This window comes from Phenylobacterium sp., assembly GCF_030680185.1.
Taxonomy (GTDB): Bacteria; Pseudomonadota; Alphaproteobacteria; order Caulobacterales; family Caulobacteraceae; genus Phenylobacterium.
The window spans coordinates 1-55,319 of the sequence record NZ_JAUXVZ010000011.1; the positions used below are offsets into that span (position 1 = coordinate 1).

Below are 55,319 nucleotides of genomic sequence, written 5' to 3' on the forward strand. Positions count from 1 at the left end.
GCCCGCTTGTTCAACGGCGCTGATGTGAAGAAACACGTCGGCTCCGCCATCATCGGGCTGAATGAAGCCATAGCCCTTCGTGGCGTTGAACCACTTCACTGTTCCGGTCGTCATAGTTTGCTCATTTCCTGTAGCTTGCGCGCTACCCTGTACCGATAGAATGGCCGCTGGCAAACAAAACCCTGCATTTGGGGGTAATGTTTCTTTGATCGCCCTGGCGGGAACCCCCTGAAAAACCGTCCGATCCGAGACGAAACAGCCTGAAAAAGTCTCGCCGTCAGCCGCTCTGAACGATCAGCCAGACCTTCGAGAAATCCCCGGCCCGGGCGTCCTGCTCCCGAATCCAGAAATAGAGCCGGCCTGTGTCGAACCACTGCATCCCTTGGTCGCGGGCGCTGTCGACCTGAAGCAGCAGGCGCCAATCCTCGAGGGCGCCGGAGCTCTTGGTCATCTCCTGGCAAATGGCTTCCATGGCGTCGTCCTGCACCGCGCCGGGATAGCCGCCGACCTGATGCGCCGGGGGCTCTGGCGTATGGGCCTCCACGAACGCCTCCAGGGCGATATAGTCCTGCTTGCCCATGCCATCCCAGTCGATCTCCAGCCGTTCCTCGCTGGGCCAGGACTCGCCGGCTTCAAAGCTCACAGGCGTGGCCTGGATGCGGGCCTTGCGCGGCAGGTCCAGGGGCGGCAGTCGCGGCTCGGCTGGCGCGGTTTCGTGGCGGACCATGGCGCTCCCCGCGTCCTCAGGGTCGTCCCCCCAGGCGCCCGGCTCGCAGAAGAACAGCAGTCGCCCCGTGGCCGGAAGCCAGTCCGGGCCGCCAGCGGCGCGCATCTCGGCCAGGTCCAGCTGGGCGACGAAGGCCATGGACCCGCCCTTCCAGGCCGGCCATTCCCCGGTCAGTTCCGGTTCGCCCCCAAGCCGCGAGACGCCCTCGCCCTCCGGCCGAAGCCGCAGGCAGGGACGAACCCGCCGCCGCAGTTCGTCCTGAATGGCCAGCACCTTATCCGACGGTGGCGGGGGCGGCTGCTTTTCCCGCCCGCCAAACAGCCCTTTGAACAAGCCCATCATCGCCCCCGCACAGCGTCAGGGCAGAGCTTATTTTCCTGATTTGTTCTTTTCAAGCCGTAGCAGAACGCGGGCGGCCATAGGGTCGCTGTCATAGGCGACCGGCGCGCTGAACCGCAGATTCAGGATCGAATGAAGGGGGAGAAAATCACCCCGCGTCTGGACGGGGGAATGAATGGTCGGAGTGGCAGGATTCGAACCTGCGACCCCCGCGTCCCGAACGCGGTGCTCTACCAGACTGAGCCACACTCCGACTTGGAGGCGGCCTTATAGAGGAGCGATTTCAGGCTCGCAAGCGACTGCACGGCCGTTGCATCTGGAATCGGCTTTTGCTATTCCCACGCCCTCGCCGCGGGGGACTAGCCCCGCTGCCGTTCCTGCTGGGGAATGGTGTAATGGTAACACAGCGGTTTTTGGTACCGTCATTCTAGGTTCGAGTCCTAGTTCCCCAGCCAACGATTTCAGTGACTTAGCGATTTTCCCAACAGAGATAGCGCCCGATTTTACAGGGCGTTTTACACTTCTGTTGCTGCCGTGTTCCGCTGCATGCGCGCGGCGACGGCCTTTCCGAACTCTTCAGAGGTCACGTAGCGCCGGGCGATCTCGTGGACCTTGCCTGGCCCCCAGCCCATAATGGTGGCGACGTCAGTCAGTTGAATGCCTGCGCGGAGGACGTTCGTGGCCGCGGCGCCGCGGAGGTCGTGCCAGCGGAGATCCTCCAAGCCCGTTCTCGCCTCGGGGTCGCCCTGCCGCGGCTGAGCGCGCCATCGGCGCTTGTCAGCCCATCCATCGATAGCCGACGCCGGGCTCCGTCAGGATCAAGCTTGGCGCTGTAGGATCGGGTTCGATCTTCTGGCGCAGCTGGCCGACGAAGACGCGCAGATACTGCACGTCAGTCTCGTGGGCGGGGCCCCAGACGGCGGTCAGCAACTGGCGATGGGTGACCACCTTGCCAGCGCCCTGGACCAGCTGGGCCAGCAGATCATATTCCCGCGGCGACAGACGGACAGGCTCGCCAGCCCGGGTGACCAGTCGCTTGACCAGATCAATGGTCAGGTCGCCGGCGACGACCACTGGCTTTGCCCCTTCGCGGGTGGCGGCATGGCGCAAGGCGACCCGAAGGCGAGCTAACAGTTCGCCGACGCCGAACGGCTTTTCCACATAGTCGTGGGCGCCCAGGTCCAGGGCGTCGATCTTCTCGGTCTCCCGGTCCCGGGCGGAGAGGATCAGGATCGGACCGCTGTAGAAGGCCCGCGCCCTGGCGAGCACCTCCTTACCGTCCAGGTCGGGCAGGCCTAGATCAAGCACGACCGCGTCCGGCGCTCGGCGCGCCAGTTCGCGCAGGCCGGCTTCGGCCGTATCGGCGCGCACAGGCTCGTAGCCCGCCGCATCCAGGGCCGGGCCCAGGAACCGGTGGATCTGGGGTTCGTCGTCAATGACGAGGATGCGGGGGCGCGAACCGCTCACAGGAGACCTTCCGGGGTGGCCCGCGACTTGGGCAGGCTGATCAGGATACGTGTGCCACGCCCCTCATGGATCGGGGAAGCCGCCGCGATGCGGCCGTCCATTACCTCGATGAACCCCTTGGCGATGGCCAAGCCCAGGCCCGATCCTTTGCCGCGGTCGCTGGCCTCGTCGAGCCGCCGGAACTTCTCGAAGACACGCTCGAGGTCTTGGGTGGGGATACCGCGGCCCTCATCCTCGATACTGATGACGACGTTCCGGTGGTCCTCATAGCAGGCGACCTCGATCCCGCTTGCGTCAGGGCTGTAGGCGATGGCGTTCTCCAGGATGTTCACCAGGGCCTGTTCCAGCAGGGTCGGGTCGGCCATGACCAGGGTCACCCGGTCTGGAAAGTCCCACTCGACCTTCCGGCCGCCCAGGCGTCGCTTTACGCGCTCGACGGCGGCGCGCAGCACGTCACGGGCGTCCAGCCAGTCGCGCCGGGCCACCAGGGCGCCGCCCTCCAGCCGGGTCATGTCCAGCAGATCGCCCACATAGCGGCTGAGCCGCTCGGCCTCCTCGCGGATGGATTGCAGGAGGTCGTCGCGGACCGCAGCCGACAAGCCGCCGCCGTAGTCGATCAGCGTGGTGACGGAGCCCAGCACCGTCGACAGCGGGGTGCGCAGGTCGTGGCTGACCGAGTTGAGCAGGGCCGCCCGTAGGCGGTCGGTGCGGCGCAGAGCTTCGGCGTCGGCCGCTGTGGCGGCGAACTCGGCCCGTTCCAGGGCCACGGCGCCCTGGTCGAGAAGGGCGGCGACGAAGCGCTCGCCATCCTCGGTCGCCACGGCCGAGGCGCTCACCGCGGCGACGCCCGCCCGCGCCTTCACCCCCTGCAGAGGACGAAAGACCCAGGAAAGATTAGGCATTGTGCCGGTCCCGGCGCCGGCCGGCTCCCCTCGCTCCCAGGCCCATCGCGCCGCGGCCATGTCGCCTGGGCTCAAGGGTGCTGCGCCGGGGGAGGCCGCATTGACTTGAAGATCGTCACCGGTCGGCGTCAGAACCACGGCTTCACCGCTGGTGGCCGCCGCCAGCTGTTCGGCCAGGGCGATCGCCGCGCCTTTGGCGTCAGGGGCCGAGGACAGCCGGCGGGTCGCCGCCAGGACGGCCGAGATCGCTGAGGCGCGGCGAGCCACAAGCCGGGCCTGGTCCCGCACCCGGCCGGTCAGCCAACCGGTGGTGAGCGCTACAGCGAAGAAAACCACGAAGGTCAGCACATCGGCTGGATGGCCGATCCAGACCGTCAGTCGTGGCTGAAGAAAGAAGAAGTTGTAGAGAAAGGCCGAAGCCGCGGCCGCCAGGAGTGCTGGCCAGAGGCCATAGGCCAGGCCCGCGACGAGCACGCTGAGCATGAACACCATGGCCAGGTTTACGCTCTCGACATAGCGGTCCAGGCCATGGGCGATGGCGAACCCCGCCGCCACCAGGGCCAGGGCTGCGATGTGCGGGCGCCAGGCCAACCCGGCCTGGCGAACGGCGGCGGTGGGCTTGGGGGCCGGGGGTTCGGAGCCCTCGGTGACCATATGTAGGGCCGCGCCCTGGGTGCGAGTCAGCAGGGCCTCAGCCAGGCTTGGTCGGAACGGACGCCTGGCGCGGCTCTTGCCAATGACGATCTGAGTGACGTTGTTGCGTCGGGCGTAGTCGAGGACCGAGTTGACGATGTCGTCGCCGGTCAGGGTGACGCTGGTCGCGCCGAGTTGTTCGGAGAGTTTAACCGCCTCGCGCAGGCGTTGGGCGGCCTCGGCTGACATGCCAGCCCGGTTGGGCTGTTCCACATGGGCGACGCTCCAGGGGGCGTCCATCATCATGTCCGACAGTCGCCGGCCGGCCCGCACCAGAGATCCGGCCATGGGATCTGGGCCAATCAAGACGAGGATGCGCTCGCCCGCCGCCCAGGGGCCTTCGACCCCCGCCCGCTTCATGGCGCCCATCAACTGGTCGTCCACCGCCTGGGCGGCCCGGCGCAGGGAGAGTTCCCGAAGGGCGGTCAGGTTCTCGATCTTGAAAAACCGCTCAGCCGCCAAACGGGCGGTCTCCGGCACATAGACCTTTCCGTCGCCCATCCGCTCGCGAAGTTCGGCTGGGGTGATGTCGACCAGCTCGATCTCGTCGGCGCGGTCGAGCGCCATGTCCGGGACGGTTTCTCGCTGGCGGACGCCGGTGATCTTCCACACCACATCGACCAGGCTTTCCACGTGCTGGATGTTCAAGGTCGTCCAGACGTCGATGCCGGCGGCGAGCAACTCGTCGACATCCTGCCATCGCTTGGCGTGGCGGGACCCCGGCGCGTTGGAGTGGGCGTACTCGTCGACCAGCAGCAGGGCGGGTCGTCGCGCCAGAGCGCCGTCGAGATCGAACTCCAGAAGCGCCGCCCCGCGATGTTCCATGGGCGCTCGCGGCAGGACCTCCAGCCCCCGCAGCAGGGCCTGAGTCTCCTTGCGCCCGTGGGTCTCGACCAGACCGACGACCACGTCCTGGCCCTCAGCCTTTCGGCGGCGTGCGGCGCGCAGCATCTCGTAGGTCTTGCCCACGCCGGGCGACATGCCCAGGAACACCTTCAACCGCCCACGCCCCGCCCGCGTCGCTGCGAGCAGGGCGTCAGGATCGGGCCGGCGGGGGGCTTCGGCGGTCATGGACGGTCAGGTTGCTCCGGCGCGAAGGCCTCGTCGAGGGCGAGGTTGGTCTCAAGCACGTTGACCCGAGGTTGTCCCAATAGGCCGAAGGTGCGCCCCTCCACATGGTCGGCGATCACAGCCTGGACCTGGGCGATGTCGACGCCTCGGGCGGCGGCGATGCGCCCGGACTGGGCCAGGGCGTTGGCCGGCGAGACATGGGGGTCGAGGCCTGAGGCCGATGCTGTGACAGCGTCGCCTGGGACGTCCCTGCTGTCGTTTGCGGCCCTCCAGGCGGCAGCGCGTTCCGAGGTCTCTGCGATCAGCTCGGCGTTCAGCGGCCCCAGGTTCGAGGCCCCTGAACCTGTGGCGTCGTAGTCGACGGCCGAGGGCCGGCCCTGCAGGTAGCGCGCCGAGGTGAAGGCTTGCCCCACCAGGGAAGAGCCGACGACGCGACCGTCTCGGATGATCAGGCTCCCGTCGGCCTGCTGCGGAAAGGCGGCCTGGGCGGCGCCGGTGATAGCAAGGGGATAGGCCAAGCCCAGAAGGACGGTGAACAGGCCCACCGAGACGAGGGCCGGACGGAGGAGAGAGAGCATGGGGCTACTCTTGGTGTGAGTTGATTGGGCCGCCGCCGGGGGCGTGGGCTTCAAGGGGTTGAGGGCGAGCGATGGACGCAGGCTCGTCTCGGATGCGGTCCAGCACCTGGACCATGATGCTGAGGGCGAGGCAGAGCACACAGACCAGTTTGAACCAGAAGCTTCGGCTTTCGAGGAGGCGGCTCATCGGGGCGGCTCCGGTCCGAACAGCGGCCCCGGAGGCGCCAGGTTTGAGCCGTCCACGCCAGTGAGAAAGGCAAGGCCGAAGATCAGGCCAAAGAAGGCGCCTGCGGCGAGCAGCCGACGGAGCAATTCCCGGTCCATCAGGCCAGCCCCAGGGAGAACAGGGTCAGGTCGATCAGCTTGATGCCGATGAAGGGGGCGATGAGCCCGCCCAGGCCATAGATCGCCAGGTTGCGCGACAGGAGCTTGGCGGCGCCCAGCGCCCGGTAACGCACGCCGCGCAGGGCCAGCGGGATCAGCAGGACGATGATCAGGGCGTTGAAGATCACCGCCGAGAGGATCGCGCTCTGCGGGCTCGAAAGGCCCATGATGTTGAGCGCGCCGAGCGCCGGCAGGGCGGTGACGAACATGGCCGGGATGATGGCGAAATACTTGGCTACATCGTTGGCGATCGAGAAGGTGGTGAGCGCCCCGCGAGTGATCAGCATCTGTTTGCCGACCTCGACGATCTCGATGACCTTGGTCGGGTCGGAGTCGAGATCGACCATGTTGCCGGCCTCACGGGCGGCCTGGGCGCCGGTCTGCATGGCCACGCCCACATCGGCCTGGGCCAGCGCCGGGGCGTCGTTGGCGCCGTCGCCACACATGGCCACCAGCCGGCCCTTGGCCTGCTCGGCGCGGATCAGGCGCAGCTTGTCCTCCGGTGTCGCCTCGGCGAGGAAGTCGTCGACGCCCGCCTCCGAAGCGATGGCGGCCGCCGTGACGGGATTGTCGCCGGTGATCATCACGGTGCGCAGACCCATGCGCCGCAGGTCGGCGAAGCGCGCCCTCACGCCAGGCTTCACGACGTCCTTCAGGTGGATGATGCCCACGAGCATCCCATCCTCGCTGACCGCCAGGGGCGTGCCGCCAGAGCGCGCAATGCGGTCGACAGCGGCGGCGACCTCGGGCGGCATGTCCTCGGCCGACAGACCGAGCGTGCGCAGGACCGCATCGACCGCGCCCTTACGCCAGATGCGCCCCTCGGCGTTCAGGCCCGACTGGCGCGTGACGGCGGAGAATGCGATGGGCTCGGCGCCTTGCGGCGCCTCGGCGACCTCGCCCTGGGCGCGGGCCAGTTCCACGATGGAGCGTCCCTCCGGCGTCTCGTCGGCCATGGAGGCCATGAGCGCCGCCCGCAGCGCCTGTTCGGGCCGCACGCCTGGGGCTGAGATCACCTCGGTCGCCATCCGGTTGCCGAAGGTGATGGTGCCGGTCTTGTCGAGCAGCAGGGTGTCGACGTCACCCGCGGCCTCCACCGCTCGGCCGGAGGTGGCCAGCACATTGACCTTCAGCAGGCGGTCCATGCCGGCGATGCCGACAGCCGACAGCAGCCCGCCGATGGTGGTGGGGATCAGGGTGATGAACAACGCGCCCAGCACAAGCGGCGTCAGCGTCACGCCCGAATAGGCGCCCAGCCCCACCAGGGTGACCACGGCGATCAGGAAGACGAGGCTCAGGCCCGCCAGCAGGACGGACAGGGCGACCTCGTTGGGCGTCTTGCGACGGTCGGCGCCTTCGACCATGGCGATCATGCGGTCCAGGAAGGTCCCGCCGGGCTCGGAGGTGATCTTTACCTTGATCCAGTCGGAGACCACTGTGGTGCCGCCGGTGACGGCCGAGCGGTCGCCGCCGCTCTCGCGGATGACCGGAGCGCTCTCGCCGGTGATCGCCGCCTCATTGACCGAGGCCACGCCCTCGATAATCTCTCCGTCGGCGGGGATCACATCGCCGGCCTCCACCAGCACCACCTGACCGGCGCCCAGCTCATGGGCGGGGGTGGGCAGGATGGTCCCGGTCGCCTCGTCGATGATCAGCTTGGCTCGGGTGGTGACCCGGCTGGCGCGGAGACTGTCAGCGGCGGCCTTGCCGCGGCCCTCGGCGATGCTCTCGGCCAGGTTTGCGAAGAGAACGGTGGCCCAGAGCCAGGCGGCCAACTGGACGGCGAAGGGCCCATCGGCGCTTCGCCCGACCAGAAGGGCCGCCGAGACCGTGCTCAGCAAGGCGACCAGCCAGGTCGCGAAGATGACCGGATTGCCCGTCAGCCGGCGCGGGTCGAGCTTCACGAAGGCGTCCTTCGCGGCCCGCGCCAAGGTCGCCCCGCTCAGGCTCGAGGCGAGGGTTGAAGCTCGGCGGCGATCATCGCCCAGCGGTACGTCGGTGGTGCTCATGAGACTGTGCTCCGCGAGACTTAGAGGCCTGCCAGGGCGTCAAGCGCCTGGAAGTGCTCGACGATCGGGCCGAGCGCGAGGGCCGGGAAGAACTGGAGACCGCCCAGGATCAGGATCACCCCGATCAGGAGGCCGATGAAAAGTCCGTTGTCGGTGGGCAGGGCGCCGGCCGAAGGGGCGAGCTTGGGCTTGGCCGCCAGGGCGCCGGCGACGGCCAGCATGATCACGATGCCGGGGAAGCGACCCATCAGCATGGCCAGGCCTAGGGTGGTGTTCCACCAGGGCGTATCGGCCGCCAGTCCGGCGAAGGCCGAGCCGTTGTTGGCGCTGGCCGAGGTGTAGGCGTAGAGGATCTCCGACATCCCATGCGGTCCGGGATTGGCCAGACTCTGCAAGGCTGCCGGCAGGACGGCAGCCGCCGTCGAAAAGCCTAGGATGGTCAGCGGCAGGACCAGCACAGCCAGCATGGCGTACTGAACCTCGCGCGCCTCGATCTTTTTTCCCAGGTATTCCGGCGTGCGACCGACCATCAGGCCAGCGACGAACACCGCCAGCAACGCCATCATCAGCATGAAGCCGACGCCCGTTCCGATGCCGCCTGGCAGGATCTCACCCAACTGCATGAAGAACATCTGCACCCCGCCGCCGAGCGGCATGTAGCTGGCGTGCATGGAATTGACCGAGCCGTTGGAGGCGCCGGTGGTCATGGCCGCCCAGACGGCCGAGGCCGGGGCGCCGAAGCGGACCTCCTTGCCTTCCATGTTCACCGACACCTCGGCGCCGGCGGCGACCAGGGCCGGCGGGGCCTGTGTTTCGGTCCAGTAGAGCGCCGCTGCGCCGGCCGACAGCAGTAGGAGGGCCGCGATGGCGATGGCCCGCAGGCTTCGACCCGCCAGGGCTGTGCGACCAAAGGCGAAGAAGGCCGCCCAGCCCAGGACATTGATCGAGATGGCGGCGATGAAATTGGCGAGCGGGGTGGGCCCCTCCAGCGGATGGGCCGAGTTCACACCGAACACGCCGCCGCCATTGATGCCCAGCTGCTTGATGGCGAGCTGACTAGCCGCGGCGAAAATAGGAATAGTCTGCTCGCCGCCCTCAATCGTGGCTGCGGTGGCCGAGGCCGAGAGGGTCTGCGGCACGCCCAACGCGGCGAGGATCAACGCCACCACGATCGAGATAGGCAACAACACCCAAAGTGTGGTGCGCACCAGATCAGCCCAGAAGTTGCCAAGGCCCGTCTGCCGGTCGGCGGCGAAGGCGCGAGCCAGGGCGGCCGCAACCGTCGCCCCTGTGGCGGCTGACAGGAAGTTCTGCACCGTCATCCCCGCCATCTGGCTGAGGTGGGTCAGGGTCGTCTCACCGCTATAGGCCTGCCAGTTGGTGTTGGTGACGAAGCTGACGGCCGTGTTGAAGGCCAATGGCTCGGATAGCGCGCCGAAGCCCTGGGGGTTCAGCGGCAGAAGACCCTGCAGGCGCAGGATGGCGTAGAGCAGGACAAACCCCGCCGCATTGAAGGCGAGCAGGGCGGCGGCATAGCCGGTCCAGGTCTGGGATTGGTCAGGCCGCACGCCGAGCGCGGCGTAAAAGCACCTCTCCACGGGGCGCAGCACCGGATCGAGCCAGGTGCGCTCCCGGTTCCAGACCCGCGAGATGAAGATGCCTATGGGCCAGCCGAGAAGGAACGGCAGCCCCAGGGTCAGGGCGATTTCCGCCCAGCCTTGCCAGTTCATGATGTGAGGTCCGTCAGAAGCGGTCAGGCCGCAGCAGGGCGGCGAGCATGTAGCCGCCGATCACAAGGGCGCCGGCGCCCCAGAGCACGAGTTCAGCCATGTCAGAGCCGCCGAAGCCCGGCGACCAGCGCGCCGAGCAGGGCAAAGGCGCCGAGCGCCAGAGCCAGATAGAGGATGTCGAGCATGTTCCGCCGCCTTGTTTGCGCGATGCTCGAACTTCGCGCCGATCGGCATAAGGGCGCGAGACGCCAATCCGGCGCTCTGCATAAGGGCGGCGTAAAGGCCGGTCCTGACGGCTCGTCGATAGGGCGAACGGCCTCCGGGCCGTTTACGCTCGCCCCGTAAGTCGTTGAAGTTGCGTCGTCGCGTGCAGGGCGATTTTACGCGTAAGCCACTGGGAAGGCGGCCGAAACCCGCGATTTTGGCGCCGTCATTCTAGGTTCGAGTCCTAGTTCCCGTCCTCCGACATCTGATTAGCCGGCCCTGCCAGGCGGGCTTTCGCCCTCCGAGGCGCGGCGCCGCAGCCGTCAGGCTCGCCGCATGGTCTCGATGATGACCGGCTTCTTCAGCCACTGGTCCTTCTGGTCGGCGAACTTGGTCTCGCCGCCGGTGGGCTGGGCGAGGATCTTCTGCGCTGTGGGCAGGCCCGAGACCACCTTGCCGAAGGCGGCGTAGCCCAGATTGTCGCCGGGCTGACCCGGCTGGGCGTCGAGGAAGGTCTGGTCGCCCAGGCAGATAAAGAAGGTGTTGGTCGCCGTGCCAGGTGCGAATCGGCCGAGCGAGATCGTCCCGTGGACGTGGCTCAGGCCCGTCATGGTCGTGCTCTCGTGGCGGATCGGCGGAAAGGGGCGGGCCTTGGCTGGCGGCTGGGCGACGATGGTGCCCTCGGTCGGCGCCCAGTCGCTGCGGGCGGCGCGGAAGAAGCTGCCGCCGTCATAGGCCTTGGCGTCCACATAGCGCAGGAAGTTGGCGCTGGTCAGGGGCGCCTTCCTGTCCTCCAGTTCGATGACGATGGCCCCCTGGCTGGTGGTCATGGTCACCCGCGGCTTGGCGCCCTGGGCGAGGACCACCTGCGGGGCGGCCACGAGGAGGCCGGCGCCGAGAACCAGGCTGCGGCGGGGGATCGATCGGGGGGACATGGCGGCTCCTGCGTTGCGGACCGCCAGCCTAGCGCGTCGGCTGCGCGAGCGGAATCACCAGGCGGCTACATGCGCTCGCCCGGCAGCCGGCTGGCCTGGGCGATCCAGTCGGTGAGCTGGGCTTCGTCTGCCGCTTCATTCTCGTGGATGTGAAAATAGCGCGTAGCCCCGGCTTTCGAGGCGACCGGCGGCGGCGGATCGAGATCGGCGCCGCGGAAGAAGGCGAGCTTGATGTACTTGTTGAAGACGTGGACCCCGAGGAACCAGCCCTGGTCCTTCATGCCGTAGAGCGGCGAGTTCCACTTGACCGCCTTCTGTACGTCTGGGACGGCCTTGACGATCAAGGCGTCCAGCGCGGCCCCCGCCTCGCGCTTCCAGCCAGGCATTGCGGCGATATAGGCCTGGACGGGCGCATCGCCGTATCCCTTGGGGATCTGCGGATTGCCGCCTGAGAGGAGGCGCGGCTTTGTCTGCTCTGTCTTATCCATCAAGAGGCGTCGACCGCGCCGCTGGTTCCTCGGCCTGACAGGTAGGGCAGCGCAAAAAGATAGAGCCCCGTCGCCAGCAGGGGAATGAGCGGAATCAGCGCCATCAGCCCGATCCAGACCACCTGCAGGCCCGCCATCATGGCGGCCACGTTGGCGATCACCGCCAGGGTGACGGCCAGCGACAGCCAACGGTGGATCTTCCGCACCCAGGTGTGGAGGCTCATGCTCCGCTCTCCTTGGCCAAGACCTGTTCGAGAGTGTCGAGCATGCGCGGCCAGCCCGCCGTGGCGCCCATTAGATAGCGGGGCTGATCCTTGCGGAAGCCGGTCTGCTCCATGCGCAGACGCGCGCCGGCCGGCGTCGGCGTGATTGTCCAGGTCACGACGGTGTCGAGGACCCCGTCGCCCCAGGTGTAGGCCAGCCGCCGCTCGGGCTCGAGTTCCGTCACCTGACAGGTCAAGGCGCCCCACTCGGCGCGGAAGCTGAAGGTCTGGCCAAGGACGGGCTGGAAGTCGGTCTGCATCAGCCATTCGGCCATCAGGTGAGGCTGGGTCAGCGCCCGCCAGATCCGGCTAGGCGGATGGGCGAGATCGCGCTCGATGGCGATGGCGCGCCGTTCGGTCTCGGTGTCGCTCATAGGCGTCCTTTCTACGCAGCGGGCGGAGGCTCACTGGTCCATGCGGTCGAGCAGGTCTTCGAGAGCGTCGAACCGCGCCCGCCAGTAAGACGTCTGCTGGGTGGTCCAGTCGGTGAGGGGGACGAGGGCGCCGGCCTCGGCGCGATAGTGGGTCTGGCGGCCCTCCTGGCGGTCCCGCACCAGACCCGCCTGCTTGAGGACGGCCAGATGCTTCGACACCGCAGGCTGGGAGACACCGGCCTGGCTCGTGAGCGCCCCGACGGTCAGCTCGCCCTCCCGGCACAGCCGTTCGAAGAGGCTCCGCCGGGTGGGGTCGGCCAGGGACCGGAAGATCAGATCTGGGGCGTCAGGCATCGAATCCATAACCAGATGGTGATGGAAATTCCCATAACTCGGCAGCTATGAATGAGTCAACGCGCCAGGGAGCAGGGCGGTCGCCGCGAGCAGCCTAGCGGTAGCGGGGGCCTGCGAAGCGGCCTTCGGTGCGGCTCATGCCGATGGTGACGCTGGAGCAGTCGCCGATGGGCTGGGTGACGACGCCGCCGACCTCGCGATAGCCGCCGGTGCCGACCCCGCCCCAGACCTCGCCATGGGGACGCCTGTCCACGCGGGTCGGGCAGCGCCCCTGTGGCGCCTCGGCGATCTCCTCAGGGGCAGGTTCGCCGGCCATGACCCGGCGGGCCCAGTCGCCGGGCGCTTCGGCCCGGGCCATGGGTTCCAGGCGCCCGCCGATCTGCTCGGCCGAGGCCGTGGCGGCTGGCGGATCGCCCGTGCGTCCGGTGGTGATGGGACCGTCGTCGGCCAGGGCTGCGCCGGCGAACGCGGTGACGAACAGGGCTGCGGCGAGGGCTGCGGATTTCATGCCGCAAGCTTCACCCCTGCACATGGCCAGATAAGGGCGCGCCAGATTTGGGCGGCTCAGCGCACCTGGTCCACGTCGCGCACGGCGCCCCGGGCGGCGCTGGTGGTGAAGGCCGCATAGGCGCGCAGCGCCGGGGTGACCTTGCGCTTACGCGGGCCGGGATGCCAGGCGTCTGGCCCCCGGGCCTCCATGGCCGTCCGGCGCTCGGCCAACACGGCGTCGTCCACGGCCAGACGGATGGTCCGATTGGGGATGTCGATCTCGATCCGGTCGCCGTTTTCCACCAGCCCGATCATGCCGCCTTCCGCCGCTTCGGGCGAGACATGGCCGATGGACAGGCCCGAGGTGCCGCCAGAGAAGCGGCCGTCGGTGATCAGGGCGCAGGCCTTCCCCAGGCCCTTCGATTTCAGATAGCTGGTGGGATACAGCATCTCCTGCATGCCCGGGCCGCCGCGGGGGCCTTCATAGCGGATGACGACCACGTCGCCGGCCACGATCTTGCCGGTCAGGATGGCGCTGACGGCGTCGTCCTGGCTCTCGAAGACCCGGGCGGGGCCCGAAAAGACCAGGATGCTGTCGTCGACGCCGGCCGTCTTCACGATACAGCCGTCCAGCGCCAGGTTGCCGCTCAGCACGGCCAGGCCGCCGTCCTGGGAGAAGGCGTGTTCGACGCTGCGGATCACGCCGTCTTTGCGGTCGAGGTCGAGTTCCTTCCAGCGGCTGTTCTGGCTGAAGGCGACCTGGGTCGGCACGCCCCCTGGCGCGGCCTTGAAGAAGGTCTGGACGGCTTCGCTCTCGGAGCGGCTGATGTCCCAGCGCTCCAGGGCCTCGCCCATGGTCTTGGAATGGACCGTCGGCAGGTCGGTGTGCAGCAGACCGCCGCGCTCCAGCTGCCCCAGGATCGCCATCACGCCGCCGGCCCGGTGGACGTCCTCCATGTGCACGTCGGCCTTGGCCGGCGCCACCTTGGACAGGCAGGGAACCTTGCGCGACAGCCGGTCGATATCCTCCATCGTGAAGTCCACCTCGGCCTCGTGGGCCGCAGCCAGCAGGTGCAGGACCGTGTTGGTGGAGCCACCCATGGCGATGTCCAGGCTCATGGCGTTTTCAAAGGCCCGGAAGCTGGCGACATTGCGCGGCAGGACGCTGTCGTCATCCTGCTCGTAATGGCGCTTGGTGATGTCGACGATCAGGTGGCCGGCCTCCAGGAACAGGCGCTCGCGGTCGGCATGGGTGGCCAGGGTCGAGCCGTTGCCGGGCAGGGACAGGCCTAGCGCCTCGGTCAGGCAGTTCATGGAATTGGCGGTGAACATGCCCGAGCAGGAGCCGCAGGTGGGGCAGGCCGAGCGCTCGATGGTCGCCACGTCGGCGTCGCTGACCGACTCGTCGGCCGCGGCGACCATGGCGTCCACCAGGTCCAGCGCCACTTCCTTGCCGTTCATGACGACCTTGCCGGCCTCCATCGGTCCGCCGGAGACGAAGACCGTGGGGATGTTGAGGCGCAGGGAGGCCATCAGCATGCCCGGCGTGATCTTGTCGCAGTTGGAGATGCAGACCAGGGCGTCCACGCAGTGGGCGTTGGCCATGTACTCCACGCTGTCGGCGATCAGCTCACGCGAGGGCAGGCTGTAGAGCATGCCGTCGTGGCCCATGGCGATGCCATCATCCACCGCGATGGTGTTGAATTCCTTGGCCACACCGCCGGCCCGCTCGATCTCGCGGGCGACCAGCTGGCCCAGGTCCTTCAGGTGGACATGGCCCGGCACGAACTGGGTGAAGGAGTTGACCACCGCGATGATCGGCTTGCCGAAGTCGCCGTCCTTCATGCCTGTGGCGCGCCACAGGCCGCGGGCGCCGGCCATGTTGCGGCCGTGGGTCGAGGTGCGAGAGCGATAGGCGGGCATGGGCGGGTCCTTGTACGTCACCTTCTGCATAGCCGCCGCCAGTCAGTGGTGGAAATATACTTTTGAAGCCGTTTTAGGTCGCTGTAGATATGAGCGATGGATGTCCGTCAGCTCCGACACTTCGAGGCCGTGGCCGAGACCCTGCATTTTGGCCGGGCCGCGGCGCGGCTGAACATGACGCAGCCGCCGCTCAGCCAGTCGATCCAGGCGCTGGAGCGTGAGCTGGGCGCCGCTCTGTTTTCCCGCACCAAGCGCAGCGTGGCCCTGACGCCCTTCGGGACGCAGTTTCTGACCCATGTGCGCGCGGCGCTGGCCGAACTGGCGGCCCTGCCGGACATCGCGCGCAGGCTGCGGGACGGGGAAGCCGGCCGCCTGGAACTCTCCTTCGTCAGCACCGCCGACTACAGTGTCCTGCCGGCCCTGGTCCGGCGCTATGCCGGGCTCTACCCCGCCGTCGAGATCGACCTGCGCGAGGCCACCAGCGAGGTGCAGATCGCAGCCCTGGTCGAGGGCGCAGGACATGCCGGCGTCATCATCCCGCCGGCTGGCGGCGCCCTTCCGCCGGGCCTGCGCTATCGCCGCCTGCTGACCGAGCCCCTGGTCGCCGCTGTGCCCGAAGCCTGGCTGGCCACCGGCCGCCTGACGCTCAGAGACGGCCGGCTTGACCCGGCCGATGTGGTGCAGTCGCCGCTGATCATCTTCCCCAAGCGTTCGGCGCCGGCCTTCCACGAACTGATCACCGGCTATTTCGCCGCCCATGGCGGGGCCGCCCGGATCGCCCAGGAGGCCATCCAGATGCAGACCATCATCAGTCTGGTCTCGGCCGAGATGGGAGTCGCCCTGGCCCCGGCCTCCCTGCGCAACCTCGCCCGCACCGGCGTGCGCTATGTGGAGCTGGCCGGCGAGGCGCCTCTGCTCGAAACCGGCCTCGTCTGGCGCCAGGACGACCAGACCCCGACCCTGGCGCGGTTTCTCGACATCGCCTTCGACGGCGTGGTCGAGTAGAGTGCTCGGCACGCGTGTGATGATCGGTGAACCGGACGCTGGGAGCTCCGATGAAGACTTTCCGCTACTTGCTTCCGATCCTCGCCGTAGTAGCCCTGGCGGCGCTGATCGGCCCAGACCGGTTTGACTGGCGTTACGTGCTCTTCGGCTTCCTGGCGCCGCTTGTCCTGTTCGGGCTGGCCCTAGCTCTGCATGCCCTAAGCCGCCGCCTGGCCAGAAGTCGGCGAGGCGTCCTTTAAGAGCGCTCTGCGCTAGACGCCGCTGAGCGCCAGGCCGGGCGCGTCCGGGTCGCGGGTCGTTCCGCCGTTCAGCGCCTTCTGCATCCAGACGATGTCCACCCAGCGGCCATGCTTGTAGCCCAGGCCCAGCCCTGATCCCTGGTGGGTGAAGCCCAGCGCCGTGTGCAGGCCGACGGAGCCGGCGTTACCGCTGTCGCCAATCACCGCCACCATCTGGCGGATGCCGAGGGCCTCGCAGGCCGCGATGACCCCCGACAGCACCGCGCGGCCGACCCCGCGCCCCTGGGCGTCGGGCGCCACATAGACGCTGTCCTCCACCGTGTAGCGATAGGCCGCGCGCAGGCGGAAGGGGCCGGCATAGGCGAAGCCGAGAACCTTCCCCTGATCTTCGGCCAGCAGATAGGGCAGGCCGCGGGCCACGATGGCCTCGCGCCGCTGGTTCAGTTCGTCGGCCGAGGGCGGAACCTCTTCGAAGGTGCCGAAGCCGTGCAGAACGTGGTGGCCATAGATGGCGGCCAGGGCGGCCATGTCGGAGGCCTCGGCCGGGCGCACGATCATTTGGTCCAGCCCTTGTCGATCGCCCAGACGGCGAAGGCGTAGTCCAGCGCGATCTCCTTCAGGAAATCGAACCGGCCGGACGCGCCCCCATGGCCGGCCTCCATATTGATCTTCAGCAGAATGGGCGCATCAGCCGTGGTGTGCTCGCGCAGGCGCGCCACCCACTTGGCCGGCTCCCAATAGGTCACCCGCGGGTCCGACAGGCCGCCGGTGGCAAGGATCGGCGGATAGGGCTTGGCGCCCACCTGATCATAGGGGCTGTAGGCGGCGATGGCGTCATAGGCGTCTGCATCGGTCAGGGGATTGCCCCATTCGGGCCATTCCGGCGGGGTCAGCGGCAGGCTGGCGTCGCTCATGGTGTTGAGCACGTCGACGAAGGGGACCGCTGCGATGATCGCTCCCCAGAGGTCGGGGCGCATATTGGCCACCGCGCCCATCAGCATGCCGCCGGCCGAGCCGCCATAGGCCGCGATTCGGCCCTTGGTGGCGTAGTTCTCGGCCACCAGGTGTTCGGCGCAGGCGATGAAGTCGGTAAAGGTGTTGGTCTTCCTGGCCTTGCGGCCGTCCATGAACCAGCCCCAGCCCTTGTCCGAGCCGCCGCGGATATGGGCCGTGGCCCAGATCCAGCCCCGGTCCACCAGGGAGAGGTTGCGGATGGAGAAGGTGGGCTCCATGGCGTGTCCATAGGAGCCATAGCCATAGAGCATCAGCGGCGCGGTCCCATCGACGGGCGTGTCGCGGCGCATCAAGAGGGTGATCGGCACCTCTTGCCCGTCGGCGGCGCGGGCATAGAGCCTGCGCGCCACATAGGCGTCGGGGTCGTGGCCGGACGGGATTTCCTGCGTCTTGCGCAAGGTCCGCTGGCGGGTGGCCATGTCGTAGTCGAACCATTGCCGCGGCGTGGTCGGCGACTGGTAGACGAAGCGTGTCAGGGCGGTGTCGTATTCCAGCCCGCCCTCCAGATGCAGGGCGTAGGCTTCCTCGTCGAAGGCGACCACGTGCTCGTCGCCGTCGCGGGTCATCACCGCCATCTGGTCCAGCGCATTGACCCGCTCCATCCGCACCAGATGGCCGGCATAGGCGGCGAAGCCGGTGATGTAGCGGCCGGGCAGATGGGGGACGAAGTCGCGCCAGGTCGCCCGGGCGGGCAGGGGCTCGGTGGAGACGCACAGCTTGAAGTCCACCGCGCCATCGGCGTTGGTGCGGATCACCCAGCGATCGGTCCAGTGGTCGAGCTCGTAGCGGACGCCGGTCTCGCGGGGCTGGACACAGGCGGGCTCGGCGGTCGGTTCGCTCGCCGGGATGATCCAGATCTCGGTGGTTTCCTGGTCGCCCACATGGATGGCGACATAGGCGTCATCAGAGGTTGTCCCGACGCCCAGGAACATGCCGTCGTCTTTTTCCTCATAGACCAGCACGTCCTCGCCGCCCCGGACGGGCCGGCGGAAGACCTTGGCCGGCCGGGCGTTTTCATCGCGCCAGATCCAGAACAGCCATTCGGAATCCGGCGAGAAGGTGAAGTCGCCATAGGCGCTCTCGATGGCGTGGGGCAGGTCCTCGCCGCTGACCAGGTCGCGGATGCGGATCGTGTAGTATTCCGAGCCCTGCTCGTCGGCGGCCCAGGCATAGAGCCTGTGGTCGGGGCTGTGGCCGGCGCCGCCCACCTGGAAATAGGCCTTGCCCTTGGCCAGAACCTCCTCGTCCAGCAGGATTTCCTCGCCGACCTCACCGCCCCGGGGGCGGCGGGCGCGGATCGGATGCTGGGCGCCTTCCTGATAGCGGACATAGTAGTCCCAGGGCCCATCGGGGGCCGGCACGCTGGAATCGTCTTCCTTGATCCGCCCCTTCATCTCGGCGAACAGGGCGGCCTGCAGGTCTTTCGTCCCGGCCAGCATGGCCTCGGTGTAGGCGTTCTCAGCCTTCAGATGCTCGGCGATGTCGGGCCGGAGGCTGGCCGGATCGCGCAGGACCTTCTGCCAGGCCTCGTCCTTCATCCAGGCATAGTCGTCGGTGCGGCTGCGGCCGAGCTGTTCGACGGTGTGCGGGCGCTTGCGGGCGACGGGGGGCGTGGGGCGCTGGGTCATTCCCGCTAGATGCGACGAACCGCAGCGTCTCTCAAGGCGCGGCGTGAGAATGCGGACAGATCAAGCGCATTGCAGGCGTCGCGCGCTCGCGGGACAGGCGCGCGGCAACTCGCGGGACAGGCGCGCGGCAATAGGGCGCGGACGTTCACGCCCTCGCGTCTTGCCGCAGTGCGGCAGGTCTGATTCACTTGGCCCGTCGTCGTGTCCAACCAGTCGAGGGGCGTCCATGATCGCGGATCTTGCTGTCGAACTGATCCACGCCACGGTTCAGATCGAGCAGCCGCTGGGCGACGGAACGCGCACGGTCGGCACCGGGTTCCTGATCAACGCGCCGACCCTGGATGGCCAGCCGCGCACGGTGCTGGTGACCGCCAACCACGTCCTGCAGCGCATGCCCGGCGTTCAGGCCCGTATCGGCTATCGTATCGCCAATACCGACGGCAGCTGGAGCTATGCGCCGCAGAAGGTCGATATCCGCGACGCTGATGGCCATCCGCGCTGGACCCAGCATCCGAGCCGCGACGTGGCGGCGATCTCGATCACCGCGCCGCCGGAATTCGCCAAGGCGGCCATCCCCACCGACTGGCTGGCCGGGGACGAGACCTTCGCCAGCTACGCCGTCGGCGCCGGCGACCAGATGATGGCCCTGGGCTTCCCCCGCGGCCTGTCGGCCAATCCGGCCGGCTTCCCGATCCTGCGATCGGGGCGCGTGGCCTCGTTCCCGCTAGCGCCGGCTACGGCCTTCCCGACCTTCCTGCTCGACTTCACGGTCTTCCCTGGCAATTCCGGGGGCCCGGTGTTCATGGCCGAGGGCGTGCGGCGCAGGCCTGGCGGCGGGGAATCCCAGGAGGTTCAGTTCATCGCCGGCCTGCTGACCCAGCAGGTGGAGCTGAACAGCGAGCGCCTGGAAATCGGCATCGTCACCCACGCTCGCTACATCCGCGAGACCCTGGCCCTGATGGACAATCCCCTGGCCGAGATCACGGTGGCGCAGGGCGACATGGGGGTCGGCGGCGCCAAGGCGGCCTCAGCTCTCGAAGCGGTATCGCCCGACTACTGAGCCCCTTCACAGGCGGCCAGGTACAAAAAAGGCCCGCGTCGGAACGCGGGCCTTTTGCCGTTCAAGTGGCTGAAATCAGGCGCCGTAGACGACCGAAATGGTCTCGGCCACGCAGGCCGGCTTGGTCTCGCCTTCGATCTCGATGGTGCATTCGTTGCGGATCTGCATGCCGCCGGCCTTGGGCTCGGCGCCGATCAGCTTCTGGCGCATGCGCACGCGCTTGCCGACGCGGACCATGTTGATGAAGCGCACCTTGTCCGAGCCATAGTTGATGCCCCGGGCCACGCCCTTGATCGGCAGCATGCCGGCGCCCAGGAACGGGATCAGCGACAGGGTCAGATAGCCGTGGGCGATCGGGCCGCCCATTTCCTTGGTCGCTCGCTCCACATCGACGTGGATCCACTGATGGTCGCCGGTGGCTTCGGCGAACTGGTTCACCCGCTCCTGGGTGATCTCGACCCAGTCCGACACGCCGACTTCCTGGCCGACCAGGCCAGGCAGATCCTTGAATTCCACCGGATTCATCGCTTGCTCCCTAAAGGTTTGAAACAGGTGTTCGGGTCTATCACCTGGGGCGGCGCGGGCAAGGGCGCACCGCGCGCGCCTCTCACGCCTCAGACGATCTTGGAGCCCTCCTTGCCCCAATAGGCGTCGCGGATCAGGCGCTTATAGAGCTTGCCCGTCGGGTGGCGGGGCAGTTCGGCCATGAAGTCCAGCATACGCGGCGATTTCACATGGCTGAGATTGGCCCGGCAGAAGGCCATCAGCTCGGCGCGCAGGTCATCCCCGGCGTCGGCCCAGTTCATGGGCTGGATGACGGCGACGACCTTTTCGCCCATCTCCTCGTCGGGCGCGCCGACCACGGCGGCGTCGGCCACCTTGGGATGGGTGATCAGCAGGTTTTCCAGCTCCTGGGGATAGATGTTCACCCCGCCGGAAATGATCATGAAGCTCTTGCGGTCGGTGAGGTAGAGGAAGCCGTCCTCGTCCAGCCAGCCCACATCGCCCAGCGTTGTCCAGCCGTGCTGGTTCGTGTTCTCGGCCACCTTGTCGGGCGCGTTGTGGTAGCTCAGCGGCGTGCCGCCGGAGAAATAGACCACCCCTTCGGTGCGCGGCGGCAGGGGCTCGCCATCATCGCCGCAGATCTTTACCTCGGCGGTCGTGCCCTTGCCCACCGAGCCCTTGTGGGCCAGCCAGTCGTGCGGGCCGATGTGGCAGAAGCCGTTCCCCTCGCTGCCGGCATAGTATTCGTGGATGATCGGACCCCACCATTCCATCATCTGCTCCTTCACCGGGATGGGGCAGGGGGCGGCGGCGTGCACCGCCGACTTCATGGACGAGATGTCGTAGCGGGTGCGGACCTCCGGCGGCAGTTTCAGCATCCGCACGAAGTGGGTGGGGACGAACTGGCCGCAGTCGATCCTGTACTTTTCGATGAGCTGCAGGGCGTGCTCGGGATCGAACTTCTCCATCACCACCACCGTGCCCCCGAGGCGCTGGTAGCCCATGCACCAGCGCAGCGGCGCGGCGTGATAGAGGGGCGCCGGCGACAGATAGGTCCCGTCCGGCGGGAAGCCGAACATGTGCTCGGCCATCATGGAGAGCGCATTGGGGGCGTCGATCGGGCCGCCGGTCAGGGGCGGCTTGATCCCCTTGGGCCGGCCGGTGGTGCCCGACGAATAGAGCATATCGGCGCCGGCGGTCTCATCGGCGATCGGAGTCTGGGGCATCTTGGCCCGGGCGGCCTCGAAGCTCTCATAGGGCGCGCGGGCCTCGCCCACCATGAAGAGCTTCACCCCGGGCAGCAGGGCCGGAAGTTCATCGACCACCGGGCCCACGCCGGCTGAGGTGATCAGCACCTGGGCGGCGCAATCGCCCATGATGTATTCGATCTCGCCGGCCGTCAGCTTGGACGAGATGCAGGCGTAATAAAGGCCGGCCCGCTGGGCGGCCCAGGCGACCTCGAAAAAGCGCGGGTGATTTTCCATCAGGATGGCGATCACGTCGCCGGCCTTAAGGCCCAGCTCGCGAAACAGCTGCGCGCCCTGGTTGGAGCGGGCCTCCAGCTGGCCGTAGGTGACGCTCTCGCCGGAGCTGGCCATGATGTAGGCGGCGCGCTCGGGATGGGACTTCGCGTGATGCGACGGATGCATGGGCCTGTGTTTCCTCCGGGCCGCAGCCCTCTTCGTCGGGGCCGTCGGCGCGCTTTAAATGATCACTGTTCAGGTATGATGGGGTGCTTGACCTCCCGTCCGTCAAGCGGCTCCGATAGCGGAAATCCGACAAAGCGAACGGGAGACGCCCATGCCAGTCCAGGCCCTTGCCGACTTCGAGACCCTGAAGCTCGAACTGGAGGACGGGATCGCTCAGCTGACCCTGAACCGGCCGGAAAAGCTAAACGCCTTCAACCCGTTGATGAATCGGGAGCTGATCGCGGCCTTCGATCTCACCGACGCGACCGATGATGTGCGCGCCGTGATCGTCACGGGCGCGGGCCGCGGCTTCTGCGCCGGCGCTGACCTCGCCGGCGGCGGCTCGACCTTCGATTTCGACAGCCGCGAGGCCGATCCGCTCGGCCAGCGGACGGAGTCGGGGGTCTATCGCGACGGCGGCGGCCTCGTCTCCCTGCGCATCTATGAGAGCCTCAAGCCGGTCATTGCAGCGGTCAATGGCGCGGCGGTGGGGGTGGGGGCGACCATGCAGCTGCCGATGGATATCCGGCTGGCGTCCACCGAGGCGCGGTTCGGCTTCGTCTTCGCCCGTCGGGGGATTACGCCCGAGGCCTGCTCGTCCTGGTTCCTGCCCCGGCTGGTGGGCATGCAGACGGCCCTGGAGTGGTGCTATTCCGGCCGTGTCTTCGGCGCCCAGGAGGCCCTGGAGCGCGGCCTTGTCCGTTCGCTGCATGTGCCCGACGAGCTTCTGCCCGCCGCCCGCGCCCTGGCCCGCGAGATCGTCGACAACGCCGCCCCGGTCTCGGTGGCCCTGACCCGTCAGCTCATGTGGCGGATGGCCGGCGCCGAGCATCCAATGATCGCCCACAGGGCCGACAGCCGCGGCATCCAGGCCCGGGGCGCCTCGGCCGACTCCAAGGAAGGCGTCGAGTCTTTCCTCCAGAAGCGACCGCCGGCCTTCCCGGACAAGGTCTCCGATGGCCTCCCCGACATCTGGCCGAACTGGACGCCGCCAGGATTTTCCTAACCAGGGGCTTCGGGGCGGGAACCCATGGTTAACGCCCCTGTGATGGAGTGCGAGTCTGATGAACCAGAGCGCGCCCTTGCCTGACGATTCGCCGCCGCAGCGCTTCCGCGCCCGCGGGGCCCTGCTGCGACGACTGGCCGACGTGGTCTGCCTGCCCTCCAGCCGCGTCAACGCCTTCGAGCGCTCGGTCACCGCCGACCTGCTGATCGAGATGCTGCGGGACGCCTCGCCCGAGGAACGGACCCGGGTGGCCCGCCGCCTGGCGGGGCTGGCCGAGGTTCCGGCCCAGCTCGCCCGCCTCCTGCTGCGCGACGAGGTTGAGGTGGCCCGGCCGCTGCTCGCCGACTGCGACAGCCTGTCTGACGCCGAGTTGCTGGACTGCGTCCGCATGGCCGGCTCGGAGCACCGGCTGATGATTGCGGCGCGCAAGGCCCTCACCGAGGTGGTGGCCGAGGCCCTCGTGGCGTCTGGCGAAATGCCGGTGATCGACACCCTGCTGGCCAATCGCGAGGCCCGGCTTGGCCATGCAAGCCTGGAGGCGCTCGTCGCCATCAGCCGCGACGCCCCCCACTTGGCGCCGGCCTTGCTGCGCAGGCCCGAACTGCGCCCGGCTCAGGCCTATGTGCTGTTCTGGTGGGCCGACCATGAGGCGCGCCGGACGATCCTGCAACGCTTCGCCGTGTCGCGGGAAATCCTGCAGGACGCCGCCGGCGACATCTTCCCCATGGCGGCGGAGGAGGGCTGGCAGGACCCGATGTCGCGCAAGGCCCTGCAGTTCATCGAGCGGCGCCAGCGCAACCGGGCCGCGATCGAAAAGAGCCCCTTCGCCAGCCTGGAGGCGGCGGTTTCGGCGGCCCAGCACGGCATGACCCGCGAAGTGGCCGAGGAAATTTCCTATCTGTCCGGCCTCAAGCCCATGACCGGGGCCAAGATGTTCACCGACCCCGGCGGGGAGGCCTTGGCCATTCTCTGCAAGGCGACGGGCCTGCCGCGTAACGCCCTGCGCGCGCTCTGGCGTGGGCTGCGCCGGCCTGAGACCGATCCAGACGGTCAGCCGAATGCGGCTTTTGAACGCACCCTCCTGATTTACGACATGCTGGCTGTGGACCGGGCGCAGACTGTCCTGCGCTACTGGAACTGGTCGCTGTCCTCGGCGCTTACGCCGGACTTGCTGCGCGCCATTCGAGACGGCGACGACAGCGCGATCGATGAATACTCCCTGCCGCAGCGGGCTGCGATGCTGGCCTTCTCTAAGGAATTCGGCCGCAACTAGGCTGCGCCGCCAAATTATAGCCGCCCATACCAAATCAGCGCTATTTCACAGACCCGGGCTACTCAACTAGGGCATGTGTTCAGGTCCTGAAGCCCCGACCAAAGACATATTGGTCCTCGGCTGCTCTTGTGTCGGTTCCTCGCCAGAGTTAAGTAGCTGACAACTGATCTGGGAATCAGATGTTGTGGCGCGCCCCTAGCGTCGTTCTGGGTAGAACAAATGGACGAGAAAACAGAAGTCATCGAGATGACGGCTGACATTGTGTCGGCCTATGTCGGCAATAATTCGGTGGCTGCGGCTGACCTGCCGAACCTGATCCAAGCGGTGCATCGCGCTCTGGCCGGGATCACCAGCGCGCCGGAAGCTGTTGAAGCGCCGCCGAAGGAGCCGGCCGTTCCTGTCCGCCGCTCGATCACGCCGGACTTCCTCATCTGCCTTGAGGATGGTCGCAAGTTCAAGTCGCTGAAGCGGCACCTGCGGACCAAGTACAATATGAGCCCCGAAGAATACCGGGCCAAATGGGGTCTGCCTAAGGACTATCCTATGGTCGCGCCGAACTATGCCAAGGCGCGTTCGGACCTGGCCAAGCAGATGGGCCTCGGCCAAGGCGGCCGTCAGGCCGCTCGCAAGAAGCGCTAAGGCGCCTCGCCCCGTCAGGGGCGCACGGCCTTCAGGTTATCGAAAGCGCCCGCCTCGCATGAGGCGGGCGCTTTTGTGTTGCAAACCGGTTTCTTGTCGCAACAGACCGATTTCGTCTTGCCCTCGATTCGCCATACAGGCGATAAGTGATTCGTCGTGATTCCAAGGGGTTGTTAAGGAATCCAAACATGGCGGCGCAAATCGGGACTTCGGCCGCGGCCGCTCGTGCTCATGAAGAGATGTACAGCTATTGGGCTGGGCTTCGCCGGGGCGCGCGTCTGCCTGGGCGCAGCGATGTCGATCCAGCGGCGCTGAAGCGCCTGCTGCCGACGGTCAGCCTGATCGATGTTCAGCGTGAGCCGCTGGACTTCCGTGTCCGGCTGGCCGGCACGGGCCTTTACAGCGTCTTTGGTCGCGAGATCACCGGCCGCGGGCTCACCGATGTCTATAACGCCGCGGCGGCGGACTACTGGCACAAGGAGCTGGCCGCGGTGGTCGAGGAGCGTCGGGCCGGCGTGGGCGTCCATTCCCTGTCCTGGCGCGGCGCCAGCCATCTTTCCATTCTCTGGCTGCGGCTGCCCCTGGCCTCCAACGGGCGCGATGTGGACATGATCCTCGGCTATGACACGGTCGTCGGCGTCCAGAACGAGCCGGGCTTCTCCGGCATTCGCGCCGCCTGAAATCTCACATCTAGCTGTTGGCGGCGTTCAGCGCCTCGGCGTCACGGCCGATCCGCTGAGCCATGGCCGCCAGGCCGTTGGAGCGCTGGGTCGACAGGGCGCCGGCCAGGCCCAGCCGCTGGAAGGCGGCCTTGATGTCGAAGCTGATGATCTCGGCCGGGCGCCGGTCGGAAAATAGCCGCAGCAGGATCGCGATCAGGCCCCGAACGATGTGGGCGTCGGAATCCCCGCGAAACCGAACCGTCCCATCCCCCTGAGGTTCGGTGACCAGCCAGACCTGGCTGGCGCATCCCCGAACCTTGTTGGCCTCCGATCGCTCAGCCTCGGTCAAGGGGGCGAGATCGCCGCCCAGCTCGATCACATAGCGATAGCGCTCTTCCCAGTCGCCCAGCAGGTCGAACTCTTCGGCCAGGTCGTCGAGGGTCTTTTGAATGCCGGACATGCGGCTGCACTTAAGCCCCCGACCCTGGCTGCGCAACGCCGGGCGCGTATCAGCCCGCCGGGGCCGGCACGCGGACCCTGGCGCAGAGACCGCCCTCCGTGCGCGACGTCAGGGTCAGACTGCCGCCCATGCCTTTGCAGAGCATGAAGGCCAGGGGGAGGCCAAGGCCGGCCCCCTCCCGTCGGCGGATGAGGGCGTTCTCCCCCTGCTCGAACGGGCGTAGCAGGCGCGGAATGTCCCGGGGATCGACCCCTGGTCCCTGATCGATGATGTCGATCCGCACCTCGCCGTCCCAGAGCGTGGCCTCGATACGGATCTCGCCGCCATCCGCGCCGTGAACGATCGCATTGGACAGCAGAGCCGCGAGCGCTGTGCGGAGCCCCTTGGGATCGGCGATCACATCGGGCAGGGCGCCCTGACCAGCCACCACCACCTCGGCCTTGCGGGCGCGCATCTCGTCGGCCAGGCCGTCCAGAACATCGTCCAGCACGTGGTCGAGGGGCTCGCGACGGGCGGCGAGATCGGCCGCGCCGCTTTCCAAGCGGGCGATCTCCAGCACCTGGTTGGACAGCGCCAGCAGCTTCTGGCCGCTATCGCGAATGAGGTTGGCGTAGTCCTTGTACTCTGGCGCGCCCAGGGGACCGTAGATCTCGGCGCTGATCAGCTCCGAAAAGCCGAGGATCGAATTCAGTGGGGTGCGCAGTTCGTGGCTGACCATGCGCAGGAATGACCGACGATACTCCTCGGCGCGGGATTCCAGCCGCAGATGCGCCGCCCGGCGCGCCTGACGCAGCTCCGCGGCCCGCTCGCGGCGGCGGCTGTCACTCTCGGGGCTCGTGGAGGGCGCCTCGCGGCGCCTGGAGGCCGCATCGGCCATGGCGGTCGGCTCTCTCGTTGGGGAAACCGCCAGACTGGGGCCGCCGGGCTTACGAATTCGTTTCCCCCTGCGACGAGGCGTCGCGCCCCCCGCTTGGATCTGGCCGGTTAACCACGTCTGGCCCAGCTTGGGCGGCCTGCGACCCCATGGCTGTCGCCCAGGGCGCGAGCAGGCTCGCTAGACGGGGGAGCCGAAGCTAGAGTCTCACGTTATTGTTCAACGATTCCACCACGTGAGACCAAGCCTGACCATCCGCCCGCCCTCTGAAGACCAACGCCTGGACGATCAACCGGACGCGCGCGCCCCTGCGCCGCATCTGGATCTGGCGGGTCTTGGCTTCTGGTGGAGCGCAGCCTGGCTGGCGGTGACCGCGGCGGGGTTCGTCTTCCTGATGGGCGGCGGCGGCCCGACGGCCAGCATGATCGCCCTGCTGCTTGGCGCTGCGCCGGCCCTCATGGATGTCGTTCTGGGCGCCATCGGCAAGGCGCCGGCCGACCGGCTGCGGCTGATCCTTTGGACCCTGGGACCCGGCGCGGCGGTCTTCCTGACGGGCGGCGCCCTGGGACCGCTGGGCGTCTGGCTGCTCGCGCCCCTGGCCGCGGCGGCCATGGTCGGCCGCATCCCGCTCATCGCGCCGGCTGGCGCGGGCGCCCTGGCCATACTTGGCTTTGGTCTGCTGATCAGCCTGCTGCGCTCCTCCCCGGTGTTGCCAGACCTGACACGGGGCCTTCTGGCCACGGTGGCTATCGTCACCGTCGCTGGCGGACTTGGCCTGGCCTTGCTCAGCCTGCTGCGCCGGGTGGAGCGCCGCGACCGCCGCCGTCAGGCCGAGGTCGCCCGCCTGCGCCGATTGCTCGACGATCAGCCGACCCAGTTCATCGAGGTGGGGCCGGAAGGGACGATCCTTGGCGTCTTCGGCCCTGATCTGGCGGGCCAGGGCCTGACCGGCCAGATTTTCTCGGCGCTGGCCGGCCCCGACCATCGTCAGGATCTCGCCATCGGCCTGCAGCGCGCCCGCCGCGAAGGCCACGCCGAACTGGCCTTTGCGCCGTTCGCCGATCCGAAGGGCTGGCTGGAGGCGCGCCTGAAACGCACCGGCGCCATGCAGGTGATGGTCGTGATCTCCGACGCCCGCGCCCGGCGCGACCACGAGGCCGAGCTGGAGGCCGCCCGGGCCGAGGCGGAGGCGCAGAACACCGGCAAGTCCCGCTTCCTCGCCAATATGAGCCACGAGCTGCGGACGCCGCTGAACGCCATCATGGGCTTTTCCGACATCATGCGCTCGCGGCTGTTTGGCCCCTTGCCCGACCGCTACGGCGAGTATGCCGAGCTGATCCACGAGTCCGGCCGCCATCTGCTGGACCTGATCAACGACGTGCTCGACATGTCGAAGATCGAGGCCGAGCGGTTCGAGCTGAGCCGCGAAGAGTTCGACGGCCGCGAGGCGATCAACGCTGTTCTACGCCTGATGCGCGGCCAGGCCGACCGCGCCGGCGTCCAGCTTCGCGGCGTCCTGCCTAAGGATATGCTGGAGATCGACGCCGACCGCCGGGCCCTGAAGCAGATCGTCCTGAACCTGATTTCCAACGCCCTGAAATTCACCCCACGTAATGGCGCCGTCACGGTGGGGCTGCAGGCCGCGGGGGACATGATGGAACTGGTGGTGGCCGACACCGGCATCGGCATGAGCGCCGAGGACCTGGCCCGGATCGGCCGGCCCTACGAACAGGCGGGCGACGCCGAGCGACGGGCCGCGGGCACCGGCCTTGGCCTGTCTCTGGTGCGCAGCTTCGCCGAGCTGCATGGGGGCGAGATGTTCATCGAGAGCGCCGTCGGCGAGGGCACCACCGTCACCGTCCGGATGCCGGTGCTGATCCCGGCATCGGACGCGGCCGAGGCCAGACCCGCGGCGGCGGCCGAGGCCTCCGCCCTCTGATCAGCGGGCGGCCACCTGCAGGAAGGCGCGGCCGGCGGCGAAGTCTCCGACTTCCACATAGGCCCGACGGACGGCCGGCCCCTGCGAAAACAGAAACTCGATGGCCACGGCCTCCCGGGGATCCAGGGCGGCCAGACGAAGGGCGGCCTCGTCGGGGAATCGGAAGGCCCAGCCCGGGCCCATCGTCTCGGGGCGCAGATCGAGGCCGGCCTTGCTGCGGGCCACGGCGGCGTAGGTTCGGCGGGCGCCTGCCGGGGGAAGGCGCCGGGCCAGGTCCTGGTCGCCCCGCAGATCCAGATAGGGGCGGGCGGCGCGGCCTTCATCCCGCAGGACCAGGCGGGCGGCATAGGGGGTACGACCGTCGGCGAAGCTCGCCAGGGCCAGCAGCACCGGGCGGCTGTCGCGGCCGGCCAGGCCAAACACCATCTCGCCGCCGGCGAAGTCCGTCTGCTGAGCCAGCCGCCAGCGGTGGATCTCTGCGCTCGAGGTCCGATCGGCCCGCCAGTCGGCGGTTTCGCCGGGATAGGTGATCTGCCGCAGCCGCGCGAAACCCTGGAAGGCGCTGCGCACATGGGCCGCAGCTTCGGTCACGTCGGCGGCGTCGCAGATGACGGTGGCGGCCGAAGCCCGCGCATGGGCGTCGGCCTTCGAGAGTTGGTCCGGCGTGGCGCCGCCGCGCATGGCGGCGTTGCGGGTCTGGACGCGGCCAGCCTCAAGGGCGGCGCGCAGGCCAGCGTCGAAGAAGCCGCAGCGGCGATCGGCGGCGGCCATGGCGGTGCGCTCGATATAGAGATCCAGCGGTCCGGCGACCGCCGCCATCGGTGCGGCGAGCATCCCCGCCGCAGCCATCGACCCCATCCATCGAGACGCCCGACGCTGCGCGGTGTCGCGCTTGATCGTCATGCGTCCATCTCGTTTCTTATGCGGCTCTGTGGCCTTTCACCCACTTTGGGGGCCGAGCCGTTGTCGTTCGGTTAGCAGCCAGAACTTTCCTGCCGCCACGCCTCAGGCGCTTGCGGGGCGCGGCGGCCCATGCCCTAAGCGGGGCCGGAGGGACAAGACATGATCCTGTCGACTGATGTCTGGGCCGCCGCCCTGATCCGCCGCGCTGAACTGTCCGGCGGCTTCGGCGTCGTGGCCCGCAAGGGCGACGCCCGGGCCGGCGCGGTCCTGGTCAAGGCGGTGAACCTGTCGGACAAGACCGTGCGGCTCTATACCGAGGCCACCCGCGGCGACGGCGAGCAGATCTGGATGCGCCCGACCATGGCCACCGAGGAGCCCGAGGTCGACGCCTATATCGCCCGCGCCGCCCGCATCGACCCCGACATCTGGGTCGTCGAGGTCGAGGACAAACAAGGCCGCCACTTCCTGACCGAGCCGGTGGAGGAGGGGTAGGCTCGCAGCTGCGGCTGGTCTTCAAAGCCGCCGGGGGGCTTGTCAGCATGACTTGTGCGCATTGAGCCCCGCGCTCCGACATGCCGTTGTCACCAGCGGCCATCTACAGGTTTGGCCGCGAACCCGACGATGGAGCGAAGGCCGTGCCGCCGATCAAACGCCTGGCCTTTGATGTGAGCCTGGACCAGGTTGCGGCCATCCTGGCTGCGTTCGATCCCAAGCTTTCGCCCGAGCGCATTACGCCCCTGCAGGGCGGCAGCACCGAGGTGTATCGCATCGACCTCATGGGCGGCGGCGATCCGCTAGTCCTCAAGCTCTATGCCGACGAACCCGCCTGGCGTCCCGGCAAGGAGCGGCGGGTGGCGGAGATGCTGAAGGCGGACACGTCGATCACCATCCCGCATTGGCTCGTGTTCGATGAGTCACGCGCCCTCCTGCCTCTGCGCTTCGCTCTCACCACGTGGGTCCCTGGAGCGCCGCTTCGCCAGTGGTTCGCCGAGCCCGACCTTGACGATGTCTATCGGCAGGTGGGGGCCATGGTGCGGGCGTTCCACACCAGGTCGATGCCGGCCTACGGCTATCTGCACGATCAGGGTCTCATCGATCCTGAACCGACCAACGCCGCCTACATGACCGGAACCTTTGGGCGCGCCCTGGGCCGGTTCCGCGACCGCGGCGGCGACACCGACCTCGCCCGCCGGCTTGAGGAGCTGTTCGCCGAGAACGCCGATGTACTGATGGAGGCTGGCGGGCCGGTGCTGTGTCACGACGATTTCCACCAGGGCAACATCCTCGCCGAACAGGCTGCAGATGGGCGGCTGCGCCTGACCGGCCTGGTCGATTTCGGTAACGCCCGCTCGGCCGACCGGCTCTTCGACTTAGCCAAGACGCTGTTCTGCTGCGCCCACGAGGACCCCCGCAGTCCTGGTCCGATCCTGGAGGGCTACGGCGCAATCGACCATCCCGATCCGCAACGCGCCCTGTGGGTCTATACGCTGCACCACCGGCTGAGCATGTGGGGCTGGCTGACGCGTCTGGGTGACGATGCCGATGGGCCAGGGGGTATCCTGCGCGATCTGCGGGCCATGGCCGAGCTTGGCCTGGCTTCGGACGCCTTTGAGGCCGCAGGCTGAGCCGTACGGTCCATTAACCGGTTTCGTCCACCGAACCGAAAGCCGCGCGGGCGCAGGATCAACCCTCCCCGAACAGTACAGGTGCGTGGCGATGCTCTTCCTCATGAACGACGTGGTCCTCGATCTCGCCGAAATGAAGCTGACGCCGCGCCTCACGGCCGACCGGTTTCGGGCGCTGTCTTTCCCGTCGATCATGCGCATGGGCCAGGAACTCTATGCCGAGACGCCGTTGCTGCACATCGAGCGCCCCAACCGCGCCATGCGCCTGGCGTCCCTGATCCAGGCCAAGGCGCCGACCATCACCGGCGCCCTGTTCGTGGTTCCAGGCTTCGACGCCGACCCGCAGGAGGTGACCATCCGCTTCGCCGAGCTCGGCCAGTCGGCCCTGGAAGACCTCAAGACCCGCCAGGACGAGGGCGACCTCGACATGCTGGCCTGCGACCGCCAAGTCTGGCGCCGGCTGGCGGCCTGAAGCCCGTCTGAGACGCGCGCCGTTTGCGTCTGAGGGCCGCGCGCGCTAACCCGCGCCCATGACTCAATCTCCCGCCGCCCAGGCCGCGCGCCGCCGCACCTTCGCGATCATCTCCCACCCCGACGCCGGCAAGACTACGCTGACGGAAAACCTGCTGCTGGCCGGCGGGGCGATCCGGGCGGCCGGCCAGGTCCGCGCCCGCGGCGAGAACCGCCGCACCCGGTCGGACTGGATGAAGATAGAGCGCGAGCGGGGCATCTCGGTCTCGGCCAGCGTCATGACCTTCGACCACGAGGGTTTGATGTTCAACCTGCTCGATACGCCGGGACACGAAGACTTCTCCGAAGACACCTATCGCACCCTGACGGCGGCCGACGCCGCGGTCATGGTGCTGGACGCCGCCAAGGGGATCGAGCCGCAGACCCTGAAGCTGTTCGAGGTCTGCCGCCTGCGCGACATTCCCATCGTCACCTTTATCAACAAGATGGACCGGGAGGCGCAGGACCCCTTCGAACTGCTGGACGAAATCTCCACCAAGCTGGCGCTGGACCCTGCGCCGCTCTACTGGCCGGCGGGTTCGGGCGGGCGGTTCAAGGGCATGGTCGACCTGCGCCGGGGCCGCTTCCTGCCCTTCGCCAAGAAGACCGCCGACGACGACGGCCACCCTGACCCCATCGCCTTCAAGTCGAACGCGGTGGTCTCCTATCTCGACCCCGAGGAGCAGGCCGAGGTGGAGGAGGGCTCGATGCTGGTGCAGGAGGCCTCCAAGCCCTTCGACCCGCAGTCCTTCCTGGAAGGGCATATGACGCCGGTCTTCTTCGGCTCGGCCCTGCGCAAGTTCGGGGTCGCCGAGCTGCTGGAGGGCCTGGGGTCATACGCCCCGCCGCCGGACACCGTGCCGGCCGTTCGCAGCGGGGAGGCGATCCACGTCGCGCCGGGCGACCGGGAGGTCTCGGGCTTCGTGTTCAAGATTCAGGCGAACATGGACCCCAACCACCGCGACCGGGTGGCCTTCCTGCGCCTGACCTCGGGGCGGTTCACCCGGGGCATGAAGCTGAAGGTGCAGAACACCGGCCGCCAGCTGTCGGTCAACTCGCCGATCATGTTCTTTGCGTCTGACCGGGAGCTGGCCGAGGAAGCCTTCGCCGGCGACGTCATCGGCATTCCCAACCACGGGGTCCTGCGGGTGGGCGACAGCCTGTCGGAAACCGGGACCCTGCGTTTCGCCGGCCTGCCCAACTTCGCTCCGGAAATCCTGCAGCGGGTTCGGGTCAAGGATCCGCTGAAGGCCAAGCACCTGAAGAAGGCGCTGGAGGGCCTGGCCGAGGAAGGCGTGACCCAGCTATTCCGCCCCAATATCGGGGCCGACTTCATCGTCGGCGCCGTCGGCCAGCTGCAGTTCGAGGTCATGGCCGACCGCCTCGCCAACGAATACCAGCTGGAGGTCGCCTTCGAGCCGGCCCCCTATGCCGAGGCCCGCTGGCTGGGCGGCGAGAAGGCCGACGTGGAGGACTTCGCCGGCAAGCATCGCGGCGCCATGGCCAGCGACATCGACGCCCAGCCGGTGTTCCTCGCCAAGTCCACCTGGGAGATCGGCTATGTGGCCGAGCGCTATCCCAATGTGCGCTTCGAGCGCTCCAAGGAACGGGCCTGAGCCATGGACGCCCAGGGTCTCTACGGCCTGCCGCCGCGGGATCTGGTTGAGCCGCCGGCCGGCGCCATCCAGTTCTCGCCCCTCATCCCTGGGGCCGAGGCGCTGGACGGCCTGGCCGACCAGTCCCTCGATCACCTGACCATCCTGGCGCCGCCGGGCACGGTGGAGCGGCGCTACGTCCTGGCCCAGGGTCTGCGCGCCCTGAAGATCGGCGGAACGATGACGGCGCTGGCCCCCAAGGCCAAGGGCGGCTCGCGTTTGGCCAAGGAGCTCAAGGCCTTCGGGCTGGAGGTCGCCGAGGACGCCCGGCGTCATCACCGCATCTGCGACGCGGTCCGCATCGAAGGTCTCGACCTGACCGAGGCCCTGGCCGACGGCGCGCCGCGGCTGTCGCCCGAGCTTGGCCTCTGGACCCAGCCCGGCGTTTTCAGCTGGGACCGGATTGATCCGGGCACCGCCCTGCTGCTCAGCCGCCTGCCGGCGCAGGCCGGGGCCGGCGCGGACCTGGGGTGTGGGCTGGGCGTCCTGGCCCATGGGGTGCTGGCCTCGCCCGCCGTCACCCGCTTGACCCTGGTCGATATCGACCGCAGGGCCGTGGAATGCGCGCGGCGCAATGTGAACGAACCCCGGGCCGAGGTGGTCTGGGCCGATGTCCGTCTGGGCGCGGCAGGCCTGAAGGACCTGGACTTCGTGGTCATGAACCCGCCCTTCCACGACGGCGGAGCCGAGGACCGAGCGCTGGGCGCAGCCTTCATCGCCGCCGCCGCCCAGGCCCTGCGGTCGGGGGGCAAGCTGCTGATGGTGGCCAACCGCCATCTTCCCTACGAGGCGGCGCTGCGCGACAGCTTCGGGACCAAGGTCAAGCTCGTCGTCGAGGAGGGCGGCTACAAGCTCTATGAGGCGCGCCGTTGAGCAAGCTGCCGATGGCCAGGCTCGATCGCCTGCTGGCCAATCTGGGCTATGGGTCAAGGCGCGAGGTTCACGCCCTGGTCCGCAAGGGCGCGGTCATCTTCGATGGCGCGGCGGTGAGCGATGGCGGGCTCAAGGTGCCGGTGGTGGCCGACCTGCCAAGCCGGATGACCATCGAGGGCGCGCCGGTCGATCCCCCGGCCCCCTTGACCCTGCTGATGCACAAGCCCCTGGGCGTGGTCTGCTCCCACCGGGAGCCCGGCCGCAGCGTCTATGAGCTTTTGCCCCGGCGCTGGCGGGCGCGGACGCCTGGACTCTCGACCATCGGGCGCCTGGACCTGGACACCACGGGCCTGCTGCTGATCACCGATGATGGCCCGCTGCTCCACCGGGTGATCTCGCCCCGCAGCCATGTGGCCAAACGCTATGTGGCCAGCCTCGCGCGGCCCCTGCGCGGTGACGAGGGCGAACTCTTCGCCGCCGGGACCCTGATGCTGGAGAGCGAGACCGAGCCGCTGGCGCCGGCGGTGCTCGAGCCCCTGTCGCCAACCAAAGCGCGGCTGACCATCACCGAAGGCCGCTATCATCAGGTGCGCCGCATGTTCGCCGCCGTGGGCAACCATGTGGAAGCTCTGCATCGCGACCAGATCGGCGGGCTCACCCTGCCTGACGCCTTGGGGCCGGGTGAATGGCGCATTCTGACCCTTGAGGAACAGGCGGCCATCTTCGCGTGATCCGGGACGGCTGCCTCTGAAAATGGGACGGATTGACGGGCGTTTTGCTCTAGGCGCGCAAGGTTCCGTTAACCATCTTCAAGAGTTAATGACTTGTTAATTGCCGCGGCTCCGGCTTTGCTCTGTCTCACCTGAACCCGCGCGGGCCGTCCCGCGGCGGGACTCTGATGGACGGAGTATCGCGGCATGTTCGAGTTTGGCCGGGAGCTGAAGCGTATTTTCGGCGGGCAGGGCGCCTGGGGGCCCACCCGTGACGGCCTGGCCGGCGGCGACGCGGCCCTGCTGGAACTGCTCGACCTTTCCCTGCTGCGCAACGAAGGCAAGGCCGCCGATGTGGCTGCCGGTCGTATCAGCGCCAAGGACAAGCCCCAGCGGCGGCTCGAGGCCGCCATCGTCTGGCGCGAAGTTGCCCGCCGTTCCGGCGACGCCGCCACCCTGCGCAAGGCCGCCGCCCAGGCCGAGGCCGCGGCCACCGCCTTCGACCGTCACCGCCGCCCCGACGGCTGGGCCCGCGCCCGCTGTGAACAGGCCTACTGCGCCCTGCTGGGCGCCGAACTGTTTGGCGAAGAGGGGCTGAACGCCGCCGCCGAGCTTGCCTTCCGCGAGGCCCGCGAAGCCGCCCGCGGCGGTCTGGCCGCCCCCCTGGCCGAGGTCGGCCTGGCCCTGATCGAGGGCCGCCGCCGCATGGGTCTGGGCGACGCCCAGGCCGCCCGGGTCACCGCCGCCCGGTTCTCCGCCCCCATCGCCGCCCTGCAGGCCCTGGCGCGCCGCTGTTCGGCCGCCCACCTGCTGATCGCCGAGGCCCGCACCCTGCGCGCCGACATGCTGGCCGGTTGGGGCGCCCGGTTGAAGGATCCCGACCTGCTGCAGATGGCCCTGGACGAGGCCGACGACATCGCCGAAGGCCTCGACGGCGCCTATGAGCCCCTGGCCCATGCCCGCGCCGCGGCCCTGCGGGGCCAGATCCTGGCCCTGATGGGCGAGGTCAGCGGCGATATCGAGCAGATCCTGGAAGCCGTCACCCTGCTGGCCGATGTGGTCGAGGACCTGACCCGTGACCACAGCCCCCTGGATTGGGCCCGAGCCCAGGCCGCGCTCGGCCTGGCGCTGCAGATTCTCGGCGACGCCACGGCCGGCGAGCGGGCCTATGAGCAGGCGGTGACCTGCTATGAGCGCGCGGGCCTGGTGCTGGCCGATGCGCCGGCGCTCGCCCTGCGGGCCGAAGCCTCGAATGGCCGCGCCATCTGCCTGGCCCGCTCTGCGGAACTATCTGGCGACCTGGCGGTGCTGGACGCCGCCGAGGCCGCCTTCAAGATCGAGCTGTCGCATCGTCGCGCCGGCGTCGATCCCGTCAGCTGGGCCCTGGCCCAGGTCAATCTGGCGCGGATCTATGAGGCGCGGCTGGACATCACCGGCAAGGACCGCGGCGAACGCGCCTCGGCGGCCTTGGCCCTGCAGGCGGCCCTCGATGTCTTCGCCGAAGAGGGGCTGCGCTCCTTCACCCTGATCGCCATCGACGCCATGGAGCGCTTGCGCGTGCGGGTCGCGCCGCGCGACGGCGTCTGAAAAACGGGTATCGAATCCGTCAACAACCCTTGGTAGGCTTCCTCGGCTTTGGAGGACGCGCCAATGAGATTGACCGCCCTGGCCCTGTGCGCCGCCGCAACCCTGGTCGCCCCCGCTGCGGCCCAGACGCCGGAGGGGTCCCCTGACGTCCTGCCGGACTGGCTGAGGATGCCGACGCAGGCCCAGCTCATGGCCGTTTTCCCTACCAAGGCCATGCAGAAGGGGGTGGATGGCGAAGCCACCATCGGGTGCAAGGTGAGCCTCCAGGGGGCGTTGTTTGAGTGTATCGTCCTGTCGGAAGAGCCTGCCGACCTGGGCTTTGGCCAGGCGGCCATCGCGCTTACGCCGCAGTTCCTGATGAAGCCGGCCATGAAGGATGGCCAGCCCGTCGTCGGCGGCGTCCGGATCCCGATCAGCTTCAAGGGTATCGGGACCCGCACGGGCTCGCACATTTCAGGCGGCCAACAGTTGATGACCCGCCGCTTCCTGGGCCGGCCGCTGTGGGCTGACGCTCCCAGCCACGCCGAGACGGCGGCGGCCTATCCGGAAAAGGCGGCCGCTGAAGGGATCGGAGGCTCGGCCACCATTCGGTGCGCGCTCAATGAGTACGGTCGCCTCAGGGCCTGCACGACGCTCAGTGAAACGCCGCGGGGCTATGGGTTCGCCAAGGCCGCCCGGGCCCTGTCGGAGCAGTTCGCGCTGGCGCCCTCGCCGGACGAGGTCGAACTGCGTGGGATCGAGACCCAGTACATGGTCACCTTCGACCCGGCGATGCTCGACCCAGACAAGCGGGTGATCGGCAAACCCCAGTGGACTCAGCTCCCATCGGCCGGCGCCGTGGACGATGGCTATCCCGCCGAGGCGCGGGCCAAGGGGATCTCGGGCGCCCGCGTCGTCATCAACTGCGTCGTGGGGGCGGGAGGGACGGTTCAGGACTGCCAGGTGACGTCAGAAGAGCCGGCCGAATTCGGATTTGGCCAGGCCGCCTTGGCTCTGGCGCCGCACTTCCGCCTGTCGGTCTGGACCGACCAGGGGCTGCCGACGGTGGGCGGGCGCATCACCCTGCCGATCCGCTACGAGCTGCCGCCGGCGGCGGACCCGAGCCCGAGCGCCGGCCCCCAGGTCGAGCCCGAGGGCTGAAATTGGTTCAGGCCGCCGCGACGTCGCCGCTCTGGCGGCGCAGGCGCCAGAAGCGGATGGTGCGCTGGGCGGCTTCCCGGGGCAGGGCGTCGAACAGTTCGCCATATTCGCGGGCCCGGCCCATGGCGTTGGCTTCCCGATCCAGGATCAGGACGGCGAAGGTCAGGTAAAGCGACCGCTCGAAACCCGCCGCCTTGCAGACGATGGACAGGGCGTCCAGGTCGCGGCGGTCCAGGATCTTGCGGGCCGTCCCGAAATCGATGTCGGCCAGCTCGCAGAGCGCCACCAGGAACTTGGTGGTCTCGCGGTTGCGCAGGAAGGCGGCCAGGACCGGCGGGGTGATGCCATTGCGCAGCTTCAGCAGGCGGACGGCCCGCTCGGCTTCGTCATAGTCGTCGGGCAGGGCGCCGTCGCGGGTGGCCAGGCTCTTGCGGCTGGCGGCGAGCGCCGCCTCCAGGGCCGCGGGGTCGACCTCGCTGTTGCGGTCGCGGATGGCGTCGCGCAACTGGGCCTCGACCACGAAGTACATTTCGTTCAGCAGATTCACCGGCACGGCGCGCCGCGCCACGACGGCGGCGTGCAACTCGGTATTGGCCATGGCCCGGTCCACCGCGCGCTCGTGGGATTCCCGCGAGAGCTCGGCGCCGTCATTGCGCAGCAGCGCGCCCAGGGTGTGGTCGTCGCCGCGCTCGACAATGGCCTCCGACACCGCCGCCGACACCGTCGGGCGCTGGCTGATGGCGCGCAGATGGTCCTGCCCGCGGGTGTGGGCGACGGCCAGCAGGTCGTCGTCGGTGAGGGCTGAAGAGCCGCTCAGGACCGGCTCGGCGACGGTGATGGCGGTGTCGCGGGCCAGGTCCCGCAGAAGGTGGCGCGGCGGGGCTGATGCGGCCGCGAGGCGGCTGGCCAGTTCGGCCCGCACGGCCTCTTCCATGTCGCTGGCGAGCTGGCCCATCACGTCGTCGAACAGGGCGAGCTCGGAGCCGCCATGGCTGCCGTCGCCGGCGAAGAACAGGTCGGTCACACCGCGCAGCAATTCCCGACGGCGGGCGCTGGAGGGCTCATTGGCCAGGGCGATCAGATCGTGAAGCTTGGACCGTTCCATGGGTGATGTCTCAGAACTGGCGATCAAGACCCTCGGCGTCCCTGTCGGGCGCGTCGGGATTGTCCTCGGCCGGCGGCGCGTCGGGCGGCCCCACCAGGATGTAGTTCTGGCCTTGGGGCGGGGCGGGGATGGCGTCTGGCGTCATCCCGTACTCCCGATGCAGGGAATAGAGCTGCGAGCCGCCGCGGCGGGCGGCGGGAAGCGGCGCGGACTGGGCGAGCTGTTGCGGGGCTTCGGCCGGCGCGGCCGCCCGATACTCAGCCCGGGGGTATTCAGGCCGGGGGGGAGCCGGCGCGGCGACGCCCTGGCCATAGATGCTGGTCGGCAGAGGGCCGGCCGGCGGGCCGCCCAGCAGATCCGGCGCGCGGTCGCTGACCGGGGGCAGGGCGCCGCGCAGGACAGGCTCATAGCCAGGCTGGACCTGTGGACTGGGCGCAACCGGGGCCGGAGGTGGGGCGCGGGGCGCCGCCGGCGGCGGCTGGGTGTAGGCATATTGACGCGACAGGGCCATGGGCTCGGGCCGCTCTGGCGCCATCACCGCCTCGGGCGCCGTCGGGGCTTGCGGCATGCGCTTTCCAGCCCACCCCAGCATGGGGCCGCCATAGGCGGCGGCGGGGCCTTGGCCAGGCTCTGCGACGGATGCGCTCGTCCTGGGTTGCGGCGGACCATAGCGGTCCTGGGTCACACCCTGAGCCAGAGCTGGGGTGGCGTTAGCCCCAACAACCAGGGCGAGTGACAGGGCGGAGGCGGCAATATGGTTCATGCTCCGCCAGCTTTAGGGTTATCGGCTTAACCCGCGGCTAACGGCCCCGCCACCAGCGCAGGCCAAAGCGCTCCAACCGCGCCAGGCCGGCATAGAGCAGGGCGCCCATCAGGCCAAGCACCACGAGGGCGGCGAACATGCGGGCTGTCTGCAGGCGATTTCCGGCCTCGAGAATGCGCCAGGCCAGGCCCTGGGCGCCCCCGGAACCGGCCACGAACTCGGCCACGACGGCGCCAATGAGCGCCAGGCCTGCAGCCACCTTGTGGCCTTCCATCAGATAGGGGACGGCCGAGGGGAGGCGGAGCCTAAGGAGGCGTTTGACCCGGCCGACCCCATAGAGATCGAAGAGGCGTTCCAGGTCGGGATCGGCGGCCTTCAGGCCCGTGACCGCCCCGGAGAAGATCGGAAAGAAGGCGACCACGGCGGCCAGGGCGACGATGGCCCGTTCGGGATTGTCGATGCCGGCCCAGATCACCACCAGGGGCGCGATGGCCACCACCGGCGTCACCTGCAGCACCACGGCCAGGGGCTTGATGGCCCGCTCCAGCACAGCGCTCAGCGCCACTAGCAGGGCCAGGGCCTGGGCCGTCAGGCTGGCGATCAACAGCGCCGCCAGGGCCATGGCCAAGGTGTTCCAGGCCGAGGCGAGCAGCGTGCCGGCGTCGGCCGCCAGGCTCGCGGCGACCGCGCTGGGCGCCGGCAGGAAATAGGCCGGGACCTGGAGCGCCCGACAGGCGATCTCCCAGCCGGCCAGCAGGATGGCGATCAGGACCAGCGGGGCGAGCAGATCGGTCAGCCGTTTCACGCCGCAGCTTCCATGCCCTTGGCCAGGACGGTGGAGACCGCCTCGACCGCGCTGCGGAAGCCGGCCGTCGTTCGGAAGCCTGTCGGGCGGGGCGTCGGCCCGGCGATGGCCATCTCGCCGCCGATCCGTCCGGGGCCACGGGTCAGCACGACCACCCGGCTGGCCATATAAACCGCCTCCTCGACGCTGTGGGTGACGAAGACGATGGCCGGCTTGAGCTCCGCCCAGAGCTGCAGCACGTCGTCAGCCAGCGCCCGCCGGGTGATTTCGTCCAGGGCCGCGAAGGGCTCGTCCAGCAACAACAGCCGCGGCTCGGTCACCAGGGCGCGCGCCAGGGAGACGCGCATCGCCATGCCTCCGGAAAGCTGGGCGGGCCGCGCCCCTATGGCGCCGGCCAGCCCCACCCGGGCGAGCGCCGCCTCAGCGCGGCCACGGGCCTGGCCTCGCGGCAGGCCGGACAGCTCCAGGGGCAGGGCGACATTGTCCCGGGCCGACAGCCAGGGCGCCAGGGTGGGGGCCTGAAAGACCACCGAGGTCTCCCCCCGCCGCGCGGTGCGCCGAACCTCGCCGCGGGTCGGTTCCTCCAGGCCTGCCAGCAGGCGCAGGGCCGTGGACTTGCCGCAGCCCGAGGGTCCGACCAGGGCGGTGATTTCGCCGGGCGCCAGGGACAGGCTGAAGGGGCCAAGGGCCAGCTGACCCTTGCCATACTCCACCTCGACCTGCGTCAGTTCGGCGACCAAGGGCTCCATGGGCGCTGCGGCTAGGGCAGGAAGTCGAGCGTATAGGCCGACTTCGGATCGAGCTCGGCCGGATAGACGCCCTGGTCGCGGGCCATCTCGAAGAACTCGGTCCAGCGCGCGTCGCTCATCTGGCCGGTCAGGGCCGGATCGCCCGCATCGACAATGCCATAGGACTTCAGCTTTTCGCGGGCCTGATCCAGGACATCCTGGGTCATCTCCGGATTGTCGGCCTTGATCAGGGCGTCGCCCGGCGCCGGATCGCCGTCCAGATAGGAACGCCAGCCGGCCGTGCTGGCCTCGACAAAGGCGCGCACGGCTTCGGGGTTCTCGGCGATCAGCGCGTCCCTGGCCAGGACCATGGTCGCATAGCCGGGGTAGCCGTTATCGGCGAGCAGGAAGACCTTCGGGACAAGCCCGGCCTCCTTCTCGATCGTATAGGGTTCGGAGGTCACATAGCCCTGCTGGGCCACGCGCTTGTCAGAAAGGAAGGGGGCGGAATTGAAAGTGTACTTGCGAACCTGATCGTCGGTGAAGCCGTACTTGGCCTTGAGCCACACCCAGAAGGCGGTGACCGAGGCGTCCGACAGCAGGATCGGGTGGCCCTTCAGGTCGGCGATGGTCTCGATGCCCTGATCGGGGTGGGCCAGCAGGACCTGGGGGTCCTTCTGCATATAGGCGGCGACCGCCGTCACCGGCGCGTTCTCCTGCGCCAGGTTCATGACGATGAAGCTGTTGGAGCCCATGCCCATGTCCACGGCGCCGGCGGCCAGCAGCTGGGGCACATTCACGCCGGGACCGCCCTGGATGATCTCCACCTTCAGGCCGCGCTTCTCGTACTCGCCATTGGCCAGCGCCTGGTAGAAGCCGCCATGTTCGGCCTGGGCGCGCCAGTCGGTGGCGAAACGGATGGTGGTCAGGCCATCGGCGCCTGTGACGGCGTCGGTCTGCGGCTCGGCTGAGCAGGCGCTGACGAGCGCGGCGAGCGCGATGGCGAGTGAGCGCAAGGCCTTCATGAACTATCCCCCGATACGAACCGGAACAAACCTAGGCGCGCCGGGGGGCCTCGCCAAGCGGTTGCGCGTCAGGCGACAGCGGCGTCGAGCCGATCTGGTCCCGGGTTTGCAACCTCGGCGGTCGTCGGCGCGACGCATCTCGCCAGGGCGGCATGCAGGGTCTCGATCTGGATCGGCTTGCCGACCGTGTCGTTCATTCCGGCCCGACGGCAGCGCTCGACCATCTCAGGCATGACGTCGGCGCTCATGGCGATGATCGGCACGGCGGCGGCCGGGCCGTCCAGGGCGCGGATGGCGCGGGCGGCCTTGACCCCGTCCATGACCGGCATGTGGATGTCCATGAGGATGGCGTCGAAGGCGCCCGAGGCGGCCAAGGCCACCGCCTCGGCCCCGTCGCAGGCCAGGCTGACCTCGCATCCCAAGAGCTTGAGGACCGTGGCGCCCAGATCCCGGTTCATGGGGTGGTCGTCGACCAGCAGCACCTGGACGGATCCAAGGTCGGGGCCCGGTTCTACTGAGGGAAGGTTCGCCGTCCCCTCGGCCGGGTCGGCGCTGATCTCGAACCAGAAGGTCGAGCCGGACTGTGGCCGGCTGCGCACGCCGATGACCCCGCCCATGGCCTCCACCAGACCCTTGCAAATGGCCAGGCCCAGCCCCGTGCCGCCAAAGGCCCGACTGGCCGAGGAGTCGACCTGGGAGAAGCGGCGGAAGAGGCGGTGCATCAGAGCCTTGGGTATGCCCACCCCGGTGTCCTGAACCTCGAACCGCAGCAGCCGGTCGCAGCCCTGGTCCCGCACCGACAGCTGCAGGCGCACCTCGCCCGCCTCGGTGAACTTCACCGCATTGCTGAGCAGGTTGAGCAGGATCTGGCGCACCCGAAGCTCGTCGATCAGCATCAGGTCCTGGGCCGGACCATGGGTCTCCAGGCTGATCTGCAGGCCGCGCGCCTCGGCGGAGGGGGCGATGATGTCCACCGCGTCCTGGGCGACCGCCTCGGGGCTTTGCGGCTGCAGGGCGAGCTCGACCTCGCCGGCCTCGAGCTTGGAATAGTCCAGAATGTCGTTGACCACCGCCAGCAGCGAGCCGCCGGCCCGGTGGACAAGTTCGATCTGCCGCCGCGCTTCGGCCGGAAGATCGTCCCGCCGGATCAGGGTCTGGGTGAACCCCAGAATACTGTTCATCGGCGTGCGGATTTCGTGGCTCATGGTCGCCAGGAACTCGCCCTTGGCCGCGCCGGCGGCCTGGGCGCGGGCCTGGGCGCGCTTGGCCGCGCGGGTGCGCATGGCCAGGAGGCGGCGGGTGCGGTTCTGCTCAGCCAGGATCAGGGCCACCGACAGACTGGTGAAGAAGGCCGTGGCGATCACGAACTGCAGATTGTGAATGCGCGAGGCCTGCGACCACATCTCGGCCACCCCGCCGACGGGGCCGAGCGTCAGGACGATGGTGCAGATCACCGCCATGATCATGGCCGACAGGGCCGTGCCCCGGGGGCCCAGACTGAAGGCGACCACCACCAGGGTGGGGGTGATCAGCAGGGGCGCTGGAAAGGTCCAGGGCAGGTAGGCGGCTATGCTCACCGCCACCACCAGACCGAAGACTGCGGCTTCGGTCAGGCGCCCCTTGTCGTGGTCGGGACCGGCGCGGCGGTCGGCCAGCAGCAGGACGGCGGGCAGGGTGATCGCCATGCCCAGGCCATGGGCCAGGAACCAGTTGGGCAGCACCTCGTGGAACGGGCGCCCCAGGATGGCCAGGGATGCGGCGGCGAGGAAGGCGGTCACGCCGACGGCCGGCGCGATGGCCAGGAAGGCGATCCGGAGCAGTTCCGGCAGGTTGCCGATCCTTATCCGCAGGCCACAGAAACGCCGGATCAGAAGGGCGGCGAAGAGCGCCTCGACGACGTTCAACGCCGTGAACACCGGGGCGAGATCGGGCGGCGCGCCGGTGAGAACATTGATGGTCAGGCTGATCGCCGCACAGGCGACGCCCAGGACCACGGCCTTGCGCAGAGGAAGCAGGAGAAAGCCGGCGGCCAGAATTCCATTGGCCAGCCAAAGGGCGGCGATGCCGTGGGTGTCGCGGGTCAGGGCGACGCCGAGCAGGGCGGCGGCGCCGAAGGCGAGGCTGATCGCAAGCCCAAGCGCCGTTTCGCGCCGCAACCGTCGTCCCGTCGCCATGAGCAAGATTCTCCCCCGAGCCTGGGGAGTGTGCGCCCGGGGGTGGCGCCAAATCGTTAAACGGGGATGGCTGGGCGGGACGGCCAGGCGCGCTTGCGCCCATGGCAAGAGGGCGGCGCTGCGGCAGGCCGCGGCGTCGCCCTCGTTCCAGATCCTTGCGGACCTGTATCGTAAGGTCGGTGCGACTTCGAACGCGGGCTGCCCCGCAGGTTTCCGTCACGCCGGTGTCCCCAGAACCCAGGCGCCGGGTCACCCCGTCGCCGTCGGTGCTTGGAACCTCCTGCTCCATTTGCGATCCGGTTTCCCGGTCCGCCAGGGCTGCAGTCCCTCTCGACCCCTTGACGTTGCGCCCGGACCCGGTATGAAGCAAGCGCCCGAGTTCGACCCGTTGTGCGCAGCGTGTGATCAGCCGGTGGACAAGGTGTGGATTTCCTGGGGAAATCGCACCGAATCTTCAGCGAAATCGGCCCTGGATCTTATCCCCAGAAATGGCGTCGACCATATTCAGCGCCCGGACTCCAAAGCTTCACGACGCTCCTCCAGCTCCAGCCACTCCATTTCCGCGGCCTCCAGCTTCTGACGGGCGGCGGCCAGGGCCTGGCCAAAGCGGTCGAAGGCGCCGGGGTCGCGGGCGTAAAGCGCCGGGTCGGCCAGCTGGCTCTCCAGCAGGCTGATCTTTGCAGGCAGGTCGGCGACCAGGCCGGTCAGCTCTTCCAGCCGCCGCTGCTCCTTGTAGGAGAGCTTTGCAGGCTTCCCTGCGGGCGCGGCTGCATCCGCCTTGGCCGCCGCCGCCTGCGCCGCCGCGCCTCGCCGTCCGCCGGGCGCCTTGGCGGGCGACACACCAAAGAAGCCGGGGTTCTGACTCAGGAAGTCCAGCCAGCCGCCCGGCGTCTCCACCACCTGGCCGCGGCCGTTCAGGCCAATGGTCGAGGTGGCCAGCCGATCGACGAAGTCGCGGTCGTGGCTGACCAGGATCAGGGTGCCCTCATAGTCCGAGAGCATCTCCTCCAGGAGATCCAGGGTCTCCATGTCCAGGTCGTTGGTGGGTTCGTCGAGCACCATCAGATTGGCCGGCTGGGCCAAGGCGCGGGCCAGCAGCAGGCGGTTGCGCTCACCGCCCGACAGGCTGCGGACCGGCTGGCGGATCTGGGCGTCGGTGAACAGGAACTCCTTGGCGTAGGCGGCCACATGCTTGGGCGCGCCCCGGACCATGATCTGGTCGCCGCCCAGCGGGGCCAGCGCGTCCTTCAGCAGCATGTCGTCCTTCAGGTCGGCCCGGGCCTGGTCGATATAGGCCACCTCCAGATTGGTCCCGAGGATCACCTGACCGGAATCGGCCGGCAGCTCGCCCAGCAGCAGCTTGACCAGCGTGGTCTTGCCCGCCCCGTTGGGGCCGACCACGGCGATCCGGTCGCCGCGCAGGATGCGGGTTGAGAAATCCTCCAGGATCACCCGGTCGCCGAATCTCTTGGACAGGCCCTTCACCTCCACCACCCGCTGGCCGGAGGTTCCGGCTGTGGCCACGCCCATGGACATGGCGCCTCGTGTGTCGCGCAGCCGGTCGGCCTTGGCCGCGCGCATCTCCATCAGGCGCCGACGGCGGCCCTCGTTGCGGGCGCGGCGGCCGGTGACGCCGCGGGCCAGCCAGTGGGTCTCGCGCTCCAGGGCCTTGTCCTGGCGCCTGGCCTCATCGGCCTCGGCGGCGGTGAGTTGTTCGACCCAGGCGTCGAAGGCCGAAAACCCCCGGTCGAGTTTGCGGACCTTGCGGTTCTCCAGCCAGAAGCAGCGCTGGGTCACCCGCTCCAGGAAGGCGCGGTCGTGGCTGACGATCAGGACGCTGGCCCGGCTGGCGGCGATGGCGCCCTCCAGGGTCTCGATGGCCAGGATGTCCAGGTGGTTGGTGGGCTCGTCCAGCAGCAGGACGTCCGGATCCTCGGCCAGGGCCCGGGCCAGGGCGACCCGCCGGGTCTCGCCGCCGGAGAGGCCGGTTGCGGCCTTGGCGGGATCGAGGCCAAAGCTCTCCAGGGCCGCAGCCGCCTCATGGGGAGCCGCGCCGCCGGCGGTGGCGTGATCGAGCAGGGTGTCGCCCTCGATCAGCGGCTCCTGCAGCACATAGGCGACCTTGGTCCCCGGCGTGACGGCGCGCTCGCCGTCATCGGCCTCGGTCAGGCCGGCCAGGATGCGCATCAGGGTCGACTTGCCCGCCCCGTTGCGTCCGACCAGGGCGGCCCGGCTGCGGGGCTCCAGCGCCAGATCGACGCCGTCGAACAGCATACGGGGCCCGTCAGCGAGACGGACATTCTTGAGCGCAAGGACGGGGGGCTTCATAGGGCTAGGCACATAGCGCGCTTTGGCGCCCCTGCAAGGGCGCAGGCGACAATGCCCGCTCAGGCCTCGTCGAAAGGCGGCGGAAGCGGACCTGATCGGAACAGGATCACCGGGTTCTCGTCATAGTCGCCCATCTCGGTGTCGGCGGACACCGAAAAGGCCACCACCGCCACCCGCAGGGGCGCGAGCCGCTCGGCCTTGCGGCGGGCCTCCTCGGCGCTGGCGCAGCCGACCTGCTGCTCGGCCTTCAGAGCCTTTCCCCGCCCGGCGACATAGGACTGGAGGATGTGGACGGTTTCTCTGGCCATCCCTATCCCGGCCGCTGATTGGCCGGTCAGGTCAAGGGCGCGCAGGTGCGCCCCCGGCCGGCGCGACGGAAAACCATTTTGGGTCGTGGCGGGACAATCTATAGGTTTATCGATGGCCGCTGCCCTGCGGCGGTCCCGCCTGGAGTCCCCGATGTCGCTCGATCACCTGGAGATCGATCTCGAGCGGGACATGTTCCTGCGAACGCTCCTGCGCGAGCTCTCCGGCGCCTTGCAGGACGTCGTCGGCCTTGAGGAAGCCTCAGGCTATATCAGCGTCGTCGGTGCGGCCGTGGGCAAGGCGCTGGACGAGAAATACCGCGCCGCCCTGGCCGTCGATCGCCTGTCGGCCGATCAGGTCGGCCAGGTGCTGGTGGACCTGAAGCAACGGATCAAGGGCGATTTCCGCATCGTCGAACAGCGTGAAGATCGCATCGTCTTCGCCAGCAATTCCTGTCCCTTCGGGGCCTTCGTGGCCGGCCGACCGGCCCTGTGCATGATGACCTCCAACGTGTTCGGACACGTGGCCGGCGAAAATCTAGGTTATGCCCGGGTCCAGATCGACCAGGCGATCGCCCGGGGCGACCCCGGCTGCCATGTGACCGTCTATCTCACCCCGGCTGAGGGCCCCGGCGAGGCGCGGGAATACTTCCGCCGGGTGCGGCCGGAACTGGCCAGCCACTGAGCATGGACTCCATCGCAAAGTTCATCCGCGAACCCGTCATAGTCTTTGCCGGGGATGGGCGGATCATCGAGATGAACCGATCGGCCCGCGCGCGCTTTGGCGAGTCCGCCGACAGCTGGCGCCATCTCTTCGCCGATCTCGACCGGCTGCAGGATCTGCTGGAACGCGCCTCGGGGTCGGCCGAGCCGGTGCTTGGGGCGCTTCGCATGGCGGGATCGACCGCAGGCGAAGCTGACGCGAAGGTCGAGGCGCTGGCCCTGCGGCGCGAGGACGGCGTCGGCTACGCCATCAAGTTCCGGGACATGTTCGGCGACCAGTTCGCCGCCTTGACCGCCCAGGTGCGGGAGCTGAACGGCGAGATCCTGGTGCGCCGACGGGTTCAGGTCGAACTCGAAGAGGCCCTGGCGCACAACAAGGTGCTCTATCGCGAGCTTCAGCACCGGACGAAAAATCACCTCCAGATGATCCTGGCCCTGGTCTCCTCGGCCGGGCGGGAAAGCGATGATCCCGGTCGCAAGCAGTTCGTGAAGATGCTGCAGTCCAAGCTCGCGGCCCTCTTCGACGCCCAGCGGCTGATGTACGCCGAGGACGCCGCTCATGGGCTGCGGGTCGATCACATGCTCAGCGCCCTTGCCGAGACGGTTCAGACGCTGGCTGGGGTTCGGATCACCATTGAGGTCAGGGCCGAGCCGATCGTGGCGCCCAATGATCTGGCCTTCCCCCTGGCGCTGATCGCCAACGAGCTGCTCACCAATGCGGTGAAATATGCCGACGGTCCGGGCGCGGCGGTTTCGCTGGACTTCGTCCGAGAGGGCGGCGAGGCCGTGCTGACCGTTCGCGACAATGGCCCGGGCTTCGCGCCGGCGGCCTCTGGCCCGTCCTCCTCGGGCCTCGGTCTGGTCAGGGGGCTGTGCCGCCAGATCGGCGGCCAACTCACCATTCAGTCGGACGACGGCGCCGTAGCCATCGTCTCGTTCCCGCTTGCGGAGGCGACCCATGTCGTATCCTGACCATTATCGGCTCCAGTCCCGGAAGCCGAGAGATGGGGCTTTCGGACTCCCCCACGGCGAGGGGGAGCCTGACGCCGACTTCCCGTTGGGCCGCAGGGTGCTGATCACCGAGGATAACTGGCTGGTGGCTGGCGAGTGGCAGGCGGCCCTTGAGGACGCCGGCTATGAGGTCGTCGGCTTGGCGGCCTCGGCCGAGGAGGCCCTAGACATCTGCAGCCGCGAGGCGCCCGACCTCATATTGATGGACATTCGCCTGCTGGGGGACCGCGACGGGGTCGAGGCCGCGAAGGACGCCCGCGCGCTCTACGATATACCCTCGGTGTTCGTCAGCGCGCATGACGACGCCGAGGTTCGTCAAAGGGCCGCCGATGCGCGGCCCTTGGGCTGGATCGCCAAGCCGGTCATAGCCTCGCGCATTCCCGACCTCCTGTTGCAGTTCGCGCGCCTGCTCAATTGAAGCTGGCCCGGGCCTGCCGGGCTAGAAGGGAATGTCTTCCTCGGGGATCGGCCGGCTGGCGTCGTATTCGTCCCGGGGCTGCGGCATGGCTGGCGGCGGCGGCAGGGGCGGGGGTTCGGCCTCGGCCGCGGCGCGGGCGAACTCGCTGGCCAGCCCCCGATAGTGATCGTTGCGGTAATCGTCCTCGAACATCGGCTCCGGTTCGGCGACCAGCCAGGCAAAGTCGCGAACCTCCATCCCGGCATGGGCCTCGATCATGACCCTGCGCCAGATCTGCGAAGGGATGTCGCCGCCGGTGACGCGGTTCATCGGGCTGTCGTCGTCGTTCCCCACCCAGACGCCGGTGACATACTCGTCGGTGAAGCCCACGAACCAGGCGTCGCGCCAGTTCTGGCTGGTGCCGGTCTTGCCCGCCGCTGGCCAGTCGAAGGCCGCGCGTGTCCCTGTGCCGGCCGTCAGGACCCGCTTCATCATCCGCACCATCATGCTGGCATAGGTGAGATCGATGGCTGGCATCGGGCCGGAAGGCGCGCGCAGGAACACGCTGTCGCCCTCCACGGTGCGGATCTCTTCGATGATCGAGGGCGTCACCCGGCCGCCGGCCTGCTGGAAGACCTGGAAGGCGCTGGTCAGCTCCATGAGGCTTACTTCATAGGCGCCGAGCGTGACTGCGAGACTGGGATTGGCCGGGATGGTCGTGAAGCCGAAGCGGCGGGAAATGTCTCCCAGGGCCGGACCGCCAGCCTCGGCCCCCAGCTTCACCGCGACGGTGTTGATGGACCGCGCCAGCGCCGTCTCCACGGTCACCGGCCCGCGGTAGCCGCCGCCATAGTTGCCGGGCCGCCAGTCGCCGAACCGCACCGGCCCGTCCACCCGCACATCGCTGGGCAGGACGCCCTTTTCCAGGGCCGCGGCATAGATGAAGGGCTTGAAGGTCGAGCCGGGCTGGCGCCTGGCCTGGGTCGCCCGGTTGAAGACGCTGGCGCCATAGTCCACGCCGCCAACCATGGCGCGCACGGATCCGTCGGGGCCGAGGGTGACCAGGGCCGCCTGATCGGCCCCGGCGCGGGCGCCGTCGGTGGCCATCACCTGGTTCAGAATGGCGGCGGCCTCGGCCTGCAGCGTCGGGTCGATGGACAGACGGACCAGCAGGTCCGGCGAGTTGGGACCGATCTGGCGCAGCACCTCGTTGGTGGCGTGGTCCAGCAGATAGCCGTAGGAGCCTTCGTTCGAGGTCGCCGTGGTGGACAGCTCTGGCGTCTCTGCCTGGGCGGCCTTCATCTCGGCGCGACTGATCCAGCCGGTGTCATGCATGCGCTGCAGCACCCAGCGGGATCTTTCCAGGGCGGCTTCCATGTCGTTGGTCAGGGCCAGGCGCGAGGGCGCCTTGGGCAGGGCCGCCAGCAGGGCGGATTCGGCCAGGGTCAGCTGGCTGGCCGGCTTGCCAAAATAGGTCCGCGCCGCCCCGTCCACGCCAAAGGTGTTGGCCCCGAAATAGATGCGGTTGAGGTACAGCTCCAGCACCTCGTCCTTGGTCAGCATCCGCTCCAGCCGCCAGGCCAGCGCCGCCTCCTGGATCTTGCGGCGGAAGGTCTGGTCGGGGGTGAGGAACAGGCTCTTGGCGATCTGCTGCGAGAGGGTCGAGCCCCCCTGGACCACGCCGCCGGCCTTCCAGTTGACATAGCTGGCCCGGGCGATGGCCTGCAGGTCGATCGGACCGTGCTGGTAGAAACGATGGTCCTCCGCCGCTAGGAAGGCCAGGGGCACATAGTCGGGCAGGGCGCTCAGCCGCACCCGGTCGCCATAACGCGGTCCGCGCGAGGCGATGAGGTCGCCATTGCGGTCGAAGAACTTGATCCCCGGCGCCCGGTTGAACGCGTAGAGCTGGGACTGCGGCGGCAGTTCCGGCACGTCCTGCAGAAACCGCTTCTGGAGATAGACGCCACCGCCGACCACGGCCAGGGCGAGCGCCAGGATCAGGATCGCCAGAGTCTTCCATAGCCAGGCCCAGCTGCGCCGACGGCGCTCCCTGGGCGGCAGGATGAAGGGATCGTCCGGACCATCGCCCCCTGGCGGCGGCGGGCCGCTTTGACGCGGCGGCTGGGGCCGCCGTCCAAAGCCCTCGTCGCCCACGCGCGGCGCGCCTTCGCGGGCGACGTCACCGGGCTGCGACGCGCGCGGCTGGCGCGGCCCTTCCGGCTCATTTTCCGGAAAGCGGTAAGGATCGAGAGTCCAGTCGTTCACGTTCGCAGGGGGCCTGGATGGCGGCGGAGACGCTTTGGGTTTAGGACGGGCGCGTGAGCAGGCACAAACCCTTTTGGCAGACCAAGTCCCTCGAACAGATGACGGCTGAGGAATGGGAGAGCCTATGCGACGGGTGTGGGCTTTGCTGTCTCGTTCGCTTCGAGGATGAGGACAGCGGCCAGGTTATCCCCACCCGCGTGCATTGCCGACTGTTCGATTCCAACGCCTGCGCCTGCTCCAACTATGCCGAGCGCAAGGCCCATGTGCCGGACTGTGTGAAGCTGACGCCCGGCAATATCGCCAAGCTGCCGTGGATGCCGCTGAGCTGCGCCTATCGCCGCCTGCATGAGGGCAAGGACCTGCCGGCCTGGCATCCCCTGGTGACCGGCGACCCGGAAAGCGTCCATGCGGCCGGCGTCTCCATCCGCGGCGAAACCTTCAGCGAAGACGAGCTGGAAGACCTTGAAGACGCCTGGACCTATGCGGCCTGGGACCTGATGGAAGATCGCAGCGGCGATTGACCCGGGCGGCCGCCGCCACAGGTATGTGTCTATTTTGCCACACGCGCTCTTGCGTGACTTCACACCTCGCACAATCTAGAGCCCGTAAGGGCCCTCAGCGGGACAGACGAAACAGAACGGACTGGGAGACTTCATTCCTTGGCGCGCGATCCCTATCAGGAGCTTGGCGTCGCTCGCGGCGCGAACGCAGACGAGATCCGCAAGGCGTTCCGCAAGCTCGCCAAGCAGCATCACCCGGACGCCAATCCCGGGGACGCCGCGGCTGAAGAGCGGTTCAAACGCGTCAGCGCGGCCTTCGACATCCTGGGCGATCCGGACAAGCGCAAGAAGTTCGACGCCGGCGAGATCGACGGCGAGGGTCATGAGACCGGCCGGGGGTTCGGCGGCGGCTGGAGCCCGGGCGGCTTCGAGGGCCGGGGGCAGACGCGGGCCGAGACCTTCGACGGCGTCGATCTGGGCGACATTCTCGGCGAGATGTTCGGCGGCCGGGGCGGCGGACGTGGCCCGGGCGCGGGCTTTGGCGGCGCAGGCGGCGGCTTCGCCCGTGGCGCGGACGTGCGCGCGCGCCTGGACATCGACCTTGAGGAAGCCATCGCCGGCGGCAAGAAGCGCATCGCCTTTTCCGACGGCCGGACCATCGACGTCACCATTCCCAAGGGCGCGGCCGAGGGCCAGACCCTGCGGCTGAAGGGGCAGGGCTCCCCGGGCCGGGCCGGGCCGGGCGACGCCTTCATCGAGCTCAATATCCGCCCCCACCCGATTTTCCGCCTGGAGGGCGACCGCCTGGTCATGGACCTGCCGGTCACCGTCTATGACGCGGTCCTGGGCGGAAAGGTCGAGGCGCCGACGCCCGAAGGGCCCGTCACCCTGACCGTGCCGGCCGGCTCCAATTCCGGCGCGATGCTGCGCCTCAAAGGCCGCGGCGTGCCCGATGCGGCGGGTAAGCGAGGCGACCTCCTGGCCCGGCTGGTGGTCACCCTGCCCGAGCCTCCAGACCCTGAACTGACCAAGTTCGCCGAGGCCTGGCGGAGCAAGCGGCCCTATGCGCCCAAGGCCGCGCCGAAACGCCGTAGCTGACGCCGTAGCTAAAAGGCGATCAGGCGCGTTAAGGTGAGGCGTGCGCAGGGCGGGACATTACCGCCGCGTTCAGCCACGGTTCAGTCGTCAAGGCCTAGATCGGCGTTCATGAAACACCTCGCCGTCATCGCTGTCCTTCTGGCCGCCGCCGCGCCTGGCGCGGCGCACGCCCAGTATGGCTCGGACATGCGCTCGTCCTTCGGGGCGGGTCGCGGCGACCAGGACGCCGCCCGCGCCGCCGTGCGGGCTGGCCGCCAGGCCCCGCTGTCCCAGGTGCTGGCGACCATCGCCCAGCGGACTCCGGGCCGGCACCTGAACACCACCCAGGGCTCGCACAATGGGCGCCCCGCCTATTTCGTGCAGTGGCAGACCCCGGGCGGCGAAGTGATCATCTTCATCGCCGACGCCGAGTCCGGGGCCATCATCGGCCGCCAGGGCGGCTGAGCTAGACCTTAAGGGAGGCCGAACCCCATGCGCATCCTGCTTGTCGAGGACGATCCCGACCTGTCGCGCCAACTCAAGGGCGCGCTCGCCGACGCCGGCTACGCCGTCGATCATGCGCCGGACGGCGAGGAGGCCCAGTTCCTGGGCGAGACCGAGCCCTATGACGCCGTCATTCTCGACCTCGGGCTTCCCAAGGTGGACGGCGTCTCGGTGCTGGAGCGCTGGCGGCGCGGCGAGATGGCGACGCCGGTGCTGATCCTGACGGCCCGCGGCGCCTGGAGCGAGAAGGTGGCGGGTTTCGACGCCGGCGCCGACGACTATCTGACCAAGCCCTTCCATACCGAGGAGTTGCTGGCCCGCCTGCGCGCCCTGCTGCGTCGCTCGGCCGGCCATGCGGCGCCGAACCTGACCTGCGGCGGTCTGCGGCTGGACCCTCGGGCGGCGCGCGCCTCGGTCAATGGCGAGCCCCTGCGCCTGACGTCGCTGGAATATCGCCTGCTGCACTATCTGATGATGCACCAGGGCCGTGTGATCAGCCGCACCGAGCTGGTCGAGCACCTCTATGACCAGGACTTCGATCGGGACTCCAACACCATCGAGGTCTTTGTCGGCCGCATCCGCAAGAAGATCGGCGCCGACCGCATCGAGACGGTCCGTGGCCTGGGCTATCGCTTGACCTGTCCGGCCGAGGAAACCGAGGCGAGCGCCTCTTGAGCGCAGCCAGGCCGCGCCCGTGAAGCTGGACGGCTTTCGCAAATCGTCCCTGGTTCGCCGCCTGGTCATCCTGGCGGCCGGCTGGAGCCTGACCGTTCTGCTGGTCTCGGCCCTGGTGCTGTCGCTGCTGTTCCAGCAGGCGGCCCTGCGCCGCTTCGATGAGGGCCTGGCTGAGCTGATCGACAATCTGCTGGCCGGCACCACGGTGGACGAGGCGGGCCAGGTCCTGGCGCCTGCCCTGACCGATCTGCGGGCGCTGCGGGCCTATTCCGGCCGCTACTGGCAGGTGGCCGAGCCGCTGCCCGACGGCCAGTGGCGGATCATCGTCCGCTCCCGCTCTCTCTGGGACGCCGAGCTTGTGGCGCCCGAGGATCTGGTCGCGCGGCTGGAGGCCAGCCCCGGCCGGCCGGTGATCTATGAAACGCCGGGACCGATCAGCCAGCCCCTGCGCGCCATGGCCAGCCGCGCCACCCTGCCGGGGCGAGAGGCGCCGCTGATCTTCATGGCGGCCGAGGATCGCTCCCCCATCGACCAGGACGTCCGGGGCTTCATCACCGCCACGGCTGTGGCCTTCCTGCTGCTGGGGGCTGGCCTGGTGGGCGCGGTGGTCTTCCAGGTCCGGTTTGGCCTGCGCCCCCTGTTCGCCCTGAGGCGGGAGGTGGCCGAGGTCCGCCGGGGCAAGGCCGAGCGGATCGCCGGCCGCTACCCCATCGAGCTGGAGCCCCTGGCCGAGGAGCTGAACGCCCTGGTCAGTCATAACCAGGAGGTGGTCGAGCGCCAGCGCACCCATGTGGGCAATCTCGCCCACGCCCTGAAGACCCCGCTCTCAGTCATGCTGACCGAGTCCCGCCAGACGCAGAGCGCCCTGGGCGAGGTGGTGGAGCGTCAGGCTGAGGTCATGCGCCAGCAGGTCGATCACCATCTGCGCCGCGCCCGGGCGGCCGCCCGCACGCCGGGCCGGGGCGAGCGCACAGACGTGGCCGATGTGCTCGATGAACTGGCCCGCACCC

Annotated in this window: 55 protein-coding genes and 2 tRNA genes (1 of these 57 running past the window's edge); 24 read left to right on the top strand and 33 right to left on the bottom strand. The window is 68.7% G+C overall.

Annotated features, from left to right (window positions below):
* From Q8L83_RS01520 to Q8L83_RS01530, 3 genes are all read right to left on the bottom strand, one after another.
* Nucleotides 1–114, bottom strand: a 114-nt coding sequence (locus tag Q8L83_RS01520; RefSeq protein WP_305284526.1) for a cold-shock protein, incomplete at its 3' end; no start/stop codon positions are given.
* Between the two features lie 163 nt (nt 115–277).
* Nucleotides 278–1,066: a YwqG family protein gene (locus Q8L83_RS01525; RefSeq protein ID WP_305284376.1), complete on the bottom strand. Its 789-nt coding sequence runs from the start codon at nt 1,064–1,066 to the stop codon at nt 278–280.
* 176 nt (nt 1,067–1,242) lie between these two features.
* Nucleotides 1,243–1,319: transfer RNA gene (locus Q8L83_RS01530), tRNA-Pro, on the bottom strand.
* 128 nt (nt 1,320–1,447) lie between these two features.
* Between Q8L83_RS01530 and Q8L83_RS01535 the strand changes: the two genes are divergently transcribed.
* Nucleotides 1,448–1,521, top strand: a tRNA-Gln gene (locus tag Q8L83_RS01535).
* 60 nt (nt 1,522–1,581) lie between these two features.
* Here the strand turns inward: Q8L83_RS01535 and Q8L83_RS01540 are convergent.
* The 14 genes from Q8L83_RS01540 to ilvD all read right to left on the bottom strand — a co-directional run bounded on the left by Q8L83_RS01540 (nt 1,582) and on the right by ilvD (nt 14,930).
* Nucleotides 1,582–1,788, bottom strand: coding sequence for a hypothetical protein (locus Q8L83_RS01540; RefSeq protein ID WP_305284377.1), 207 nt, complete (start codon nt 1,786–1,788; stop codon nt 1,582–1,584).
* A gap of 55 nt (nt 1,789–1,843) precedes the next feature.
* A complete protein-coding gene (locus Q8L83_RS01545; protein ID WP_305284379.1) occupies nt 1,844–2,533 on the bottom strand; it encodes a response regulator in 690 nt (229 codons plus the stop codon).
* Nucleotides 2,530–5,199 carry a sensor histidine kinase KdpD gene (locus tag Q8L83_RS01550; protein ID WP_305284380.1) on the bottom strand — a complete coding sequence of 890 codons (2,670 nt, stop codon included), beginning with the start codon at nt 5,197–5,199 and terminating at the stop codon, nt 2,530–2,532. Before Q8L83_RS01550 ends, Q8L83_RS01545 begins: the two co-directional genes overlap by 4 nt.
* A complete protein-coding gene (gene kdpC / locus Q8L83_RS01555) occupies nt 5,196–5,777 on the bottom strand; it encodes a potassium-transporting ATPase subunit KdpC (protein WP_305284381.1) in 582 nt (193 codons plus the stop codon). Before kdpC ends, Q8L83_RS01550 begins: the two co-directional genes overlap by 4 nt.
* Before the next feature lie 323 nt (nt 5,778–6,100).
* Nucleotides 6,101–8,170, bottom strand: coding sequence for a potassium-transporting ATPase subunit KdpB (gene kdpB, locus Q8L83_RS01560; protein WP_305284383.1), 2,070 nt, complete (start codon nt 8,168–8,170; stop codon nt 6,101–6,103).
* A 20-nt stretch (nt 8,171–8,190) separates the two neighbouring features.
* Nucleotides 8,191–9,900: a potassium-transporting ATPase subunit KdpA gene (gene kdpA, locus Q8L83_RS01565; protein ID WP_305284384.1), complete on the bottom strand. Its 1,710-nt coding sequence runs from the start codon at nt 9,898–9,900 to the stop codon at nt 8,191–8,193.
* A 13-nt stretch (nt 9,901–9,913) separates the two neighbouring features.
* Entirely contained in the window at nt 9,914–10,045 is a 132-nt protein-coding gene (locus tag Q8L83_RS01570; RefSeq protein ID WP_305284385.1) for a hypothetical protein, read from the bottom strand.
* A gap of 382 nt (nt 10,046–10,427) precedes the next feature.
* Nucleotides 10,428–11,039, bottom strand: coding sequence for a peptidylprolyl isomerase (locus tag Q8L83_RS01575; protein ID WP_305284386.1), 612 nt, complete (start codon nt 11,037–11,039; stop codon nt 10,428–10,430).
* A gap of 65 nt (nt 11,040–11,104) precedes the next feature.
* Complete coding sequence (locus Q8L83_RS01580) at nt 11,105–11,527, bottom strand: DUF1801 domain-containing protein (protein WP_305284387.1); 423 nt, start codon at nt 11,525–11,527, stop codon at nt 11,105–11,107.
* The gene (locus tag Q8L83_RS01585; RefSeq protein ID WP_305284388.1) at nt 11,527–11,751 is read right to left on the bottom strand and encodes a hypothetical protein; all 225 of its coding nucleotides are present in this window, start codon (nt 11,749–11,751) and stop codon (nt 11,527–11,529) included. Before Q8L83_RS01585 ends, Q8L83_RS01580 begins: the two co-directional genes overlap by 1 nt.
* The gene (locus Q8L83_RS01590) at nt 11,748–12,164 is read right to left on the bottom strand and encodes an SRPBCC domain-containing protein (protein WP_305284389.1); all 417 of its coding nucleotides are present in this window, start codon (nt 12,162–12,164) and stop codon (nt 11,748–11,750) included. Before Q8L83_RS01590 ends, Q8L83_RS01585 begins: the two co-directional genes overlap by 4 nt.
* 30 nt (nt 12,165–12,194) lie before the next feature.
* Nucleotides 12,195–12,518 carry a helix-turn-helix transcriptional regulator gene (locus Q8L83_RS01595; protein WP_305284390.1) on the bottom strand — a complete coding sequence of 108 codons (324 nt, stop codon included), beginning with the start codon at nt 12,516–12,518 and terminating at the stop codon, nt 12,195–12,197.
* Nucleotides 12,519–12,612: 94 nt separating this feature from the next.
* Nucleotides 12,613–13,026: a hypothetical protein gene (locus tag Q8L83_RS01600; protein WP_305284391.1), complete on the bottom strand. Its 414-nt coding sequence runs from the start codon at nt 13,024–13,026 to the stop codon at nt 12,613–12,615.
* 56 nt (nt 13,027–13,082) lie between these two features.
* Complete coding sequence (gene ilvD, locus Q8L83_RS01605) at nt 13,083–14,930, bottom strand: dihydroxy-acid dehydratase (RefSeq protein WP_305284527.1); 1,848 nt, start codon at nt 14,928–14,930, stop codon at nt 13,083–13,085.
* 96 nt (nt 14,931–15,026) lie between these two features.
* On the opposite strand from ilvD, the gene Q8L83_RS01610 reads away from it, so the two are divergent.
* Nucleotides 15,027–15,935, top strand: coding sequence for a LysR substrate-binding domain-containing protein (locus Q8L83_RS01610; RefSeq protein ID WP_305284392.1), 909 nt, complete (start codon nt 15,027–15,029; stop codon nt 15,933–15,935).
* A gap of 251 nt (nt 15,936–16,186) precedes the next feature.
* On the opposite strand, the gene Q8L83_RS01615 is transcribed toward Q8L83_RS01610, so the two are convergent.
* Together Q8L83_RS01615 and Q8L83_RS01620 are read right to left on the bottom strand one after the other, a co-directional pair.
* Nucleotides 16,187–16,732: a GNAT family N-acetyltransferase gene (locus tag Q8L83_RS01615; protein WP_305284393.1), complete on the bottom strand. Its 546-nt coding sequence runs from the start codon at nt 16,730–16,732 to the stop codon at nt 16,187–16,189.
* The gene (locus Q8L83_RS01620) at nt 16,729–18,816 is read right to left on the bottom strand and encodes a S9 family peptidase (protein ID WP_305284394.1); all 2,088 of its coding nucleotides are present in this window, start codon (nt 18,814–18,816) and stop codon (nt 16,729–16,731) included. Before Q8L83_RS01620 ends, Q8L83_RS01615 begins: the two co-directional genes overlap by 4 nt.
* 226 nt (nt 18,817–19,042) lie before the next feature.
* Here Q8L83_RS01620 and Q8L83_RS01625 point away from each other — a divergent pair, with 226 nt between their 5' ends.
* Nucleotides 19,043–19,876, top strand: a complete 834-nt coding sequence (locus Q8L83_RS01625) for a serine protease (protein ID WP_305284395.1) — start codon at nt 19,043–19,045, stop codon at nt 19,874–19,876.
* A gap of 75 nt (nt 19,877–19,951) precedes the next feature.
* On the opposite strand, the gene Q8L83_RS01630 is transcribed toward Q8L83_RS01625, so the two are convergent.
* Nucleotides 19,952–20,401 (bottom strand): MaoC family dehydratase, encoded by a 450-nt coding sequence (locus Q8L83_RS01630; RefSeq protein WP_305284396.1) that lies wholly within the window; start codon nt 20,399–20,401, stop codon nt 19,952–19,954.
* Between the two features lie 89 nt (nt 20,402–20,490).
* Nucleotides 20,491–22,029, bottom strand: coding sequence for an acyl-CoA synthetase (locus Q8L83_RS01635; protein WP_305284397.1), 1,539 nt, complete (start codon nt 22,027–22,029; stop codon nt 20,491–20,493).
* A 151-nt stretch (nt 22,030–22,180) separates the two neighbouring features.
* Between Q8L83_RS01635 and Q8L83_RS01640 the strand changes: the two genes are divergently transcribed.
* The 4 genes from Q8L83_RS01640 (at nt 22,181) to Q8L83_RS01655 (ending at nt 25,666) form a co-directional block, all read left to right on the top strand.
* A complete protein-coding gene (locus Q8L83_RS01640; RefSeq protein WP_305284398.1) occupies nt 22,181–23,074 on the top strand; it encodes a crotonase/enoyl-CoA hydratase family protein in 894 nt (297 codons plus the stop codon).
* Nucleotides 23,075–23,132: 58 nt separating this feature from the next.
* Nucleotides 23,133–24,347, top strand: a complete 1,215-nt coding sequence (locus tag Q8L83_RS01645) for a DUF2336 domain-containing protein (protein ID WP_305284399.1) — start codon at nt 23,133–23,135, stop codon at nt 24,345–24,347.
* 219 nt (nt 24,348–24,566) lie between these two features.
* Nucleotides 24,567–24,986 (top strand): MucR family transcriptional regulator, encoded by a 420-nt coding sequence (locus Q8L83_RS01650; protein WP_300579336.1) that lies wholly within the window; start codon nt 24,567–24,569, stop codon nt 24,984–24,986.
* Between the two features lie 188 nt (nt 24,987–25,174).
* A complete protein-coding gene (locus Q8L83_RS01655; RefSeq protein WP_305284400.1) occupies nt 25,175–25,666 on the top strand; it encodes a PAS domain-containing protein in 492 nt (163 codons plus the stop codon).
* Nucleotides 25,667–25,676: 10 nt separating this feature from the next.
* Here the strand turns inward: Q8L83_RS01655 and Q8L83_RS01660 are convergent, their stop codons facing one another.
* Nucleotides 25,677–26,108 (bottom strand): SufE family protein, encoded by a 432-nt coding sequence (locus tag Q8L83_RS01660; protein ID WP_305284401.1) that lies wholly within the window; start codon nt 26,106–26,108, stop codon nt 25,677–25,679.
* A gap of 49 nt (nt 26,109–26,157) precedes the next feature.
* Entirely contained in the window at nt 26,158–26,985 is an 828-nt protein-coding gene (locus Q8L83_RS01665) for a sensor histidine kinase KdpD (protein WP_305284402.1), read from the bottom strand.
* Nucleotides 26,986–27,217: 232 nt separating this feature from the next.
* Here Q8L83_RS01665 and Q8L83_RS01670 point away from each other — a divergent pair, with 232 nt between their 5' ends.
* Nucleotides 27,218–28,921 (top strand): HAMP domain-containing sensor histidine kinase, encoded by a 1,704-nt coding sequence (locus tag Q8L83_RS01670; RefSeq protein WP_305284403.1) that lies wholly within the window; start codon nt 27,218–27,220, stop codon nt 28,919–28,921.
* On the opposite strand, the gene Q8L83_RS01675 is transcribed toward Q8L83_RS01670, so the two are convergent.
* Nucleotides 28,922–29,824: a hypothetical protein gene (locus Q8L83_RS01675; RefSeq protein ID WP_305284404.1), complete on the bottom strand. Its 903-nt coding sequence runs from the start codon at nt 29,822–29,824 to the stop codon at nt 28,922–28,924.
* 159 nt (nt 29,825–29,983) lie between these two features.
* On the opposite strand from Q8L83_RS01675, the gene Q8L83_RS01680 reads away from it, so the two are divergent.
* From Q8L83_RS01680 to Q8L83_RS01715, 8 genes are all read left to right on the top strand, one after another.
* Entirely contained in the window at nt 29,984–30,316 is a 333-nt protein-coding gene (locus tag Q8L83_RS01680; RefSeq protein ID WP_305284405.1) for a DUF1491 family protein, read from the top strand.
* Nucleotides 30,317–30,459: 143 nt separating this feature from the next.
* Nucleotides 30,460–31,449, top strand: coding sequence for a phosphotransferase family protein (locus Q8L83_RS01685; RefSeq protein ID WP_305284407.1), 990 nt, complete (start codon nt 30,460–30,462; stop codon nt 31,447–31,449).
* 85 nt (nt 31,450–31,534) lie between these two features.
* Entirely contained in the window at nt 31,535–31,921 is a 387-nt protein-coding gene (locus tag Q8L83_RS01690) for a hypothetical protein (protein ID WP_305284408.1), read from the top strand.
* 58 nt (nt 31,922–31,979) lie between these two features.
* Nucleotides 31,980–33,575 carry a peptide chain release factor 3 gene (locus Q8L83_RS01695; protein WP_305284409.1) on the top strand — a complete coding sequence of 532 codons (1,596 nt, stop codon included), beginning with the start codon at nt 31,980–31,982 and terminating at the stop codon, nt 33,573–33,575.
* Between the two features lie 3 nt (nt 33,576–33,578).
* Nucleotides 33,579–34,487, top strand: coding sequence for a class I SAM-dependent methyltransferase (locus tag Q8L83_RS01700; RefSeq protein WP_305284410.1), 909 nt, complete (start codon nt 33,579–33,581; stop codon nt 34,485–34,487).
* Nucleotides 34,484–35,218, top strand: a complete 735-nt coding sequence (locus Q8L83_RS01705) for a 16S rRNA pseudouridine(516) synthase (RefSeq protein ID WP_305284411.1) — start codon at nt 34,484–34,486, stop codon at nt 35,216–35,218. Before Q8L83_RS01700 ends, Q8L83_RS01705 begins: the two co-directional genes overlap by 4 nt.
* Nucleotides 35,219–35,404: 186 nt before the next feature.
* Entirely contained in the window at nt 35,405–36,784 is a 1,380-nt protein-coding gene (locus tag Q8L83_RS01710) for a hypothetical protein (RefSeq protein WP_305284412.1), read from the top strand.
* Between the two features lie 63 nt (nt 36,785–36,847).
* On the top strand, nt 36,848–37,924 hold the full coding sequence (locus Q8L83_RS01715) for an energy transducer TonB (RefSeq protein ID WP_305284414.1): 1,077 nt from the start codon (nt 36,848–36,850) through the stop codon (nt 37,922–37,924).
* Between the two features lie 7 nt (nt 37,925–37,931).
* Here Q8L83_RS01715 and Q8L83_RS01720 read toward each other — a convergent pair whose 3' ends face one another.
* The 8 genes from Q8L83_RS01720 to Q8L83_RS01755 form a co-directional block, all read right to left on the bottom strand.
* Nucleotides 37,932–39,029, bottom strand: a complete 1,098-nt coding sequence (locus tag Q8L83_RS01720) for a DUF2336 domain-containing protein (RefSeq protein ID WP_305284415.1) — start codon at nt 39,027–39,029, stop codon at nt 37,932–37,934.
* Nucleotides 39,030–39,039: 10 nt separating this feature from the next.
* Nucleotides 39,040–39,597 carry a hypothetical protein gene (locus Q8L83_RS01725; protein WP_305284416.1) on the bottom strand — a complete coding sequence of 186 codons (558 nt, stop codon included), beginning with the start codon at nt 39,595–39,597 and terminating at the stop codon, nt 39,040–39,042.
* 232 nt (nt 39,598–39,829) lie between these two features.
* Nucleotides 39,830–40,588, bottom strand: coding sequence for an ABC transporter permease (locus tag Q8L83_RS01730; RefSeq protein WP_305284528.1), 759 nt, complete (start codon nt 40,586–40,588; stop codon nt 39,830–39,832).
* Nucleotides 40,589–40,593: 5 nt separating this feature from the next.
* Nucleotides 40,594–41,346 carry an ABC transporter ATP-binding protein gene (locus tag Q8L83_RS01735; RefSeq protein ID WP_305284417.1) on the bottom strand — a complete coding sequence of 251 codons (753 nt, stop codon included), beginning with the start codon at nt 41,344–41,346 and terminating at the stop codon, nt 40,594–40,596.
* Between the two features lie 11 nt (nt 41,347–41,357).
* Nucleotides 41,358–42,350, bottom strand: coding sequence for an ABC transporter substrate-binding protein (locus Q8L83_RS01740; protein WP_305284418.1), 993 nt, complete (start codon nt 42,348–42,350; stop codon nt 41,358–41,360).
* Nucleotides 42,351–42,418: 68 nt separating this feature from the next.
* Nucleotides 42,419–44,524 carry an ATP-binding protein gene (locus Q8L83_RS01745; RefSeq protein ID WP_305284419.1) on the bottom strand — a complete coding sequence of 702 codons (2,106 nt, stop codon included), beginning with the start codon at nt 44,522–44,524 and terminating at the stop codon, nt 42,419–42,421.
* A 504-nt stretch (nt 44,525–45,028) separates the two neighbouring features.
* Nucleotides 45,029–46,864 carry an ABC-F family ATP-binding cassette domain-containing protein gene (locus tag Q8L83_RS01750; protein ID WP_305284420.1) on the bottom strand — a complete coding sequence of 612 codons (1,836 nt, stop codon included), beginning with the start codon at nt 46,862–46,864 and terminating at the stop codon, nt 45,029–45,031.
* Between the two features lie 47 nt (nt 46,865–46,911).
* Nucleotides 46,912–47,160 (bottom strand): hypothetical protein, encoded by a 249-nt coding sequence (locus Q8L83_RS01755; RefSeq protein ID WP_305284421.1) that lies wholly within the window; start codon nt 47,158–47,160, stop codon nt 46,912–46,914.
* 151 nt (nt 47,161–47,311) lie between these two features.
* Here Q8L83_RS01755 and Q8L83_RS01760 point away from each other — a divergent pair, with 151 nt between their 5' ends.
* The 3 genes from Q8L83_RS01760 to Q8L83_RS01770 are packed head-to-tail and all read left to right on the top strand — an operon-like array spanning nt 47,312 to nt 49,309.
* The gene (locus tag Q8L83_RS01760) at nt 47,312–47,842 is read left to right on the top strand and encodes a methanogen output domain 1-containing protein (protein ID WP_305284422.1); all 531 of its coding nucleotides are present in this window, start codon (nt 47,312–47,314) and stop codon (nt 47,840–47,842) included.
* A gap of 2 nt (nt 47,843–47,844) precedes the next feature.
* The gene (locus Q8L83_RS01765; RefSeq protein WP_305284423.1) at nt 47,845–48,852 is read left to right on the top strand and encodes a sensor histidine kinase; all 1,008 of its coding nucleotides are present in this window, start codon (nt 47,845–47,847) and stop codon (nt 48,850–48,852) included.
* Nucleotides 48,839–49,309, top strand: a complete 471-nt coding sequence (locus Q8L83_RS01770; RefSeq protein WP_305284424.1) for a response regulator — start codon at nt 48,839–48,841, stop codon at nt 49,307–49,309. The genes Q8L83_RS01765 and Q8L83_RS01770 overlap by 14 nt, the downstream gene beginning before the upstream one ends.
* A gap of 21 nt (nt 49,310–49,330) precedes the next feature.
* Here Q8L83_RS01770 and Q8L83_RS01775 read toward each other — a convergent pair whose 3' ends face one another.
* Nucleotides 49,331–51,553 (bottom strand): PBP1A family penicillin-binding protein, encoded by a 2,223-nt coding sequence (locus tag Q8L83_RS01775; RefSeq protein WP_305284426.1) that lies wholly within the window; start codon nt 51,551–51,553, stop codon nt 49,331–49,333.
* A 53-nt stretch (nt 51,554–51,606) separates the two neighbouring features.
* On the opposite strand from Q8L83_RS01775, the gene Q8L83_RS01780 reads away from it, so the two are divergent.
* The 5 genes from Q8L83_RS01780 to Q8L83_RS01800 all read left to right on the top strand — a co-directional run.
* Nucleotides 51,607–52,074 (top strand): YcgN family cysteine cluster protein, encoded by a 468-nt coding sequence (locus tag Q8L83_RS01780; protein WP_305284427.1) that lies wholly within the window; start codon nt 51,607–51,609, stop codon nt 52,072–52,074.
* A gap of 138 nt (nt 52,075–52,212) precedes the next feature.
* A complete protein-coding gene (locus Q8L83_RS01785) occupies nt 52,213–53,151 on the top strand; it encodes a J domain-containing protein (RefSeq protein ID WP_305284428.1) in 939 nt (312 codons plus the stop codon).
* Between the two features lie 108 nt (nt 53,152–53,259).
* Entirely contained in the window at nt 53,260–53,595 is a 336-nt protein-coding gene (locus Q8L83_RS01790) for a PepSY domain-containing protein (protein ID WP_305284429.1), read from the top strand.
* A 27-nt stretch (nt 53,596–53,622) separates the two neighbouring features.
* On the top strand, nt 53,623–54,309 hold the full coding sequence (locus Q8L83_RS01795; protein ID WP_305284430.1) for a response regulator transcription factor: 687 nt from the start codon (nt 53,623–53,625) through the stop codon (nt 54,307–54,309).
* A gap of 19 nt (nt 54,310–54,328) precedes the next feature.
* Nucleotides 54,329–55,319 carry the 5' portion of a sensor histidine kinase gene (locus Q8L83_RS01800; RefSeq protein WP_305284431.1) on the top strand. It continues 398 nt past the right edge of the window, so only the first 991 of its 1,389 coding nucleotides appear in the window; its start codon is at nt 54,329–54,331; its stop codon lies off the right edge, out of view.

Excerpts from the sequence above, each read along its gene's own strand:
- Q8L83_RS01525 (WP_305284376.1), bottom strand. The coding sequence starts at position 1,066 with ATGGGCTTGTTCAAAGGGCTGTTTGGCGGGCGGGAAAAGCAGCCGCCC.
- Q8L83_RS01550 (WP_305284380.1), bottom strand. The coding sequence starts at position 5,199 with ATGACCGCCGAAGCCCCCCGCCGGCCCGATCCTGACGCCCTGCTCGCA.
- kdpC (WP_305284381.1), bottom strand. The coding sequence starts at position 5,777 with ATGCTCTCTCTCCTCCGTCCGGCCCTCGTCTCGGTGGGCCTGTTCACC.
- kdpB (WP_305284383.1), bottom strand. The coding sequence starts at position 8,170 with ATGAGCACCACCGACGTACCGCTGGGCGATGATCGCCGCCGAGCTTCA.
- kdpA (WP_305284384.1), bottom strand. The coding sequence starts at position 9,900 with ATGAACTGGCAAGGCTGGGCGGAAATCGCCCTGACCCTGGGGCTGCCG.
- Q8L83_RS01575 (WP_305284386.1), bottom strand. The coding sequence starts at position 11,039 with ATGTCCCCCCGATCGATCCCCCGCCGCAGCCTGGTTCTCGGCGCCGGC.
- Q8L83_RS01580 (WP_305284387.1), bottom strand. The coding sequence starts at position 11,527 with ATGGATAAGACAGAGCAGACAAAGCCGCGCCTCCTCTCAGGCGGCAAT.
- Q8L83_RS01585 (WP_305284388.1), bottom strand. The coding sequence starts at position 11,751 with ATGAGCCTCCACACCTGGGTGCGGAAGATCCACCGTTGGCTGTCGCTG.
- Q8L83_RS01590 (WP_305284389.1), bottom strand. The coding sequence starts at position 12,164 with ATGAGCGACACCGAGACCGAACGGCGCGCCATCGCCATCGAGCGCGAT.
- Q8L83_RS01595 (WP_305284390.1), bottom strand. The coding sequence starts at position 12,518 with ATGCCTGACGCCCCAGATCTGATCTTCCGGTCCCTGGCCGACCCCACC.
- Q8L83_RS01600 (WP_305284391.1), bottom strand. The coding sequence starts at position 13,026 with ATGAAATCCGCAGCCCTCGCCGCAGCCCTGTTCGTCACCGCGTTCGCC.
- ilvD (WP_305284527.1), bottom strand. The coding sequence starts at position 14,930 with ATGCCCGCCTATCGCTCTCGCACCTCGACCCACGGCCGCAACATGGCC.
- Q8L83_RS01610 (WP_305284392.1), top strand. The coding sequence starts at position 15,027 with ATGGATGTCCGTCAGCTCCGACACTTCGAGGCCGTGGCCGAGACCCTG.
- Q8L83_RS01615 (WP_305284393.1), bottom strand. The coding sequence starts at position 16,732 with ATGATCGTGCGCCCGGCCGAGGCCTCCGACATGGCCGCCCTGGCCGCC.
- Q8L83_RS01620 (WP_305284394.1), bottom strand. The coding sequence starts at position 18,816 with ATGACCCAGCGCCCCACGCCCCCCGTCGCCCGCAAGCGCCCGCACACC.
- Q8L83_RS01625 (WP_305284395.1), top strand. The coding sequence starts at position 19,043 with ATGATCGCGGATCTTGCTGTCGAACTGATCCACGCCACGGTTCAGATC.
- Q8L83_RS01630 (WP_305284396.1), bottom strand. The coding sequence starts at position 20,401 with ATGAATCCGGTGGAATTCAAGGATCTGCCTGGCCTGGTCGGCCAGGAA.
- Q8L83_RS01635 (WP_305284397.1), bottom strand. The coding sequence starts at position 22,029 with ATGCATCCGTCGCATCACGCGAAGTCCCATCCCGAGCGCGCCGCCTAC.
- Q8L83_RS01640 (WP_305284398.1), top strand. The coding sequence starts at position 22,181 with ATGCCAGTCCAGGCCCTTGCCGACTTCGAGACCCTGAAGCTCGAACTG.
- Q8L83_RS01645 (WP_305284399.1), top strand. The coding sequence starts at position 23,133 with ATGAACCAGAGCGCGCCCTTGCCTGACGATTCGCCGCCGCAGCGCTTC.
- Q8L83_RS01650 (WP_300579336.1), top strand. The coding sequence starts at position 24,567 with ATGGACGAGAAAACAGAAGTCATCGAGATGACGGCTGACATTGTGTCG.
- Q8L83_RS01655 (WP_305284400.1), top strand. The coding sequence starts at position 25,175 with ATGGCGGCGCAAATCGGGACTTCGGCCGCGGCCGCTCGTGCTCATGAA.
- Q8L83_RS01660 (WP_305284401.1), bottom strand. The coding sequence starts at position 26,108 with ATGTCCGGCATTCAAAAGACCCTCGACGACCTGGCCGAAGAGTTCGAC.
- Q8L83_RS01665 (WP_305284402.1), bottom strand. The coding sequence starts at position 26,985 with ATGGCCGATGCGGCCTCCAGGCGCCGCGAGGCGCCCTCCACGAGCCCC.
- Q8L83_RS01675 (WP_305284404.1), bottom strand. The coding sequence starts at position 29,824 with ATGACGATCAAGCGCGACACCGCGCAGCGTCGGGCGTCTCGATGGATG.
- Q8L83_RS01680 (WP_305284405.1), top strand. The coding sequence starts at position 29,984 with ATGATCCTGTCGACTGATGTCTGGGCCGCCGCCCTGATCCGCCGCGCT.
- Q8L83_RS01695 (WP_305284409.1), top strand. The coding sequence starts at position 31,980 with ATGACTCAATCTCCCGCCGCCCAGGCCGCGCGCCGCCGCACCTTCGCG.
- Q8L83_RS01700 (WP_305284410.1), top strand. The coding sequence starts at position 33,579 with ATGGACGCCCAGGGTCTCTACGGCCTGCCGCCGCGGGATCTGGTTGAG.
- Q8L83_RS01710 (WP_305284412.1), top strand. The coding sequence starts at position 35,405 with ATGTTCGAGTTTGGCCGGGAGCTGAAGCGTATTTTCGGCGGGCAGGGC.
- Q8L83_RS01715 (WP_305284414.1), top strand. The coding sequence starts at position 36,848 with ATGAGATTGACCGCCCTGGCCCTGTGCGCCGCCGCAACCCTGGTCGCC.
- Q8L83_RS01720 (WP_305284415.1), bottom strand. The coding sequence starts at position 39,029 with ATGGAACGGTCCAAGCTTCACGATCTGATCGCCCTGGCCAATGAGCCC.
- Q8L83_RS01725 (WP_305284416.1), bottom strand. The coding sequence starts at position 39,597 with ATGCCGCAAGCCCCGACGGCGCCCGAGGCGGTGATGGCGCCAGAGCGG.
- Q8L83_RS01735 (WP_305284417.1), bottom strand. The coding sequence starts at position 41,346 with ATGGAGCCCTTGGTCGCCGAACTGACGCAGGTCGAGGTGGAGTATGGC.
- Q8L83_RS01740 (WP_305284418.1), bottom strand. The coding sequence starts at position 42,350 with ATGAAGGCCTTGCGCTCACTCGCCATCGCGCTCGCCGCGCTCGTCAGC.
- Q8L83_RS01745 (WP_305284419.1), bottom strand. The coding sequence starts at position 44,524 with ATGGCGACGGGACGACGGTTGCGGCGCGAAACGGCGCTTGGGCTTGCG.
- Q8L83_RS01755 (WP_305284421.1), bottom strand. The coding sequence starts at position 47,160 with ATGGCCAGAGAAACCGTCCACATCCTCCAGTCCTATGTCGCCGGGCGG.
- Q8L83_RS01760 (WP_305284422.1), top strand. The coding sequence starts at position 47,312 with ATGTCGCTCGATCACCTGGAGATCGATCTCGAGCGGGACATGTTCCTG.
- Q8L83_RS01765 (WP_305284423.1), top strand. The coding sequence starts at position 47,845 with ATGGACTCCATCGCAAAGTTCATCCGCGAACCCGTCATAGTCTTTGCC.
- Q8L83_RS01770 (WP_305284424.1), top strand. The coding sequence starts at position 48,839 with ATGTCGTATCCTGACCATTATCGGCTCCAGTCCCGGAAGCCGAGAGAT.
- Q8L83_RS01790 (WP_305284429.1), top strand. The coding sequence starts at position 53,260 with ATGAAACACCTCGCCGTCATCGCTGTCCTTCTGGCCGCCGCCGCGCCT.
- Q8L83_RS01795 (WP_305284430.1), top strand. The coding sequence starts at position 53,623 with ATGCGCATCCTGCTTGTCGAGGACGATCCCGACCTGTCGCGCCAACTC.